General features: G+C 32.2%; 40 protein-coding genes and 1 other annotated feature. Of the genes, 13 read left to right on the top strand and 27 right to left on the bottom strand.

From position 1 onward, the window contains the following. Window positions 1-22: 22 nt before the first annotated feature. Window positions 23-1882, bottom strand: coding sequence for an HD domain-containing phosphohydrolase (locus IY230_RS01215; RefSeq protein ID WP_374978441.1), 1860 nt, complete (start codon window positions 1880-1882; stop codon window positions 23-25). Window positions 1883-2313: 431 nt separating this feature from the next. Here IY230_RS01215 and IY230_RS01205 point away from each other — a divergent pair, with 431 nt between their 5' ends. Further along, entirely contained in the window at window positions 2314-3279 is a 966-nt protein-coding gene (locus IY230_RS01205) for a hypothetical protein (protein WP_196369525.1), read from the top strand. A 57-nt stretch (window positions 3280-3336) separates the two neighbouring features. Here IY230_RS01205 and IY230_RS01200 read toward each other — a convergent pair whose 3' ends face one another. From IY230_RS01200 to IY230_RS01185, 4 genes are all read right to left on the bottom strand, one after another. Further along, window positions 3337-4686, bottom strand: a complete 1350-nt coding sequence (locus IY230_RS01200; protein WP_196369524.1) for a hemolysin family protein — start codon at window positions 4684-4686, stop codon at window positions 3337-3339. 167 nt (window positions 4687-4853) lie between these two features. After that, window positions 4854-5366 carry a glutathione peroxidase gene (locus tag IY230_RS01195; protein ID WP_196369523.1) on the bottom strand — a complete coding sequence of 171 codons (513 nt, stop codon included), beginning with the start codon at window positions 5364-5366 and terminating at the stop codon, window positions 4854-4856. A gap of 46 nt (window positions 5367-5412) precedes the next feature. Then, window positions 5413-5577 (bottom strand): hypothetical protein, encoded by a 165-nt coding sequence (locus tag IY230_RS01190; RefSeq protein ID WP_196369522.1) that lies wholly within the window; start codon window positions 5575-5577, stop codon window positions 5413-5415. Window positions 5578-5583: 6 nt separating this feature from the next. After that, window positions 5584-6840 (bottom strand): ABC transporter ATP-binding protein, encoded by a 1257-nt coding sequence (locus tag IY230_RS01185; protein ID WP_196369521.1) that lies wholly within the window; start codon window positions 6838-6840, stop codon window positions 5584-5586. A gap of 327 nt (window positions 6841-7167) precedes the next feature. On the opposite strand from IY230_RS01185, the gene IY230_RS01180 reads away from it, so the two are divergent. After that, entirely contained in the window at window positions 7168-8724 is a 1557-nt protein-coding gene (locus IY230_RS01180; protein WP_196369520.1) for an alpha-amylase family glycosyl hydrolase, read from the top strand. 52 nt (window positions 8725-8776) lie between these two features. Here the strand turns inward: IY230_RS01180 and IY230_RS01175 are convergent, their stop codons facing one another. Together IY230_RS01175 and pulA are read right to left on the bottom strand one after the other, a co-directional pair. Continuing rightward, window positions 8777-9133: a hypothetical protein gene (locus IY230_RS01175; protein WP_196369519.1), complete on the bottom strand. Its 357-nt coding sequence runs from the start codon at window positions 9131-9133 to the stop codon at window positions 8777-8779. Further along, complete coding sequence (gene pulA / locus IY230_RS01170; protein WP_196369518.1) at window positions 9133-12072, bottom strand: type I pullulanase; 2940 nt, start codon at window positions 12070-12072, stop codon at window positions 9133-9135. Before pulA ends, IY230_RS01175 begins: the two co-directional genes overlap by 1 nt. Before the next feature lie 327 nt (window positions 12073-12399). Between pulA and IY230_RS01165 the strand changes: the two genes are divergently transcribed. The 7 genes from IY230_RS01165 (at window position 12400) to IY230_RS01135 (ending at window position 22036) form a co-directional block, all read left to right on the top strand. Next, entirely contained in the window at window positions 12400-12879 is a 480-nt protein-coding gene (locus IY230_RS01165) for an RDD family protein (protein ID WP_196369517.1), read from the top strand. Between the two features lie 5 nt (window positions 12880-12884). Beyond that, complete coding sequence (locus IY230_RS01160; protein ID WP_196369516.1) at window positions 12885-13694, top strand: DUF1189 family protein; 810 nt, start codon at window positions 12885-12887, stop codon at window positions 13692-13694. Window positions 13695-13930: 236 nt separating this feature from the next. Further along, complete coding sequence (locus IY230_RS01155; protein ID WP_196369515.1) at window positions 13931-15439, top strand: immunoglobulin-like domain-containing protein; 1509 nt, start codon at window positions 13931-13933, stop codon at window positions 15437-15439. An 11-nt stretch (window positions 15440-15450) separates the two neighbouring features. After that, complete coding sequence (locus tag IY230_RS01150) at window positions 15451-16803, top strand: sugar ABC transporter substrate-binding protein (RefSeq protein ID WP_196369514.1); 1353 nt, start codon at window positions 15451-15453, stop codon at window positions 16801-16803. Window positions 16804-16902: 99 nt separating this feature from the next. Continuing rightward, a complete protein-coding gene (locus IY230_RS01145; RefSeq protein WP_196369513.1) occupies window positions 16903-19356 on the top strand; it encodes a carbohydrate ABC transporter permease in 2454 nt (817 codons plus the stop codon). Window positions 19357-19359: 3 nt separating this feature from the next. Then, window positions 19360-20751 (top strand): sugar ABC transporter permease, encoded by a 1392-nt coding sequence (locus tag IY230_RS01140; protein WP_196369512.1) that lies wholly within the window; start codon window positions 19360-19362, stop codon window positions 20749-20751. 4 nt (window positions 20752-20755) lie between these two features. After that, a complete protein-coding gene (locus IY230_RS01135) occupies window positions 20756-22036 on the top strand; it encodes an alpha-amylase family glycosyl hydrolase (protein WP_196369511.1) in 1281 nt (426 codons plus the stop codon). 47 nt (window positions 22037-22083) lie between these two features. Here IY230_RS01135 and IY230_RS01130 read toward each other — a convergent pair whose 3' ends face one another. Then, entirely contained in the window at window positions 22084-23886 is a 1803-nt protein-coding gene (locus IY230_RS01130) for a glycoside hydrolase family 13 protein (RefSeq protein WP_196369510.1), read from the bottom strand. A gap of 124 nt (window positions 23887-24010) precedes the next feature. Between IY230_RS01130 and IY230_RS01125 the strand changes: the two genes are divergently transcribed. Both IY230_RS01125 and malQ read left to right on the top strand, forming a co-directional pair. Continuing rightward, window positions 24011-25696 carry a glycoside hydrolase family 13 protein gene (locus IY230_RS01125; protein WP_196369509.1) on the top strand — a complete coding sequence of 562 codons (1686 nt, stop codon included), beginning with the start codon at window positions 24011-24013 and terminating at the stop codon, window positions 25694-25696. Window positions 25697-25698: 2 nt separating this feature from the next. Then, window positions 25699-27183, top strand: coding sequence for a 4-alpha-glucanotransferase (gene malQ, locus IY230_RS01120; RefSeq protein ID WP_196369508.1), 1485 nt, complete (start codon window positions 25699-25701; stop codon window positions 27181-27183). Window positions 27184-27217: 34 nt separating this feature from the next. Here malQ and msrB read toward each other — a convergent pair whose 3' ends face one another. From msrB to IY230_RS01085, 7 genes are all read right to left on the bottom strand, one after another. Then, entirely contained in the window at window positions 27218-27634 is a 417-nt protein-coding gene (gene msrB, locus IY230_RS01115) for a peptide-methionine (R)-S-oxide reductase MsrB (protein ID WP_196369507.1), read from the bottom strand. A gap of 10 nt (window positions 27635-27644) precedes the next feature. Next, the gene (locus tag IY230_RS01110) at window positions 27645-28463 is read right to left on the bottom strand and encodes an oxidoreductase (RefSeq protein ID WP_196369506.1); all 819 of its coding nucleotides are present in this window, start codon (window positions 28461-28463) and stop codon (window positions 27645-27647) included. Window positions 28464-28509: 46 nt separating this feature from the next. Further along, window positions 28510-29151, bottom strand: a complete 642-nt coding sequence (locus IY230_RS01105) for a formate/nitrite transporter family protein (RefSeq protein ID WP_196369505.1) — start codon at window positions 29149-29151, stop codon at window positions 28510-28512. A 94-nt stretch (window positions 29152-29245) separates the two neighbouring features. Beyond that, window positions 29246-29995: an amino acid ABC transporter ATP-binding protein gene (locus tag IY230_RS01100; protein ID WP_230852563.1), complete on the bottom strand. Its 750-nt coding sequence runs from the start codon at window positions 29993-29995 to the stop codon at window positions 29246-29248. Next, complete coding sequence (locus IY230_RS01095) at window positions 29985-30647, bottom strand: amino acid ABC transporter permease (RefSeq protein WP_230852562.1); 663 nt, start codon at window positions 30645-30647, stop codon at window positions 29985-29987. The genes IY230_RS01100 and IY230_RS01095 overlap by 11 nt, the downstream gene beginning before the upstream one ends. A 16-nt stretch (window positions 30648-30663) precedes the next feature. Beyond that, entirely contained in the window at window positions 30664-31473 is an 810-nt protein-coding gene (locus tag IY230_RS01090; protein ID WP_196369503.1) for an ABC transporter substrate-binding protein, read from the bottom strand. 204 nt (window positions 31474-31677) lie between these two features. Then, window positions 31678-31886 (bottom strand) — a binding site (T-box leader). Between the two features lie 66 nt (window positions 31887-31952). Then, complete coding sequence (locus IY230_RS01085; RefSeq protein WP_230852561.1) at window positions 31953-32501, bottom strand: acetate uptake transporter; 549 nt, start codon at window positions 32499-32501, stop codon at window positions 31953-31955. A 182-nt stretch (window positions 32502-32683) separates the two neighbouring features. Here IY230_RS01085 and IY230_RS01080 point away from each other — a divergent pair, with 182 nt between their 5' ends. Continuing rightward, window positions 32684-33466, top strand: coding sequence for a pseudouridine synthase (locus IY230_RS01080; protein ID WP_230852560.1), 783 nt, complete (start codon window positions 32684-32686; stop codon window positions 33464-33466). Here IY230_RS01080 and IY230_RS01075 read toward each other — a convergent pair. The 12 genes from IY230_RS01075 to IY230_RS01020 all read right to left on the bottom strand — a co-directional run bounded on the left by IY230_RS01075 (window position 33463) and on the right by IY230_RS01020 (window position 47893). After that, window positions 33463-34296 carry an RluA family pseudouridine synthase gene (locus IY230_RS01075; protein ID WP_196369501.1) on the bottom strand — a complete coding sequence of 278 codons (834 nt, stop codon included), beginning with the start codon at window positions 34294-34296 and terminating at the stop codon, window positions 33463-33465. The two genes, IY230_RS01080 and IY230_RS01075, sit on opposite strands and share 4 nt — an antisense overlap. Continuing rightward, window positions 34293-35261 (bottom strand): alpha/beta hydrolase, encoded by a 969-nt coding sequence (locus tag IY230_RS01070; protein ID WP_196369500.1) that lies wholly within the window; start codon window positions 35259-35261, stop codon window positions 34293-34295. Before IY230_RS01070 ends, IY230_RS01075 begins: the two co-directional genes overlap by 4 nt. A 68-nt stretch (window positions 35262-35329) precedes the next feature. Further along, entirely contained in the window at window positions 35330-37669 is a 2340-nt protein-coding gene (locus IY230_RS01065) for an ABC transporter permease (RefSeq protein ID WP_196369499.1), read from the bottom strand. Continuing rightward, window positions 37669-38364, bottom strand: a complete 696-nt coding sequence (locus IY230_RS01060) for an ABC transporter ATP-binding protein (RefSeq protein ID WP_196369498.1) — start codon at window positions 38362-38364, stop codon at window positions 37669-37671. Before IY230_RS01060 ends, IY230_RS01065 begins: the two co-directional genes overlap by 1 nt. Before the next feature lies 1 nt (window position 38365). Continuing rightward, entirely contained in the window at window positions 38366-38788 is a 423-nt protein-coding gene (locus tag IY230_RS01055) for a MarR family winged helix-turn-helix transcriptional regulator (protein WP_196369497.1), read from the bottom strand. Window positions 38789-38936: 148 nt separating this feature from the next. Continuing rightward, the gene (locus tag IY230_RS01050; RefSeq protein ID WP_196369496.1) at window positions 38937-40382 is read right to left on the bottom strand and encodes a hypothetical protein; all 1446 of its coding nucleotides are present in this window, start codon (window positions 40380-40382) and stop codon (window positions 38937-38939) included. After that, window positions 40354-41577, bottom strand: a complete 1224-nt coding sequence (locus IY230_RS01045) for a lysophospholipid acyltransferase family protein (protein ID WP_196369495.1) — start codon at window positions 41575-41577, stop codon at window positions 40354-40356. Before IY230_RS01045 ends, IY230_RS01050 begins: the two co-directional genes overlap by 29 nt. 143 nt (window positions 41578-41720) lie before the next feature. Beyond that, entirely contained in the window at window positions 41721-42434 is a 714-nt protein-coding gene (locus tag IY230_RS01040; RefSeq protein ID WP_196369494.1) for an HAD family hydrolase, read from the bottom strand. A 636-nt stretch (window positions 42435-43070) separates the two neighbouring features. Further along, a complete protein-coding gene (locus IY230_RS01035; RefSeq protein ID WP_196369493.1) occupies window positions 43071-44885 on the bottom strand; it encodes an InlB B-repeat-containing protein in 1815 nt (604 codons plus the stop codon). Between the two features lie 73 nt (window positions 44886-44958). Then, complete coding sequence (locus tag IY230_RS01030) at window positions 44959-46251, bottom strand: SPFH domain-containing protein (protein ID WP_196369492.1); 1293 nt, start codon at window positions 46249-46251, stop codon at window positions 44959-44961. A 15-nt stretch (window positions 46252-46266) separates the two neighbouring features. Then, a complete protein-coding gene (locus IY230_RS01025) occupies window positions 46267-47661 on the bottom strand; it encodes a zinc ribbon domain-containing protein (RefSeq protein ID WP_196369491.1) in 1395 nt (464 codons plus the stop codon). 25 nt (window positions 47662-47686) lie between these two features. Next, a complete protein-coding gene (locus tag IY230_RS01020; protein WP_196369490.1) occupies window positions 47687-47893 on the bottom strand; it encodes a helix-turn-helix domain-containing protein in 207 nt (68 codons plus the stop codon). A 41-nt stretch (window positions 47894-47934) separates the two neighbouring features. On the opposite strand from IY230_RS01020, the gene IY230_RS01015 reads away from it, so the two are divergent. Next, complete coding sequence (locus IY230_RS01015) at window positions 47935-48294, top strand: hypothetical protein (protein ID WP_196369489.1); 360 nt, start codon at window positions 47935-47937, stop codon at window positions 48292-48294. Window positions 48295-49249 lie beyond the last annotated feature (955 nt).

Genomic DNA, 49249 nt, shown 5'->3' with positions numbered 1-49249 from the left:
TTTATGCGTGTACCCTTTATGTTTATATACTTAATACGCCATTATCAATTAAATCAACAAATATATTTACTAAATTAGGATCAAACTGCGTACCTGAACAGCGTTTAATTTCTAAAATTGCTTGTTCATGTGTCATCGGTTCTTTATACGTACGTCTAGACCTCATAGCATCATAAGCATCAGCAATCGAAACTATTCTAGCTCTAATAGGAATATCTTCACCGCTTAACCCTCTTGGATAGCCTTGACCATTAAAATGTTCATGGTGGGATAATATATCCTCTGCAATTTCTGCATATTCAGGGGCAGTAGAAATAATTCTATAACCAATTTCAGGGTGCTTTTTAATTGCTTCCCATTCTATTGGCGTTAGTTTGCCTGGTTTATTTAAGATTGCTTCATCAATGGCAATCTTTCCAATATCATGAAGTGATGCAATCGCTTCAAGTAAATTTAGATCATGTTTTTTCATACCTAAATATTTACCAATTTCTGTACAAATAGTCGCCACTCTAGTGGAATGTTCTTTTTCACGAGGATTTTTTTCTCTTAAGGTATTTAAGATAGATTTAATAAATTCACTGCGGTGAGATGCTTTTTCAAAGAGTTTACTCTTATGCATTTGTTCTTCACTATGTTTTAGAACATCATCAATATGATCACCTTCTAATTTAGTCGCAATACCATAAGAAACTGATAGTTTTAAGCCATTAAATAAATGATTATCAAACTCATTATCGACTTTTTCCATCATCTTAAGGGCTGTATCATAATCAGTGTTTGGCAGAATATAAATAAATTCATCTCCGCCTATACGACTAACTGTACCATTTGGTAGTAAGTGTTTGGTAAGAATTCCTGCTACTTTGACAAGAACCAAATCCCCCATTTTATGTCCCAATGCATCATTAAAGAGCTTCAAACCATTGATGTCACATGTAATAATTGATACAGGACAGTATTGATTATCATGAACCTCCACTATTCTTTCTTGGAAAAATCTTCTATTAGGTAATGTTGTAAGGCTATCGTAATAACTTAATCTCATAATCGAATCTTCATGAAGACGTTGTTCAGTAATGTCTCTGATAACAACCGTGACACCAAGAATATCGTTTCCACGTTGAAGTGGTGTGAAATGTTCTTCTATTATCTTGTTACCAGGTAAGGAAGTGTAAATAACATCATGAATAATTTCACCCTTTAAAGCACTATCAAAACATGACTTAATACGAAATCTTCTATTACTCTCCTTTAATAATGAAAGTACATTTAATCCGACTTCAATATCCACATTAAAATATTGTTTAATTTGTTTCTTGTGAAAAATATTAAATGTTAAATATTTATAAGTCTTATCGACTGCATATATTTCCACATTGTGTGAAGAATCTATAGAGCTTTGAAGTAATAGTGATTGTGCTTTTTCAAGGTTGCTTGCTTGTATTCTAAACTGTTGTTGTTTAATTACTACACCAGTTAACATGGTTACTACCGGAAACACTAGAAGGTATATCGGAAATATACGACTAATAATATATATACTATCAGGTAAAAACAACATTAAAACTAAAGTTAGAGCATTTGATGTAAATCCTAGTAAATAATACTCTAAATACTTATTTTTAAATTTATAGCGTCTAAACATGTAACGCCAAATAATACCAATTAAAGCACTTAATATAATCGTTGATATTCCCACGTACATACCAATACCACCTAAATTAACTCTGTATGCAATGGCAATGATACTCGCTATGATTGTTATAATGGGTCCAAAGAAAACACCTGATATCGGGATTAGTATGGTCCTTGTATCAAAAACGATACCTTCTACAAACACCATTGGGTTACTCATTAAAAATAAGGTTAAAAATCCAATAACAATACCAGATATGGCTTGATTAATGCGTTTATGTTTATAAAGTTCATAGTTTGAAAGCGAGTATAAAAAGACTATGGATAATAAAATAAAAATATTATTTGAAATAGATACGATAATATCTATGAACTCTCTTATATCTATAAAGACTCTTTTTTTACTTATGTTTCAATCTAATTATATGAAAAGACAGAGGCTGTTGCTATAAAATAAACCTACTGATTCATAAGCGAAAAATAGCGAATAATTATTCACTCGCTTTTGTCAAATGATATTGTAAAAAAAATGCAATAAAAGGTATCCTGAAAGATAATGTAATAACTTTCACACAAATGTCATTTTCTCTTATAACTTTCTTTGACTTCTATATTTTAATAAACTATAATAAAAGACGAAGAAACGATATCTTATAAAATTAAATGGAGGAAAACATGAAAAAAGGATTTTTCGTTATATTATTATTAATTATGGCAGTTGCTTTAACTGCTTGTGGCCCATCTGAAAGCAAATTTTATTTTGCAAGTCAAACACCAACTGACAATTCATCTTGGGTATATTGGGTTGTCATCGAGAAAAAAGGTGACAAAGTTGTAGGTGCTGAATGGAATGCTTTCAACATCGAAGGAGATGCTAACAACACATACAAAGGTATGGATAAAGTTGCTGCTTCAAAAGCAGGTATCTATAATATGAATTCAGATTTATGGTGGCATGAACAAGCTGAGTTAGTGATCGATAAATTCATCGAATCTAACGGTGATGTCAATGATCGCATTCCAGCGCCAGCAGGTGTATCTATTACAACAGGTGATTTCTACACTTTAGCTGAATTAGCTTTAGCAAGTGATCCAGTTGAAAAAGGTAATTATAAAGATGGTTACCACTTCTTCTCAACAAAAGCAAGTGCAACCGATAGAGCTGCAGTAAACTTTTGGGATCCAGTAGCTGAAGAAATTATTACTGCACCAGTATTCAAATATTATACTTTTGGTTCATTTGTTGTAGTAAATGGTCGTATTGTGTTAGCTTATTATGATTCAGCATTTGGCCAATACCGTCTAGATTTAGACAGTGAGAACAAAGTTAAAACACATGTAGTTGAAATTGAAGGTAAAGAAACAACCTTAAAAGTTATTGCACCATATACATCAGATGCACCTACTTTATATAAAACTAAAAATCAATTAGGTCTATCTTATGCAATGAAAAGACCGAATGGTCCAGGTGCATTCGAATACTTTGAAGCAGCAAAATCAGCAGGTGACTTCTTAATTGAAAACCAAAAATTACCAGAAACAGACGGTGATGGTAACTTTAAAGAAGTTGATGGTGTTACAGGTGTAACAATTACAGCATCTGATTTCGTAACTTTATCAAAACTAATTCCAACTAAATAAAACATTAAAAGGTGTTTATCAAAAAACACCTTTTTTAATGCAAAAAAACAGATGCTTTTAAGTAGCATCTGTTTGGTTTTCACCTTCTATTTCTAAATCTTCATGTATGCGCGTGACTAGTACACTTTCAATAATTTTATCCACATAGGATAAGACTTCAAACCTGTAACTACCATAGACAACGACAATAGATTCATCCTCATCGGGAAAACGCCCTAATTGGCCTAGTATAAACCCTGATAAAGTATCATAATCCTCTATTGGTAAACCTGCATGTATTAAATCCTCAACATCATCTAAATCAATTAAACCATCAATTTCATAACTATCTTCACTGATTGTTTGAATTTCTTCTTCATCCTCATCATACTCATCAGAAATATTACCTAATATCTCTTCAATTAAGTCTTCAAAGGTGATAATACCAGCAGTTCCGCCGTACTCATCAATTACAATCGCAATATGCGTCTTAGTTAATTTCATTTCCCTAAACAATGCTCTTGTATTTTTTGATTGTGGTACAAATAGTGGGTCTCTTAGTATTTCTTGAATATCAAATTCATTTTTATCTTCATGATCTGATAGATATTTTAGTAAATCTTTAACATGAAGTGTTCCAACTATTTTATCCAAGGTTTCCTCATATACTGGAAATCTTGTATATTTCTCATTTGTTACAAATTTTACGAGTTCATCTCTTGTAGAATTTACATTGATTGCTGAAACTTCAGTTCTATGTGTCATCACTTCTTCAACTGTTGTCGAATCAAATTCAAAAATATTTTGAATCATTTCATTTTCTGAACTATCAATGAATCCTTTAGACTCTGAGGCGTTTAATTCCAAGATGAGTTCCTCTTCGGATAATGTGTCATCATCATCTTGCGGGTTAATGCCAAATAAACGAATAATCAGATTTGCTGAAGATGTTAATAAAACAACAAACGGCTTCATTATAACTGCAATCACACTTAAAAACCCAATAAATATATATGAAACACGTTCAGGTGACTTCATAGCAATACGCTTAGGCACTAACTCTCCAAAGATCACTTGGAAGTAAGTTAAAATCAGTGTGATTATAAATGTGACTACCGGAATGATAATTAATGTATCAAACCCTGTCCAATTTGCAATTTGGTCTGAGATGAGATTAGAGAATGCATCTGCTGCAATCACCCCATTAATAAAACCAAACATTGTAATACCGATTTGAATAGTAGACAAGAATCTTGTTGGATTCTCAATGAGTTTTAACACTCGTTTAGCTTTTTTAGCTTTCTTACCATCAGCATCAGCATCTTCTTGAATCTCTCTTCTATTTGCAGATACCAGTGCTATTTCACTAGCTGCAAATATACCGTTTAAGACAATAAAAAATACAATTAAGAATATCTGTAATCCCATTAGAAGGTTACCCCCTCGTGTGGGTCATCACTTAATGTTGTCCTCTGCCCGCTACTTGAATCTTCCATATTTATGTACTTCCTCCGTGTTATTACATTTTAATAACGATATAATGATATCAAAAATAGTCCTTAAAGTCAATAATTATCATAATCTACACACAGTTGTCAAAGTGTTTTTAATAGATAAGGTAGTAACTCTTCAGGTGTTACTTTTGGCGAAAAACGATATAATATTTCACCTTCTTTACTAATTAAAAACTTAGTAAAGTTCCAACTAATTTTGTCTTTTGGTTTACCTGACGGTACTAGAGCACCATGAGATAAGATAACTTCTTCAGGACCATTATCTTTTAAAAATTTGTAAAGTGGATGTGCATTTTTAGTGTTAACTTTCACTTTATCAAATAATGTGAATGTTGTCCCAAAATTAATTTGACAAAATTCGTTGATTTTTTCTATAGAGCCAGGTGCTTGTGCTAAAAATTGATTACATGGAAAATCAAGGATTTCAAAATCTTTGTCTTTATAATTATGATAGATTTCTTGTAATCCTTCATATTGCTTAGTATAACCACATTTTGTAGCAGTATTAACAATTAATAAGACTTTACCTTTATATTTAGACATCATTTCTTTTGAACCATCTGATCTTGTAACTTCAATATCATATAAACTCATCGCACTTCTCCTTTTTTTTGTTAAAAAAACAGAAGAAACCTTCTTGCTAGATCTCTTCTGTATTTATAATTTTCTTTAATCTTTTACGATTATATTTCTTTTTAGATTCAACAATTGTCATCTTATATTTGAGTTTGTTTTCGATAAAATGTTTATCTCTAACTTTTAAATCTCGTCTATCAATAACAATTTTTTGATTCTTACTTTTCATCTAAAATTATTTTTTAGAAGCTTTTTTAGTTACTGATTTAGTTTCTTCAACTACTGGTTTGATTTCTTCAACAACTTCATCTTTTTTAGTTGTTGGTAAGTCATGACCCGCAGCTTTAGCAGCTTCAACAGCTAATCTAGCGTGAGTTTTCACATTCGGATCAAGTTCTAATCTTAACTCAGTTTCAGGATCGAAGAAATGAATCTTGTTTAAGTCAAATGCTACTTGAATCTTATCACCAATACTAATGTTAGTTCTAGCGTCAACTTTAGCGATGACATTTGATCCATTAATATCCATGTAGATGTTTGTTTCAGCACCAAGTAACTCAGCAACGTCAACTTCAACATCTAATACACCGTTTGGATGTGCTTTCATAACTAATTCATCATCATGAATATCTTCAGCACGGATACCTAAAACGATTGGCTTTCCGATATATTTATTTTGAGTAACTATTTCTAGTTTATCATTAGGTAATTGAATTCTGTATTTACCAGCTTCGAATACACCTTTTTCATTTACCTTACCGTTAATGAAGTTCATTGGAGGTGTTCCAATGAAACCAGCTACGAAAATACTTGATGGTCTGTCATAAATTTCTTTAGGTGACCCCACTTGCATAATGTAACCTTTGTTCATAACGACGATTCTTGATGCCATTGTCATAGCTTCAATTTGGTCGTGGGTAACATAAATAGTTGTTGTATCTAATTGCTTGTGAAGTTTGATTAACTCCCCACGCATTTGAACACGTAACTTCGCGTCTAAGTTTGATAGAGGCTCATCCATCAAGAATACTTTAGCATCACGTACGATTGAACGTCCTAATGCCACACGTTGTCTTTGTCCACCTGATAGAGCTTTTGGTTTTCTATCTAAATAAGGTAGTAAACCTAAAATTTCCGCTGCCGCATGTACTTTTTCTTTGATGATAGCTTTAGGAACTTTACGCAGTTTTAAACCAAATGCGATATTATCATACACAGTCATGTGTGGATATAACGCGTAACTTTGGAAAACCATTGCGATATCTCTGTCTTTTGGAGCAGTATCGTTCTTGTATTCTTCATCAATGTATAACTCGCCTGAACTAATGTCCTCAAGGCCCGCGATCATACGGAGGGTTGTGGATTTACCGCATCCACTCGGTCCAACAAATACAATAAATTCTTTATCTTCGATTTTCAAGTTAAAGTCAAAAACTGCTTGAACACCGTTGGGATAGATTTTATTGATGTCTTTTAAATGTAATGTTGCCATGTTTTCCCCCTAGGAATTATATTTTGATTTAATGTTGATAGATGCAAGATTTCTATCATGGTTATTGTAACATAGTTAAGCACTTAATTGCAAACGTTTTCAAGTATTAAAGTCTGTTAGTTTTTTTACAAATGTGAAAATTGTATTTTGTGGGATACTTTTCATACTCAAAAAATATGCTGATTTATGTATTTTTGATGTTATTTATTAAAAGTAAACCGTTTACATAGCAATGCTTATTCGATATAATGTAAAATTATGAACTTCTGTGATAAATTTAAAGTAATAACTATATTTGATAAATTGTATTAAGAAGGATAAGTGATTATGAAAAAAATATTGAGTTTATTTACTTTATTAGCTATGCTCAGCTTACTGATTGCTTGCACACCAACTAATGGTGATGATAAAGTCAATTTAAGGTCCGAAAATCCAAGAAACGATATCTATTACGAGATATTTATACGCTCTTTTGCGGATAGTGACGGCGATGGTATTGGTGATTTTAATGGTGTAACACAAAATCTCGATTATTTAGAAGATTTAGGCGTTACTGCAATTTGGATGATGCCCTTTAATGACACTGAATTAGACTTCGAATCACATCACGGCTACAGAATTAGAGACTACTATGACGTGAATACTGAGTATGGCACGATGGAAGATCTAGAAAACCTTATTGAAGCGGCAAAAGAGCGCAAAATGCGCGTTATGATGGACTTAGTTATCAATCATACATCAGATACACATCCATGGTTTGTAGACGCTAGAGATAACGCATCTACTTCTCCTTATAGAGATTGGTATATTTGGCAAACACCTTCGACTGCTTTTGAATCATTTGCAGGTGGTATGAAAGATTTAAATCTTCAAAATGAAGAAGTTGTTCAGGAAATCAAAAATATTGTTACATTCTGGCAAGATAAGGGTATTACAGGTTTTAGGTTTGATGCAGCCAAACACTTATTTATTGGTGATCCAGGCACCAATCCTGCAGTTATGGCATCTAAAACACATGAGTTTCTAAGGGGTCTACAGACACATGCAAGACAAAACGATCCGGGTGTGTTATTCTTAGGTGAAGTATTTGAATATGAGTATAGTGCAGTTCAAAATTACTATATTGGTCTAGATTCATTATTTGATTTCTATGTAGCAAATGAAATTTGGAGTAAAGTAGGTCATGGTACAAACTCTAGACTCTTTGTATCTAATATTGAACGTGCATTCAATACCTATAGACCATATAATGCAAATTACGCACCAGCAATCTTTATGAGTAATCACGACTTAGATCGTATTGCTTCACTTGGTCAATTTAGTGGTCCAAATGGATTAGAAAAACTAAAATTAGCAGCAAGTGTTACATTAACACTTCCTGGTTCTCCTCACATATACTATGGTGAAGAATTAGGTATGACAGGTACTAGATATGAAGGTACAGATTTTGGACAAGGTGCAGTTTATGATCAATATAGAAGAGCACCATTTATTTGGGGTGATGTATCTAAAACCACTACTTGGTTAAACCCATATAATGGAAGTGATAGTGCTCCAAGTGTTGCTACTCAATTAGACAACCCAAACTCCTTATTAAATCACTATAAAGCAATAGCAAACTTAAGAAAAGATAATCCAGGATTAATGTATGGTAATTTCTTAAAGGCTTGGAATGAAAACACTTCCTCTTTACAAGGATATGTAAGACACTATGAATTTGAAGGTGTAGGACAAACTGTACTGGTCATACATAATATGACTTCTACAACAAAAGTTGTTGATGTTGAGTATGTAAAACTTCTATATGGTAACTTAGAGTTACCTGCATATGGTACATTAGTATTAGAAATCGATTCATCCAAAATAAACGATTATATTTCTTAACAAAACAACCCTTTCCTTAATTGGAGAGGGTTGTTCATTTATTTCTATTTAATTAGTTTAAATTATCACCAATATAGGTTAATCCTGGGTTTGTTTTTGAATCATTGACTTTATAAGAGATAACACCTAATGCTTCAGTAGCATCTTTAGCATATACAGTAAAGTAGAGTGTAAATACTTCTGTACCAAAATCTTCTTTATAATGTGCATAAGTTAGGTTCACTGCAGATGTGACAAGTTCCATTAATTCTTCATTAGATTCATATTCAACTTTTATTCTTAAATCAGCTTCTAAGATATCTGATGTTAAATTTACATTTTCTATATCAACAGTTGCACTACCTGAACTGTCACACGCAACTAATACTAAAGATAATAAGATAAATACAACTAAAAGTATTTTTTTCATTATGACAATCCTCCTAATACGTTTGTAAACATACCGCCTGAAACATTAGCTACGTAATATAAGTTGGATTGATTACCTAAGAAGTCTGTAATAGATACAGTTACTACTTTAAATCCCGGAATAGATGTATCAATTGTTGTTGCATATGCAGTTGCACCTGCTGGTACATTCACATTACTTAAGCCATCAAACGTTTCATTTAACCCTATTTTGACAACATCAGATTTTAAAGTTGGTGCCTCCGTTGATTTCACCTCAACATAAATAGAGGTTGTATTTTGTGTTAATACATCAAATTTAGAACTTCTTGTGACTAAACCTTTAGATACATCGAATAACCCTTGACTACCAGCTCTTGATGTCACCATCATGTATGTTTTACCATCATTTAACGTGACTGAAGTACCTGTAACACGTCCAGCATGAATAATTAAGAGTTTCGGTTGATTACCAACACCATCAATTGTATATGCAAGGGATTTATTTGTATGATCTTGTGAGGTTTGAACAAAATTAAATCTTGCATTAATTTCTGTCATATTATCCATCCGTAAACCTTGATAAGTCTTACGTATATGAATTAGTGCTTTATGATACTCAAATACATCATTATATTCTAATTTGCGGTCCCATCTTAATTGGTTCACACTGTCTGGAGATTCGTATGAGTTATGATCGTACCCACCATTTTGAAGTGGTTTAGATCTTAGGAATTCTGTACCTGCATGAAGGAATGGAATACCCATAGAGGTTAATACAATTGCGTTTGACTGGACTTGAGCATGTTTAACTTCATTAATTGGAACACCTGATGACCTTAATTTATCATGTAAAGTTAAGTTATCATGCGCTTCACCGTAAACGATATTTTGAAGCGGTGAGTTTGTAAATTGTTCTGTAGCACCCTTAATACCTTTACGTAAATCTTGCATCTTATTAAAATCCATAGCACCTTGAACAAATCCGCCTTCAGCACCATCTGGAGTACCTTTTAATGCATTTCTATATAAGTCATTAAATGCACCAACACCACTATCCATTTTACCTACTTGAGTACGATCCCAATCATTGGTATTTGTCATACCAGCTGCGATGTCACCATCAATTAGGGTGTCACCACCTGCCCAAGGTTCACCATATAAAATAATGGTTGGATCAATTTTATTTAAAGCTTCTCTAATCGCATTCATGGTTTCAATATCATGTAATGACATTAGGTCAAATCTAAAACCCGATAGTTTATATTCTTCAGCTAAAAACACTGTAGAATCCACCATGAATTTACGCACCATACTGCGTTCTGAAGCTGTTTCATTACCTGTACCTGAACCATTTTGGAAGCCACCATTAGCGTTTAATCTATGGAAGTAACCTGGAACAATCTTATGGAAGTTTGAACCTTCAGATTCACCTGTATGGTTATAAACAACGTCCATAATCACACGAATATCTTTTTGATGGAATGCTTGTACAGCTTGTTTGAATTCATAAATTCTAACATTACCATCAAATGGATTGGTTGAATAAGAACCTTCTAAAGTATTGAAGTGATAAGGCATATAACCCCAGTTAAACACATTTTCGGTATTAGGGTTTTTAAACACTTCTACTTCATCAATATATCCAAAATCAAAGATAGGTAGTAAATGTACTGCATTCACGCCTAACTCTTCAATGTGATCAAGCCCTGTAGTAACGGTTGTACCATTTGCTGAATACGTTGTACCTGATTCTGCTAAACCTAAAAACTTACCACGGCTTGATTCTGTACCATTCCAAGAACTGTGTATGGTTAAATCTCTAACGTGTAATTCCCAAATGATGTAATCAGTAAACGTCTGAATTGTATTAGGTCTCATTGAAAAATCCCAATATAAAGGATCTGTTGAAGCGAAGTCAACAATCATACTTCTTAATCCATTTGCCCCTGTTGAGTAACTATAAGGGTCTGTTACTTCATTTGTAACATTATTATTAGTGACATCAAAAGTATAGTATTTAGATGCATAATCACCTGATAATTTAACTTCCCATACACCATTTTCGATTCGTGTCATATCATGACTAGATACTGGGTTTGTTTCTTCTGATGGTTGTCCTTGGCGGTTATATTGAGGATGTCCTTGATTATAGACATTAACTGCAACAGCTTGTGAAACTGGTGCCCATAATCTAAATGTTGTTTCATCCTTGGAATATATAGCGCCTAACTGTCCATCATATGTAAAAGCATTTTCAAATTCAGGTGTGTCATATAGATTTTGAAGTGAGACTGTTTTTCTTGCTGTAGAATCAGCAAAAGTTACTTCTAAATCATATGTCTTAGTTAAATCAATATTTAGATCAGCAATTGTTTGTCTAAGACCAGTAGTAAAATTACCTGATTTTATTTGAACATCATTTTCAAATACCTTATAACTACTTGCTGGATGTGTTAAATCTACAACGATATTCCTTTGTGCATTAAATGCTACAAATAAAATATTTGGTCTGTAATCCGGTATATTATTTTCTAAATCTGCACTACTTAAACCAATACGTGTATCTGCTTGTACAAAGTAAGCATGAATTTTACCATTGACTAACTCGGCATCACTCAGGTTAAAAAATCTGTCTCCACCTGGTTCTCTATAACCATCCCAGGCACCCTGTTTAATAATTATGCCCCATTTAGTCGTTTCATTATAGCCTTCTGCTTCTAAATCCACTTCATAATAAGCACCATATTCATCTACATTTGTATTATTAAAGTTAAATTGTTTACCGTCTAAACCAGTAGGCTCATTTTGCCATAACCACATGTTATAGCCTGTGTAATTGCCATCATACCTAAAATAATGAACGACCAAAGTATTTGGTCTTTCACTCGCATAAGTAATTGATAAAGCTAATACGCTAGTTAACATCACAGTTAATAAAAATAATATTATTTTTTTCAATTTCTCAATCCTCCTAGAATTTAAATATATCATAGATTTATGTCTTTCATTGTATTCAATGATAGCGTTTGCATAAGAAACCGTTTGCATAGTATAAATATTACATTTGGACTCTTAACTACTGGTTAAATACAATATACACTTAAATTTACACTTTTACACATAAAATATATCAACTTAACGATATGGTATCGTTTACATAATGTAATCGCTTACAATGTGTAATATAATGAAACCTAGTTTATTAAAATCCGTTATTGGATCAGTTCCAATAAAATACCGTGTTATAATAAAACACACAGATAATGAAAGCAGAGGGACATCAACATGGTACCTAGATTCGAAAAAAGAGTACGTGCATTTGCAGCAGACATTTCAGGTTTAATTATCATATTTATACTAACAGCCTTTGGATTAGCTAATATAGATGACAGTATTAGATCATACATTCAAGCAGCCATACTGATCTTGACATTCTTTATACTTGTTATATTTCCGCAATTAACAAAAGCTGGTCAAACATTCGGTAAAAGACTCCAAAAGATTAAAGTAGTTAATATGGATGGAAGCAATCCTTCCAAGTTTAAACTTATTAGTCGTGAGATTTTTAAATACTTCTTTTCAATTGCAACATTTGGTCTTTACTCTGTAGTCGCTTTTTTCACACTTTCAGAAAAACATGTTTCTAGAACAATTCACGATTATGTATTCAAGACAAAAGTCATAGACTTAGACACTTCAGTACAAAATGTGCGTATGAACGAAACATTACAAACAAAAACGATGAAAGAAACGAGATTAAAATAATGTTTTTGATTAAATATTTTAAAATGGGGTTTCAATTCCCAAAACTAATAGAAAACAGTAAAAAAATTCATACACTCAAAGTTTTCGTTTACTTCATTTTATTAACCTTTATAGCGAACTTTCCACTAACGTGGTTAACCTTCGAAGAACAAGGTTCTAAAATCAATTTTATTGAGCATAACCTTACAGAGACTATTCCTGATTGGTCAACTCTTCCTTCAGCTACCATTACATCTGGTGGAATAGATAGTAGTTATTTAAATGGTTCAAGTTATGAGCACGAAGATTTTATTTACTATTTTGGTTATGATGAATCTATCGAAACTGTAACGGGAAAAAATATAGTTGTCTTCTATGCTGATTATATTAAATATATAGACATCAATAAAAATACAACCAGTTCGCATAATTATAAAGGATTCGAAACACCAATTATGTTAAGTCAGTTAAATATTTCTACTGGCAATGAACGTGTTAGAGACTATATGCTTTTTGGTGAATCCATTGAAAAATCATTTAGTGATCAAATAATTTTGTTTACAGTAATTAGAAACCTATCTATTCAGTTTTTAGCAACTTTCATTTATATCATTGTTTTATCAGGTATTATCCAACTCTTTAGATTTGGATTCCAAGATTTCTTAAGTTACTTAGAAGGCTTGAATTTTATCATCTTAGCCTCAACATTACCAAGTGTGTTAGCCTTGATATTCGGACTTATACTTCCAGGTTTTGCACCTGTTGTATTTAACTTAGTTTTAGGATTAGTGGTCATGTTAGTCTTCTTAGTGTTTTCAAGAAAAAACTTCTCTTAATCAATTAGCCAAGCATTCAACCATCCATTATCTAAATGGGTGGTTTTCTTTATGCAATTAAATAAAGTACTTAAAAACTGAAATTGAAGCCGATTTTCCTCTTTACAATGATAGCGTTTGCAAATAAGAAACCGTTTGCACACGCATACCTCATGTAAACGCTTTACAAATTTATAAATAAATATGATATACTTGATTTGTAAGATGATACAAACAATACTTTTTAGGAGGGTAAAATGAAAAAGATTATCTTATCTTTATTAGTTTTTGCTACCGTACTAGTTGCCTTACCACATCTTTATGCTGAAGAAGAGGTAACTGGAGATTTAGTCGTTCATTTCAAAAATTGGAGTGAAAATTACGACTTATTAGGTACGCACACTTGGGATGGCATTGATTCACATGCTGTCCATGACGGCGTCGATGATTTTGGCGCAACATTTATTTATGAGGGTTTACCTGTGGTTGCTTCTACAAGCACAGAAACCTATGGTTGGATTGCAGTGGAAAGACCAAATGGTTTAGCTGGAGATCCAAATTGGAATAATAAATTTACCGGGGACATATTTATTAATAAAACTGTTGTAAAAGCAAATGAAACTGTACACGTTTACATTGTACAAGGGTCAGGCAATACTACTGCTGAAGATCCAAGATACTTCGTTGCTGACAATACAAAATATAATATGTTCTTGATGTACTTTGATCCATCAGGTTCTTACGAAGAAAATCTAGGTGTTCACAACTGGAGTGGCTGGTCACAAGAAGCTACTGGTTGGAACGAACCATTAAAAATTTTCTCAACAGCTGGTAATACAGCTACTGGTATGGCCGTTAAAGCTTCAATGTTAACTGCTGCTCCAACAGAAGAAAATGAAGTTCCAGGTGCTGGATTACTTATTTACTTCGGTGAAGGCGATGGTTCTAAGAAGACTGGTGATGTTACTTTACAACTTTCATTAGGTGAAGGTACTCATGAACCAGGTGCAGTAGGTTTCGCATTTGTTTATTCTGCCGGTAATGGTGTAATAACAAATACTAACCTATACTATGGTAATGAAAATTTTGCTGATTTCGCTTATAATGCATTCTCATTTAGATTATTACCTTACTCTGTAGACGCTACTTCTGGCGCTGCAAATGGTACTTATGCAGTTAGATCTAACCAAGTCATCGTTAAGACTTCTGCTCAATTGGCTAATCCACTTAAAGATGAAGAATCTGAATTAACTGAAGAACAAGCAAAAGCATTAGTTGAAGGTTGGTTCTCAGTTAAAGAAATGACTGGTGAAGATACTTATGGTCCTGCATTAACAATTGATCGTGTAGACTTTGCAGAAGGTAATGACACAATCGCTGACTTCGTTATCGTTTTAGCAGATGGTTCAGAACTAGATATCACTAAAGATTACGTTTTATTCTTTGATAATGATACTGATCAAACATCTATCGAGTTAGATTTAGATAGAAATGCACCTGTTATTACTTTCCCTCTATTAGGTGAAGATAAAGTTATCGAAGTTGAATGGGGTAAACCATTTAATCTAGCTGACTTCCCACTATATGATGCAGTAGATGACAGAGATGGCGATTTAACTAGAGCAGTATTCGTTCCAAAAGGCGAAAACTCTAAATTAGATACACGTACAGTTGGTGATTATGTAATTACGCTACAAGTTTCCGACGCATGGGGTAACGTTACTCAAGAAACATTTACTTTCAGAGTCGTTAAACCTGAGGCTTAAGGAGGATAGACATGAAAAAAACATTTACTTCAATCTTAATGATTATGTTCGTCTTATTTGTGGTGGCATGTACACCTACAGCAAAAAATGACGGTGCAGAATATGATTTCTCTGAAATCTATAAAGAAAAACAAACTATTACTGTTTGGATAGACGACCAAAATGGTGAATACATGCAAGCAGTTATCGCTGAATTCAACAAAACTGATGCTGGTAAAGACATTATTGTTCAACACCAACATATGGGTACAGTTGATGCTCGTGAAAGATTAAAGACTTTCGGTTTAACTGGTAATGGTGCGGATATTTTCCAATTCCCTCATGACCACTTATCAGCAGCGATCTTAGAAGACTTAGTATATGCATTACCAACTTCAGTAGCAACTCGTGTTGCTGAACGTGCACATCCATTAGGTATGGATATTGCAACATTACTATATGATGAATCTACCGGTAAATTTGGTCCAGGTGCAAACGCTCAAGAAAACGTTTATGCTGTTCCAATGTCACTAGAAGCTGTTGGTTTATACTATAATAAAGACTTAGTATCTACTCCTGCTGCTACTATGGAAGAATTATTAGCTGCTGCAACTACTTGGAATGCTGCTTTAGCAAGTGATGGTTCTGGTCAAACAAACGCTCAAAAAGGTTGGTACTATTTAGGTACTTCTTCTCACTGGGCAGACTCATACTTCATGCAATCATTCTATTCTGCATTAGGTTTCCAACCATTTGGTGAAAACCTAGATGATCCAAGTGCTGTAGGTTTTGCAGATGCAGTTGCCGCTCTAACTTGGTTCCGTGATGAATTAAAACCTGCTACAACTGGTAACAACAACCACAACTCAGTGGGTGCTGGTGCTAACTTCGTAGCTGGTAATATTCCTTACATTATTGCTGGTCCATGGAATATTGAAGAATATGCTGGTACAGAAGGTCTAAACTTCGGTATCGCTCCATTACCATCAGTAAATGGTGTACAAGGTGCTCCTTTTGCAGGTGCTCAAATGGCTGCAATTTATAAGTATTCTAATAATAAAGAAGCTGCTACAGCATTCTTAGAATTCCTAATGAGCGATATAGCTATGGAATTACAATTAAAGATGAAAAATAAATTACCTGCTTTAAAACCTGATTTATTACCAAATATCGACGGTTTTAGTACAGATCCTTATCTACCTGCAATTTCATTACAGTTAGAAAGCGCAATTCCAATGCCTACAATCCCTGCAGTACAATACTACTGGGGTCCAGGTGAATCAATGATTATTTCTGTTTGGAACAATCCTGCTACAGTAATTTCTGAAGCTGTGGTTGCAGCTGAAAATGCATACCGTGCTCAAGCTGGTCTAGGCGGTCAATAATTAGTTTTCAATAAGTATTTTTAAAAAAAGAATGCGTAGGCGATAGGTTTTTCCTGTCGCCTCCATTCAATTATAGTCACAATAAAGAGGTGTTACATAATGAAGGCATGGAGTATATTAAAATCTATACTATCGGGGCTAATATGGGGTATAGGTCAAGTCTTTAATAGACAATATTTAAAAGCACTATTTTTCTTCATTTTCTTTGCTATCTTCGTAACATTAGAGCTCGCATCCTCTAATTATTTTTATGAAGAAACCACAGAAAATGAAATCGCACTTAGTAAGATTGCCGGGGAGCCTTTTAGTGAATGGTTTGAGAAATCCTTATTCCAATTCTATGATGGCCAAATCTTACAAAGTTCTTCTAACAGAATCGCTTCCTTCGAAGCTTTTTTAGATGGAATTGGTGTTGAAGAAAAACCAAACGGTGGATATTATGGTGGGGCTACCGGATCACAAAATCCAACCGCCAAACTATTTACTGAAGAACGTTTCATAGAGTTTCTAGCAAAAGATTTAAAAGAGGCTTCCTATTTACGTTATACAGAATTCGGAACAACAATTGAAACAAGAGCAGAGGACTTTGATTCAGTTAACGCTAAGCGTCTAATCACTCAAGAAGACGGTAATATGTACTGGGATGAAGTAAATCATAAGTTCTACTTACCAGTATCAACACAAGCTGTTGCAGGTCAACAAGTTACTGAATATTATGAAACTAACGTGTTTAACCGTATAAATAATCCTGCGATTATTACAAGTGTAGAAGGATTAACTCCTTTTAGAAAAACAGGTAAACTATTTAAAGATACTGATCAGTATTATGTTGAAGTTTTTATAAACACAGATCAACAAAGATTCTTATTACTTTCTAGTGATACCTTTAGCCTAAAAGAATCTGGTTCTGGTTTCTCACCAACTGCTGTTACTAACATTTTAGGACCAGTTTATGAGTTAAACGGTACACTTTATGAATATTATGAACCAGGTTTGATTCATAATACAGTACGTGCACAATATAAGCAAACACCTTTTTCTACTTTACTTAGACGTGCAATCGTCCAAGTTCAAACGATTAATCCAACTCAATCTCAAGATTATGTCAAATTAATGGTTCGTGTTTATATGGATCTGCACCCTGATTTTAAAGCACAGTATATGAAAGATTTCGATAACTTCTTTTATGACCGTGCAGGTATGTTTGTTAAAGGCTACTGGGAAGTACTAACCCTTGGTCAAACTGAGCAAGTCAGATTAAATGGTCATTTAGCATTAGAACATGCAATGATTGGTTTACCTGGTGAGTCTTCAAACTCAAACTTAAGAAGTGTCAATATTAATTTTGAAGGTCAAGTAAACGTACGTGGTCATATTTCTACATTACTATTGCTTGATGGCTTAATTATGGTTATATTATCCTTATTCTTCTTTATCTTCGGTATATGGTCAGCACTAGATACATATAAGGTTTCAGAACAACTAAGGCAAGAAAAAGAAATACTAAACACAAAATCATACTTTAAGTCAGTTTGGGATAACGGTTTTGAATATATTATTTTATCACCTGCAATGTTTGTGTTAGCATTTATTTCTATTATGCCAATTGCATTTGGTTTTGTTCTTGCTTTTACATCTATTGGCGGTAACGGGTCTATGGATAAACTCTTTGATTGGGTAGGGTTTACAAATTTCATTACAGTATTTGATCCAAATTCAAGTATTGGTCAAGGTTTTGGTAATGCCTTCTGGCGCGTTCTTTCATGGACACTTATTTGGGCAGTATTCTCGACTGTTACTGTATTCTTTGGCGGATTCTTCCAAGCACTTATATTAAATGCTGAATCTGTAGTCTTTAGAAAACTGTGGAGAACTATTTTAATTCTTCCATGGGCAATTCCTGCACTACTATCTCAAATGGTTTTCTCAGTTATGTTTAATGAAACTGGTTTTATTAACCAATTACTTATGCAGCTTGGTATATACGATATTTTTATTGATTGGGGTATACTGGGTCAAGCCTATAATCAAGTGAGTGGTTTCGCTAAGTATTTCTGGCTAGGTCATGAAAATATTCAGTGGTTTACAAATGAAAACAATCCAAACTTTGTTAAAGCTGTTATCATTGTTCTTAATATCTGGTTAGGATTCCCATACTTTATGGCTTTAATGACAGGTATTATGACAGCTATAGATAAATCGCTTTATGAAGCAGCTGATATTGATGGGGCAACGGGCTTCCAAAAATTAAGATCTATAACTATGCCACTTGTACTATATTCAACTGCTCCAATTCTAATTATGACATTCTCTGGTAACTTTAATAACTTCGGTGTAATTTACTTTATCACCGGTGGTGGACCAGGTAACTTAAATGATGTCAATAATGGATTTGCCGGACAGACGGATATCTTAATTTCATGGATGTACCGATTAACAACCGATCATCAGATTTATAACTTAGCTTCAGTGTTCTCGGTACTTATTTTCATATTTGTTGGTAGTTTAACAGCTTGGAACTTATCAAGAACTAAAGCATTCCAGGAGGATTAATATATGGAAATCTTAATACTTCTAATACTGTTTGTAGTAGTCTGGGCAATCACTTCTAACTACTTCATTATTCATGACATAGCTAAGAAAAAAGGCTATGAACATAACAGAAAAATTCAATTAATATCTATGTTACCATTCTATGGAAACAATTACGTTAGGAAACTTCCAAACTTAAAACCAAATATAACCAAGGAAGAATTTGATTACTTAGTATCTCCTGAAGTTGTACTTAAAAAGATTGGATTTGTCTTTCTTGCATTACTGATATTGACACTGATTCTGATACCTGTATCAGTTATAGTTTACGTATCTTTCAAAAACAATTTTGCACGTACTTTAATGATTACATTTATAGTGATACTCGTATTTTTAGTACACCAAGGTCTCGTAGTAGAATATGCAATGAAAAAAGGTTATGAAGGCATTGAACCGGGTCTAATCGGTTTAATTCCAATCTATGGATTTATACACTATGCGAATAGTCCAAAGAGACGAAACACTTCCAAATTATCAATCAGAGCGACATTCACTATTAAAAATATACTTATTAAACTCTTAATAAATGCTGAGTTAACGCTACTTGTTATCGTCGTATTAGTACCTGTTATTTATATCTTTGGTATGGCATTCTCACCAGGTACATCCACAATACCTAACACCATATGGCCAAGTAATCCAACTTGGAATGGATTTGATTATTTATTCAACTCTCCAGATTCTAACTTTGGTAAATGGTATGCAAATACACTGATTATCGCATTCATCAACATGATCGTAGGTACTATCATCATTACCGGTGCTTCTTATGTATTTGCAAGATACTCCTTTAAAGGTAAAAAAGCTGGATTATTAACTATATTAGTTCTTCAAGCTTTCCCTTCATTCATGGGATTAATTGCAATGTACGTCCTATTTTGGAAATTCGGTTTACTTGGACAACCACTTTACCTAACAATTCTATACATTGGTGGTGCAATTCCAGGTAACTTATGGTTAATTAAAGGGTTCTTATCTCAAATTCCTAGAGATCTAGATGAATCGGCAATGATTGATGGCGCATCAAAATTAAAAATATTTATACATATCATTCTTCCATTATCCGTACCAATCCTAACATTCGTTGCCGTTTCAATGTTCATGGCACCATGGATGGATTATATGTTACCAGGTTACTTATTAAACGTTCCTGCTCCAGGTAATAGCTTGGATAAGGTTCAGGAACAATGGACATTAGCTGTTGGTATCTTCTCATTTATCAACGGTCAATATGACTTAAACTACCCAGCATTTGCTGCTGCAGCATTAATTGTTGGGGTTCCAATCGCCGTAATTTACATGGTATTCCAAAGATATTTAATCGAAGGTATCATGGCAGGTGCAACGAAAGGATAATAGTATGGCAAAACAAACTTCTCATGAATTAAAAAACAAAGTTGTCTATCAAGTATTTACAAGACAACACTCCAAAACAAGTGATTTTAAAGGTATTATTGAAGATTTAGACAGAATTAAATCGTTAGGGGTAGACATTGTCTACCTCCTACCGTTTCATCCAATTGGTAAAAAAGATAGAAAAGGGTCTATCGGAAGTCCTTATTCTATTTATGATTACTACGCAATCGACCCATTACATGGTACACTAGAGGACTTTAAAGCATTAGTTAAAGAAATCCATCAAAGAGACATGAAAATAATGATAGATATTGTGTTTAACCATACTTCTAGAGACTCTATATTAACTCAAAAACATCCAGAATGGTTTTATAAGAAACCAGATGGTTCATTTGCTAATAGAGTAGGGGATTGGTCAGATATAACTGATTTTGACTTTCTATCTCACAGAGCTATATGGGATTACCTTATTGACGTATTAAAATATTGGGCACAGTTTGTTGATGGCTTTAGATGCGATGTAGCACCACTTCTTCCCCTTGATTTTTGGAAGGAAGCAAGATTTAAAGTTGATCAGGTAAACCCAAATATGATTTGGCTAACTGAATCAGTTCATTTAGGCTTTATCAAATATATTCGTGATATGGGTTATGATGCGTTTTCAGATTCTCAAATGTATGAAGTATTTGATGTTACTTATGATTATGATATCTTTGACTTTATGGATGACTACTTGAAAGGTAGAGATACTTTAAAACGCTATTTATTTGAACTATGGCGTCAAGAAGCAACTTATCCGAAGAATTTCGTCAAACTACGCTCATTTGAAAACCATGACCAAGATAGAATTGCTCATAAGGTTGATAACAAAACAAAACTCATTCAAATGACAGCACTACAATTCTTCTTAAAAGGCATGCCAATGATCTATGCCGGTCAAGAACATCAAGTCTCAAAAAGACCTGATTTATTTGAAATAGACTTAGTTCCTTGGAATAAAGATGAAAGTATCGAAGACCTTATCACAAAACTAGCCTCTATTAAAAAGTTAGATATTATGAGTCAAGGCACATATCACTTTGTGAACACTGATAGTATAGCTCATTTAGAATATCATTTAGGTAACGAAAAACTTATCGGTATATTCAATCTTGATAACTTATCAAATATCAAAGTCGATCTAGCTGACGGAAAGTATCTAAACATACTTACAAATAAACTTCATGAAGTTAAAAACGGCTCATTACCACTTGGTAACGAACCTATTATATTTCATTTTAAATAACACCTAAAAAAGGTCCTTAAAGATATCTTCTTTAGGGACCTTATCGTTTATATTAATTTAAGTATTTTATAACCATACGCAGGAAGTTCAACTTCTGTATTTATATTTATAATCTTTTGACTAAATACATCAGTATATTTTGATTGATAAGCAGAATCTATGTTTAGTTTAACTGTTTTTTCGGAATCATTAATTAAAAATAGTAAACTTTCGTTTTTATGACGTTTCAGAAATGAAATAGATGATTTATCAATAAAGTGATAATCACTTTCCATAAATGCAGGATGCTGTTTTCTTAAACGAATTAAATCTTTAATCAATTGGTGTAAACTGTGATTCCATGTAGACTCATCCCAATTAAAGCAACGTCTATTATCTGGATCATGTTCACCAGTTAAACCAACTTCGCTACCATAATAGATATTCGGTGCACCAGCACTCGCAAACATTAGAATGTATGCAATCTTTAATCGTTCATCATTATCTTTTAAACGCCTTTTCATACGAATCGTGTCATGTGTGTCTAATTGGTTAAACATATTTTTGATGACATGTTTTGGTGTCAATGCGGTATATTGAGTCAATTCATTTTTAAACTCTTCTGAATCAATTTTTCCATCAAAATATTGCCACATCGGTATAGATAAGTCATAGTTCATGACAGCATCCATCTGATCACCCCTTAACCAAGGCATTGAAGAATCCCAGTTTTCACCAAATATGAATGTATCTGGTTTGGCAGTTCTGGACACCTGTTTTACTTTTCTTAAGAAATCATGACTAACTTCATTAGAAACATCAAGTCTCCAACCATCAATATCATATTCTTTAATCCAATACTCAATAGAATCAAGTAAATGTTTCTGTGCTAACTCATTACCTGTATTCCATTTTGGCATAAATGGTGTATAAGCAAACGTTCTATAATTTGGTCTTAAGTTTCCATACCCTTTAGGACTACCATCTTCTGTTAACTCAAAATTTAGAATTGGATCTTTATCTAAAAAGAAACAATCAGCATATTTAGAGTTTCTACCATTTTTTACAACATCTTGAAAGAATGGATGATCCCATCCACAGTGGTTTAGTACAGCATCCAGCACAACTTTAATACCTAATTTATGCGCTTCTTGTACTAACAATCTAAAGTCTTCATTTGTCCCAAACTGTGGATCAATTTTAAAATAATTTTTAGTATCATATTTATGAGCGGTACGAGATTCAAATATTGGAGTAAAATATATACCAGATATACCTAAATCCTTTAAATAAGGTAGTTTGTCTATGACACCTTTAATATCCCCACCATAGAATTCATGATTATTCACAGGAAGTTTTGCCCAAGGTAGATTAGATTTCTTACCTTTACTATAAAATCTATCCATAAATATTTGATACCATACAGTATTTTTAACCCATTCTGGTGTATTAGATTGATCTTCATAGTTTAAATATGGATAGTTAAAATAATTACTTAAATCATAAAAACTACCTTCATCAAAATCTGTCGGTGGTAGTTCTTCTAATTCTTCCATACGTTTTGAACCATAAAAATAATGTTTATCATCTGCTTCGATTAAAAAAGCATACTTGCAGCGATAATCTTTTGGTTCTATCTCAATGAAGTAATAATCAAAAAGATGGGTTGAATATCTCTTAGTCATCTCGACTAATTGGCTCTCCCAACGAGCTTTTCTATTTTTATACGTCCAATCAAATGGATCACCATATGAGAGTTTTACTGATTGGACATCATCTTTCATAGTTCTAAATAATATATGAAGTTTTTTATCATCATAAGCATAACTATATTCACTTTTAGCTTGATGAAATAATGCGTGTTTATTCATGGTATATCACTCCTTAAAATTCATTATATCATTTAGTCATTTGATTGATAAATATGTAACCGCTATCATGTTTTAGTATAGGGGTTAATTTGGTAAAATAATAATGTTAAGGACGGTTTATTTTATGAATAAATGGTGGATGGAAGCCGTAGGCTACCAAATATATATTAAGAGTTTTAAAGATAGCAATCATGATGGCATTGGTGATCTAAATGGTATTACTGAAAAGTTAGATTATCTACATTTACTTGGTGTAAATTTAATTTGGATAACTCCATTTTATGATTCTCCAATGGACGATAACGGTTATGATGTTAGAGACTACTTTAAAGTATCTCAAGAATATGGTTCTTTAGCAGATTTTAAAGCGTTATTAAAAAAAGCTAAAAATCTTGGCATCAAAGTCATTTTAGACTTCGTCTTAAATCATACATCTGATGAGCATGCTTGGTTCATGGAATCTAAAAAATCACTAGACAATCCTTACAGAGATTACTACATTTGGCAAAAACCTAAAATGGTTGATGGAAAAATGCTTCCTCCAACCAATTGGGGTTCCTTCTTTGGTGGCTCTGCTTGGAAGTATGATGAAACCACGAATGAGTACTACATGAAAATATTCTCAGATAAGATGCCTGATTTAAACTGGAAGAATCCAAATGTTGTTCAAAGTATGATTGAAGTTGGTAAATGGTGGTTAGACTTAGGTATAGACGGTTTTAGATTAGACGCAGTTTCACATCTTGCACGTGAAGATTTTGTTGACTCCACATTCGCTAAAGATACTGTATTAGATTGGTTTAAATTTTCTAATTTACCTGATAACCACAAGTACTTAAATCAACTTCATGAAGGCTTATTTAAACCTTACGATGCTTTTACAATTGGTGAAGTTGGTGGTCAAGCAAGTATAGATGAAGCAATTAAGTATGCATCATTTAATTCAAATGAAGTATCTATGGTATTTAACTTCGACCACAACTGGCACAACAATATATGGGATATCACTGATTTGAAAGATATTAAGGTCAATGTTATACCGCTTAAAGAAACACTTAATAAATGGCAAGAAACGTTTAAAGACATTGGTTGGCTTCCGCTCAATTGGTTAAACCACGACCAACCACGTGTCGTTTCCCATTATGGTCACGTAGACTACCATAAAGAGTCTGCTAAAATGCTTGCAAGTATTATGTACTTATCAAGAGGTACACCCTTTATTTATCAAGGTGAAGAAATTGGTATGACCAATTATCCTTTTAAGGAATTATCAGAAATCAATGATATTTCAACCTTAAACAGTGTGAAAAACCAAATAGCTATGGAACCAGAACGTGCTTATCAAATTATTGAAAAGGCATTAATGACATCAAGAGACCACCCTCGTACTATGATGCAATGGCATCATACAGAATATGCTGGCTTCTCATCAGTCAAACCTTGGTTTCATGTCAATCCAAATTACACTGAAATTAATGTCTTTGATCAAATGAATGATCCTACTTCTATTTGGAGTCACTATCAAAAACTTTTTAGTTTAAGAAGATTCTCCAAATACTCAAAAACACTTATTAATGGTACTTATGAAATGATACTTAAAGATGATCCAAATCTATTTGTTTACTTAAGACATTATCAAGAAGAAACAATCATCGTAATCGGTTCATTTAGTACAACTGAAACAATCATGGATATAACTAATTATCCTGTTGGTGATATATTAATTCACAATTATGAAGATATATCATACGAAAATAACAACCTAAAATTAAGACCTTATGAAACGATCTCATACAGGATAAAGGAGTAAATATGAGAAAAGCTGGTATTTTATTACATATATCATCGTTACCATCCAATTATGGAATTGGAACTTTCGGTAAAGAAGCTTATAATTTTGTAGATTTTTTAGAATCTACTAGCCAGTCCTACTGGCAAATACTTCCATTAGGACCTACTTCCTATGGAGATTCACCATACCAAACATTTAGTGCGTTTGCGATGAATCCATACTTTATAGACTTAGATTTTTTAGTGAAAGATAAATTATTAAAAAAATCTGAGATCTTAGATTCACAAACTTCCGAAGCCGAAGTTGACTATGAACGCTTATATCATGAACGTTTTAAAGTATTAAGACTTGCTTTTGACCGTTTCGACTTAAATAGTACATATTTCCAAGAGTTTTTAAGAAATGAAGGTTACTGGTTGAATGATTATGCGCTCTTTATGGCCATTAAAGAAAGTCAACATAGTGTAAGTTGGGCAGAGTGGCCAGAGGCTTTAAGAAAACGTGAAGAACATGCGATAAATCAAGCAAGACACGATTTTAAAGATGCTATTAATTTCCACTCATTCTTACAATATGAAGCTTATAAACAATGGTACAATTTAAAGCATTATGCGAATGAAAAAGGTATTCAAATTATTGGTGATATGCCAATTTACGTATCCTATGATTCTTCTGATGTATGGACTAAACCTCAATACTTCCAATTAGATGAAAATAAACTACCTACACTTGTAGCGGGTGTACCTGGTGATAATTTCAGTCCAACTGGCCAATTATGGGGTAATCCATTATATCGTTGGGATATTTTAGAAGGCGAAGATTTTGCTTGGTGGATTGACCGAGTTAAATCCAATACTTCCATGTTTGACGTTTTAAGAATTGATCACTTTATCGGGTTTGTTCATTACTTTGGTATTCCATATGGTGATACAACCGCTGAGCGTGGTAAATGGTTTGAAGGTCCTAGTTATAAATTGTTTGAATCTATCAAACGTCAACTAGGCGATAGAAAAATCATTGCTGAAGATTTAGGTATGATCACTGATAAGGTAAGAGAACTTCTTAAACATACGGGTTTTCCTGGTATGAAATTACTTCAGTTTGCTTTTGATTCTAGAGAAGAATCAGACTATATCCCACACCTATATCATAATAATGTTGTTGCATATACTGGTACACATGATAATGAAACAACTACACAATGGTTTAAGAATCTAAAACCAAGTGATTTAAAATATGCATTAGAGTATATTAATCACGTTAAAGGTTCAAAAACAGATTCATTAATCAAAGCTACACTTGCAACAGTTGCAGACACTGCAATCATTCCAATGCAAGACTATTTAAATCTTGGTAGTGAAGCAAGATTTAATATCCCATCTACTTTAGGTGGTAACTGGGTATGGCGTCTAAAGACAGGTCAAATCGATCGTATGACACGTCTAAAAATTAAACGTTTCACTAAATTATACGGTCGTATAAATCCGATTTCTAAAGCTAAGTAACAAAAAGGTGATGCCTGATGCATCACCTTTTATTTTATGATTTGTCAAACAATGATTTATACTGCCCATATCCTTCTTTTTCTAAGTCTTCCAAAGGAATAAATCTCATACTTGCTGAGTTCATACAGTATCTTAGACCACCAGCTTCTTCGGGTCCATCATCAAAGACATGGCCAAGATGTATTTTTGAATTCTTAGTTCTTACTTCAGTTCTAAACATACCATAAGACATATCTAGTTTTTCAACAACAATTTTATTGTCAATTGGTTTAGTAAACGATGGCCAACCACACATTGCATCAAATTTATCAAGTGATTTAAAAAGTGGTGTTCCGTCCATGACATCCACATAAATACCTTCATCAAAATTATTCCAGTATGCATTATCAAATGGTGGTTCTGTTCCATTTTCTAGCGCTACTTTTTTTTGTATAGGTGTCAACTTTTTCATTTCATATCTCCTATCTTTTTAATAAGATATAATCTAGCAATTTATCAGGTAATATCTTTCTTGCTGTTAATGCGATAAAACTTAGTGTTCCCATACGATATCTAGTCTTTGGTCTTTTGGCCCTAATCGCCTTGTATACGACTTTAGCTACAACAAGTGGATCTGAACCCACCTTACCTGACAAGTAATCTCTTTCGGCCGATTTCATAACGTGAGAAATGGTGTCCTGATAAGGTGATGCAGCATCAATTTTACTTGCATAGTCATAAGTTCTTTGCATGAATTCTGTTTTTATAAGTCCTGGTTGTATTAAGACAACTTGAATACCAAACTGTTTTAATTCAATTCTTAAACTATCAGAAAAACCTTCTAATGCAAATTTAGAAGCATGATACCATCCACCAAGTAGTGAGGCTACTTTACCACCAATACTGGAGGTATTTATTATTTTCCCACTGCCTTGTTTTCTCATGATAGGCAATACATGTTTTATCATATTGGCTACACCAAATAAATTAACTTCAAATTGATCTCTTGCATCTTTTAAATCCACATCTTCAATCGGTCCATATAAGCCATAACCTGCATTATTAAATAGAACATCAATTCTACCCTCAGATGCATATATTTCTTCAATGGCTACTTTAATTGTTGTCTCATTCGTAACATCCACAAAAAGAGGTTTAATACCTAGTGGTATAAGGTCCTCTAACTTGTCCATTCGTCTTGCTAGTGCATATACTGTAAATCCTTTTTTACTTAAATACTCTGCAGTACTTTTTCCTATACCAGAGCTAGCACCTGTAATTACTACAACACTATTTTTCATACTATCACCTTCTATGGTGATATTTTACCAAAAAAAGAAGCTTAATCTATTGATTAGGCTTCTTTAGTGATCCAAATTTTTCTATACTATTTAAAATGACTGCACCGACACCATTACCGATTAGCATAACTACAAATGCTAATAGCATGTACCAACTATAATTATTAGCTAGTAAAAAGTAATAAATATTTGCTATTGAGTGTTCAAATCCTAAAATCACAAAGATTGCTACTGCAAAGATATTAACTACGACTTTAGCAACATGATTTTCGATGCGCTTATAACCATCAACGCCTAAGTACATCATCATACCGCACATAATAGATAATCCAAATATCTCAAATATATTTCTAGATAACTTGGTTTCAACGAGTGTTTTTGCTGTTTGAATTATCCCTTCATAATTAGCCAAGTAAATAATACTTGCAATTAAGATTGAACCTAGTAGATTGCCAAGTATTATCCATAATATCTCGATAATATAGGATTTATCCTTATCAATAATATAACCTATACGACCTGTATATAACTTATAATCTAGAGTGACGACACAAAGTAATCCAAATGCAAATAAGAATGCACCGATGATTGTATGATCTGCTTTTAAATATAAATAAGTTGTGCCTGCTATGGCAATGAGCGCTCCTGCCATCATGGCACTTAATAGTGTTTTTATGTGTTTTTTCATTGTATACTTCCTCTTCAATACAATTATACGAAAAGTACGCATTATTACAAGTAAACCTATAATTAGAAATTAAATTGTGTATTTTTTACTTAAATTAGATGTTATCTTTAAAGGTAAGTTTATCTAAAAAGTCCATCACACGCTTTTTACCAGAGTTGTTAAAAATGTCGTTTGGTGTTCCTACTTCAATAATTTCACCTTGATCCATGAAAACTACTTGATCTGCAATACTTTCTGCAAAGCCCATTTCATGTGTGACAATAACCATATGCATCCCAAGTTTAACAAGAGATTTCATTGTTAGTAACACTTCTCCAATCATTTCTGGATCAAGCGCTGAGGTTGGTTCATCAAATAAAATGACTTTTGGTTCCATACAAAGAGATCTTGCTATAGCGATTCTTTGTTTTTGACCACCACTTAACTTTCCAGGATATTGATCTTTTTTATCGAGTAAACCCACTTTTTCAAGATAAAATAGAGATTTATAGGTCGCTGTAACCTTATCAAGTTTAAGTACATTTTTTTGAGCAATATTTAAGTTTTCTAAAACCGTTAAATGTGGAAACAAGTTAAAAGATTGAAACACCATACCTACCTCTTTACGATGTTCATTGATATTAAAATGTTTACTTAATATACTTTTATCCTTATAATTAATTTCACCCGAACTTGGTGTCTCCATCAAATTCAAAGTTCTAAGTAAAGTGGACTTACCACTTCCAGATGGACCAATAATGATTGTAATGCCTTCATAAATATCTAAGTTCACTTGATTTAATGCAAGTGTACCATCATTAAATTTTTTATTTAGGTTTACAATTTCAAATAGTTTATTTTTCATCTTGTTTTCTCATCCTTTTCTCTAATTTTGACATGAGTTTAGATGTTGTAAATGTTAAAACAAAATAAAGTAATGCTGTAACAATGTACACTTCTTTAGTTCTATAAGTTGATGTCTTAACAATTTGTGCACTATACATAAGTTCAGCAATTCCTAAATACATAAATATAGATGTTTCTTTAATTAAGGTTACAAATTCATTACCTAAAGATGGCATGATATTTTTTATAGCTTGAGGCATAATGATGTGAAGCATGGTGCTCTTTTCTGTCATGCCTAAGCTAAGCCCAGCTTCTTTTTGACCCTTTTCAATAGATAATATACCTGCTCTAAAGGTTTCAGATGCATAAGCACTACTATTAATAATAAGTGCTACCATACCTAGTAAAAATGCACCAAAGTCCATGCCTAACACGGTCATAACTGGTAGTTTTACAAATGCATAGATAAGCATTACTTGAACAAGTAATGGTGTACCACGAATAATTTCTACATAACTTCCACCAATAAAATTTAGTATCTTACGTTTAGATAATCTAAAATACGTTGGAATCACTGCTATAAGCGTACCCATTAAGACTGCAATGAGTGCAAGAACTATAGTGATAATCACGCCTTGTAGAAGTGTTTTTACATAGAATAAATCTAGCAAGAATGAAAAATCCATATTAGCTATTTAATAAAACACTATCTTTGACAAATTGATCGATTTGACCTGATTCTTGAAGTATTTGAATTGTATCATTGATAAGTTCTAGTAGTGCTTTATTCCCCTTTCTTACAGCAACAGCAGATCCATCTTCTGGATTACCAAGTATAAAGTTAGCGATAGAAAGACCTGTAATATTATTGATATAACCTTCAGCAACTGGTTTTTCCATAATTACACCAGCTAATTGACCGCTTGTTAAGCCTAATACTAAGTCAGGTACTGCTTGAATAAATTGTTTTTGTGGTGCTTGAAATAGATCGTTTGCGTAATCTTGTTGAATAGAACCTAATTGTGCCCCAATTCTAATATTAGAAAGATTCATAGACTCTACTGAAGTATATACATCAATATTTTTATTTTCAATTAATACGACTTGTGTAGCCATGTAATAAACAGTTGAAAAATCTACAATTTCTGCACGTTCAGGTGTTGGCGTCATCGCTGATATAACAAAAGCAACACGACCATCTGCTAAGTCCTCAAGTAAAAAATCAAATCCCTTATGAATTACTTTTAAGTTTTTACCTGCATGTTTCGCGATAACTTTAGCAATTTCAATATCAATACCTACAACCGTTTGGTTATTATTTTCATCTTTTACTAACCATTCATATGGTGCATAATCTGCGGATGTACCCATAGTAATAAATTCATCATAATATTCATCAATAATAAATGTGAACGTATTCGAACTTCCCATATCACATCCAACCATGAGTGTTAAAGCACCCATTACCATAAACATTAATAACATTTTTTTAATCATTTTCTTCTTCTCCTTTTTTTTGATTAAAATAAATAAAAAAGTCCTCTAGATATTATCTAAAGGACGATTAAAAAACCGTGGTACCACCTAAATTCTAGTTTTAAAAAACTAGCACTTTAAAAACGTTAACGCCGTTATACGCTTAAACCTTATATTGATGATGAGTTATAGGATACTTAATAAAAAAGTCCCTAGACAATAATGTCTAAGGACGAATTAATCGCGGTACCACCTTAGTTCTAGATCAAAAAATCTAGCACTTATATCGTTAACGCCGACATACGTTTAAACCTCATCAACACTCGATTTAAAAGCTCCAAAGCACGTTCATTCATCACTCTTACTGATTTACACCAACCATCAGCTCTCTATGAAAAGTTAAATAAATTACTACTCTTCTTCATCACTTTGAAAAACATTATAATCCAATTGAATTCAAATTACAACATTAAAATTATTTTATCGTAAAATTTACTTAATTATAGTGGGAATACTTTTTTGCCGAGTTCTTCATTCACAATTTGTCCAACTGCAGAATACATAGCAAATAAACCTGTTAAAATTCCAACATAACCAGCGATATTCGTAATTAAATTTATAGCAGTGAAATCACCTAATGCTAGTAAGAAGAATAATAATGCTAGTGATCCAAATACAAGTTTGGTTATTGTATTATGAGTGAATGTACCAATAAACATAAATGTTGTAAATACACCCCATAGTAATAAGTAAAAGCCCATTGATGTTAAATCCGCTGTAAATGCTGGATAATCTTTAGGTAATAACCAGATCATTACAAGTGATAACCAGAAAAAACCGTATGCTGTGAATGCTGTTCCACCAAAATTATTGTTGTTTTTAAATTCTAAAATACCCGCAATAATTTGTGCTAGACCACCTAATGCTACACCCATTGAAATCACTACTAATGACAATTCAGTAATACCTGCATTTGCTAGGTTTAACAAGATTGTTGTCATTCCAAATCCCAGTAAACCTAAAGGTCCCGGATTCATTTTTTTCGTCATAAATACCTCCATTTTTTTATCATCTTAATCATTTTATCTTATTTTTATTTTAAAACAAGATGGTTACATCTTTTTTTATGAATAATGATTCATATTATGTTATAAATACGGCGAGTGTATCAATTAATGGATTATTTTGGTAAAATACATTTACACTAATTTATTTAAGGAGCTTAACTTTAATGTTCGCAAAACAATATAAAAAATATGAAAAACATCATGATGATCTAATCAAGGATGATGATAAGGCATCTATACGCTTAAACCTTTACATCTCTAAAACCGGTGTTGCATCTCGTCGTGGTGCAGATAGTTTAATTGAGCACGGACGCATTAAGGTCAATGGCGTAAAAGCTCTCTTGGGTATGCAAATAACAAAAAATGATGTTGTCACGTTAGATAACAACATCATCGAACCTTTAGAAGAAAAATATTATATATTACTTAATAAACCTGTAGGAATTGTATCTACAACAGATACAGCAATCTCCGGTAACATGATTACTTTCATGAATTTTAAAGAAAAAATATTTCCTGTTGGTAGATTAGATAAAGACTCACATGGCCTTATTCTACTTACCAATGATGGTAGTATTGTTAATAAAATATTAAGGGTAGAAAATGGACATGATAAAGAATATCATGTCACATTGAATAAACCTTATGATGACTACTTCATCGAAACTATGACATCTGGTGTAGAAATATATAATCCGGTTGCTCATGAAAAACAAGTGACCATGCCATCCATTTTAAAACCTATAGATGAAAGAACCTTTAGTCTTACAATTAGACAAGGATTAAACCGTCAAATTAGACGTATGGCGGATAGTTTAGGTTACCGTGTTGAATCACTTGAACGCGTTAGAATTATGCACTTAACCTTAGGTGATTTACCTGTTGGTTATTGGCGTTATCTAACAAGTGACGAATTAAAAGAATTAAACAATAAAATTAATCATTAGAATGGTGGGTTGGACACAAAGTGTTCAACCTTTTTTGTACGTATCATTGGAAATGAAATTTCACTAAAGTGTAGTAATAGTCTAGAACTACTTACACCATATAATGTATCTCCTACTACCGGATGATTAATGCTTGCCATATGAGCTCTAATTTGATGTGTGCGACCCGTTTCAATTTGGACCTTTAGTCTTGAACGTGTTGCTTCATAACCTATTAATTCATAATGTGTTATCGCTAATTTACCATGTGGTGAAACAACCATTTTTTGTAATTTACTATCTTTAATTAACTTAGATTCAATAGATCCAATTTTATCTTTTACTTTGTTTTCAACGACACACATATAGTTTTTAACGACTTGTCTAGATTCAAATAAATTTGATAAGTATGCAAGTGCAATAAAGTGTTTTGCAAAGACAACTATACCTGTTGTTTCTTTATCAATACGGTGTGCCGGTAAAACTTGGTGATGGTATCCATGATATTGAAAATGCATATTGACGCGTCTAGTTAAATGATCTTCTGATGCGCCGTCATCATGTACGATGACATTAAAAGGCTTATTAACGATGACAATGTCATCATCTTCATAAATAATATCTAATTCCACGTCTTCTACGTCATCCATGACATAAGGTTCAAGGTGAATGTTTAACACATCGCCTTTTTTTAGTCTATATTCAGAATTCGCAGACTTAAAGTTGACTTCAAACCAGTGGTTTGAAGAATATTTGTAGATAACCGGTTTTCCTACGTTATAAGTTTGAAGGTATTCTCTGATTGTGATACCTACATATTTATCTTCGATGTTAAATGTTAATGTGCTCATATGTCCTTATTTTCCTTAAAGTGATTTTTTATTGCATATTTAAAACTGTCTAGTAAATAGTTCTTAGCAGCAATGCCAATTTGAGTTTTATCACTAAGGATATCAAATGCGTGATATCCACCTTCAAAAATTTTAAAATTGACTTCATTGCCTTGTAATTTGAGTCTTGAAACAAAATCGATAGTCTCATCTAAAAAAGGTTCTACACTACCAACATAAGTCATGGTTGGTGGTAAATTCTTTAAATTCTGAGCTCTTGCTGGTGCCGCATAATAAGGTACTTCATCTTTACCAAACAATTCACCTAAATAAAGTTCCCAAGCAAGTTTGTTTTGCTTAGAGTTCCATACTGGATCATCATTGTTAATCGCTGATGGTGTGTTCATACGATCATCAATCATTGGATAAAGTGGCATTTGAAATGCAATTTGAACTTCATTTTTATCTCTAGCAAGTAGTGCTAATGCCGCAGTTAAGCCACCACCTGCAGAATCACCTGCAATCATGAGTTGATTAGGGTTAATCATATAGCTCAGATGATTTTTCTTCATCCATAAAAGTGCTAGATAACAATCATCTATGGCTGCTGGATATGGTTTTTCAACTGATAAGGTGTAATCTGGTGAGATAATGACACAACCTGTTTCATCAATAAGTAGTTTAAATAACTTCTCATTCATCTCAGGAATGCCTAAACCGTAACCACCACCATGCATATAAAGAAGCCCTGGTGCATTGTATTTTCTTTTTATCGGTGCATATACAGTAAGTCTTAAAAATGTGCCATCTAATCTTGGTATATATACTTCTTCATAAAAAAGTTTTGTTGGTACTTTACCTTTTAAAGCACCCGTAAGTTTTTTGGCAAGTTTCAATGTACCTACTTTAAACGAAGGCGTAAAAAAACGAATAAACTTACCTGTGAGTCTCAATTCAGAATCTATTGCCTGATCTTTAGACTTCATACATTTTCTCCCCTAATGATTAGTATTTACATACTATGCTTATTATACCAAGTAATTGACCATTTTGATTATTCGAAAGATTTTAAAGCTTCTAACATATCTATTTTTCTAATTTTAGGTATAGAAGATACATAAACAATAAGTAAATAAACAATAGATAGTACAGCTGTATAAAGGTAACTTAATGGGTATAAATCATTTTTTAGAATAATACCATCGACATTGATTTGACTGATAATAAAGTATTGAAGTAATCTACCTAATATTAGACCAATTAGGATAGCAACACTAGAAATCATAAATGTTTCTCTAAATATATAACCAGTTACTTCTTTTTCATCATAGCCAAGCACTTTAAGTGTTGCCATTTCTTTATGTCTTGTACTTATATTAATAAGCGTTAAATTATAGTTGATAATAACTGACAATACACTTGCAAAAATAACAAGTAATATAATGACGCTATTCATACTAGATGAGGTTTGTTTAAATGAGGCCATTAAATCATCTTTTGTCTGTACATGAACTACATTATCCAAATCATTGAGTGAACTTTTAAGTTGCGTCATCTCTGATTTACTTAGATTTGGTAGTTTTACATAAATTTTATTAAGATATAAATCAAATACATCTTTTATTATTTCATTAGATATATAAATATTGTTTCCAAAATAGTACGCTACGATACCTGTAACTGTAAAGTTAGATGTAACGTCATTCACCTCTAAACTAATGAAATCACCTACGCTTATATCATGATCTAATGCGAACTGCTTAGTAACAAAAACACTATCTGCTTTAAACTCAATAGATTTATCCTTTGTATCTTTAAAACTCAAGAAATCATTTAATTCATCGTATGTTTCAGGCACAATCAAATTGATGTAATCTGTTTCATCAAAGTATGCTACCTGTATCATTAAATTAAGTTTTTCGTTTGTATCTATTAGAGTAATGCTTGTCTCATTAGGAAGTACACCTAACTCAATATCAAAATTATACATTTGATTAAACTGTGCATCTCCGGATAGTTCTACTGCATCCTTAATACCGAAACCCGCTAATAAAAGAGCGGTAGAACCAGATATACCAACCAACATTAAAAATAGATTTCTTTTTTGTCTAAAGATATTTCTAAATGTGGATTTATATTTAAACTTAAGTCGTTTCCAAATGAATGTAAAGCGCTCTAAAAGAATCTTTTTACCAGCTTTTGGGGATTTATGTCTAAGTAGGTTGGATGGTGCCTCTTTAAGGACATTCACCACACTAAAGTAGGTTACAACCACTACAGATAAAATCATGGTTGATGAAATTAAGGTGATATACATAAAATGATACTCAATACTTAATGGTGGTAAATTATAGACTACTACATAAGCGTTGTATGCAATAAATGGAATAGAGTAAATTCCAATACTAATGCCTAGTAAAACCCCAATACCAGATGCTAAAAGAACATAAATGATATATTTAGTAATAATTGTAATTTTTGAATATCCAAGTGATCTTAAAGTACCAATTTGAATTCTTTGATCAGAAATTATACGTGTCATGGAAGACATTGTAACTAATACGGTAATTAAAAAGAAGAATAGTGGGAATATAATAGAAATAACTTCAACAATTTTGACATCTGAATTAAATTTAACAAAACTTTGATTTTGGAATCTTGTAGTAAATATATAGTCCGGATAACTTTCTGTTAGAATCTGGATTCTATTTTCAATAAAGTTTTGGTAATCACTACTGAAACTATTATGTTGTTTAGAGCCCTTTAGTTTGATTGAAATGTTTGTATACGTTGTCTCATCTAAAAAAGTTTGGTCTACATAAATCATAGATTCAATTGGTCTACCACTTAAAGGTGATATTTCTTGGACATATGCAAAATACCAAGGTTGATTTACAATACCAACAACTTCAAATGTTTTTCCTTGAACAGTTGTTGTAAATCCAATAGGTATATCCAATAAATATGCTTGACTTTCTTCTACTACAACCTCTATAACATCGCCATTTAACTCAGGTAATCTACCTTCAACAAGGGTGAGCCTGTTCATTGTTACACCTTCTATAAAATCTAGTAATACAATTCTAGACATATGATAGACATCATCTACTATGATGGGTTCATCTATCATAAAATATGGCATCACTTCTGATACTAAATAGTGGTTTGAAATATTTAAGATTTCTTCACTGGTAAAAGGTGTATGCTTTTGTATAACAACATCAGCTGTATTGGTATCTTTATAGAACTTATCAATCGTATGTCTCATATTGGGTGCTGTTGTAAGCAAGCCAACTAAAAAAGCAACCCCAATAGCAACAATGAATACGATTGCTACAAACTTAGAGTATAACTTTTTAAAATCCCTTAAAATGAGTTTAGGATAAGCTTTCATTACCATTTGACCTCATAGATTTGTTTCGGTTTGGATTGGTGTTTATTGGAAGCAACATGACCATTTTTAACCGTGATAACTCTATCAGCAATTTCAGCAATTGCTTGATTGTGTGTCACGATGATAACTGTTTTATTAAACTTTTTAGACGTGTTGTAAAGTAATTCTAAAATTTGTTTACCGGTTTCTATATCTAGTGCACCTGTTGGTTCATCACATAGCAGTATTTTAGGATTTTTAGCAATCGCACGTGCAATGGATACTCTTTGTTGCTCACCACCAGATAATTGAGATGGAAAATTATGCATTCTATCCTTTAACCCTACAGAAATAAGAACTTCTTTAGCATCTAATGGATCTTTTCCGATTTCTGATGCAATCTCTACATTATCAAGTGCGGTGAGTTGGGGCATTAAATTATAAAACTGAAAAACAAAGCCTACATCATGACGTCTATAATTAGTCAGTTGTCTTGAGTTGAATTTAGTAATATCCTTATCATCAATGATGATTTGACCTGAGCTTGCAACATCCATACCGCCTAAAATGTTAAGTATTGTTGTCTTACCTGCACCACTTGGTCCTAAAATAACACATAATTCACCTTCATTAACCTGAAAACTTACATTATCGTTTGCGATAATGACCTGTTCACCTAAAACATATTTTTTTGTAACATCAACCATTTTTACCATATTATTTCACCTCGAATTTTTTAACTTTACCGATTACAACTTCTAACAACATAATTAAAGCCTTCGATTCTTCCAAACCGATATAATCTAATAAGGTATCAAAGTAATTGCTAATAAAATTAAATCTACCTTCAATATATGATGCACCTTTTGGAGTTAACTCTAGATTATAAGATCTTGCATCTTCTTTGTTTAAAATCACTGATATATATTCTTTTTTTCTTAAACTGTTCATAAGTGCAGTGACTCTACCTTTAGTAATACCCATTGTTTCAGCCATGAGTTTAGGTGTTGTTGCTTCATTTACATAAAGTTTCAACAACATCGCATCCTCACCATATAAAAATGGTGTTAAGTGTTTCATCATGTCTAATTTTGAAATTGCTTCTAACTGTTTTAAGAAGACTTCTTTAGTTTCTTTCATATGCTTTAACACTCCTTTAGTTTATAGTGTATACTATTATTATAGTCTAATTCACTAAAAGTTGAAACGATTAAGTAAAAAATACTACAATAAAAAAACACTATAACTTAAAGCTACGTAAGTTATAGTGTTTGACTTGTCTGGTAGATTATTTTTTATTTTCTTTAAGCATAAAGTAATTAAATACTACAAAGAAAATCACTAGTGCTACAAATGATATCCATAGGTAATACCACTCAGGCATATATATAATACCTGTAATAATTAATAGTGGTGCACCAAACATTACAGCTGATGATGATCCAGTAACTAAATCATCCGCTGCTGGTGTTTCAAAATTAGGATCTATTTCTCTTAAGAGCGCAATACCATTAGGTGCAGTACCCGTTAAATTACCAAATAGTGTAGCAAACGCTTGTATTGTGTAATCAGGATAAATTTTCTTAGTTGTATACCGTAAGTAATAATATGTTGCGAACACACCAACAGTAGTGATTATAAATAGCGTCAAGAGTAAACCAGTATCCACTAGCGCTTCAATGTTAATTGACATTAAGGAAGCTACAACCATAAAGTCAAATAACACACCAGATAAACGATTTAACATGTATTCATTGGTGTACTTTCTTTTCATCCAACCTTTTTTAGTGATAAATTTTAAACCTAATTTAAATATAATTGCAAATAACATAGCAAAAATGAAATTAAAACCCCAAACCAAACTTACCATACTTTGTTGAAAACTCGAAGTGTCACCAATCAGTTTTGTTAAAAGACTCATAAATACCCATGCTATAGCATAGACAACAAATATAAAAATAATTTGGATACTCATTTTATCAATTGCTTCACTTACTGGAATTTCTTTAGAACCTTCAACTACCATGCTTTCAAGTGTTTGACTAGTTTCTTTACTTGTACGTTTAATTAAACCCTCTTTAGCTCTTCGGTTAATATAGAAAATACCTGCAACAGATGCCCAAATAAAACCTATAGTGCTTATAGCAAGACCAAATGCTTGGCCGCCAACAAAACCGTTAGCCTCAAAAATACCACCTATATTATTAGCTTGCCCAGGTCCTTGACCGAACCCCATTGGTAATAATAGACCACTATAAGGTGCTACGGTTGTAAACACATAACCTAAAATGATCGTAAATATTAAACCGATGATACCTTGAAGTAAATAAGTATTAACAATGAGTAGACCAGTTTTTATGGGTCTACCCTTATATTTTCTAGTCTTACTGTCCTTAACAGTTTTTAATCCCATTGCAATAAAGCCTAATGCGAGTGCATGATAGGTAATTACTTGAAGAAAATCATTGAAATCAATGACATTTGATTTAGCGGTTACTAAAAAATCCGATGAGTAGGTTGATGAAACAAAACTTACTAATTCTGGTAGATAATACCATAAGTATTTAACACCTAGACCTAAAAACCCTGCAATAATTGCAGTAGGAAAAAGAAGGTTTCTAAATAACATTACTTTCCTTCTTATAATATTTCCAAACATCATCACCAGTGATAATATTGAAAACCACAATACAAATGACCATGTATCAAATGCCGAAGTTAAAATGCTTGTCATCGATTGATGTCCCTCCATCCTTAATATACATATAATACTGATAGGTTAATACGTATTTATAGATACTAGAATAGTCATCTAGTCTCATCATGTAAGTCTCATTAGGTAAATAAATAATCACTTGATACTTACCTTGCATCACAATATTAGTGATTTCATCAAATGAGAAATCTAAGGTATTGTCAACATTTGTAAGATATACACGTTCTTTAAAAAGTTTTAATCTATATCGCCCTAGTTTCTCCTTATGTGTAGCAAACGACTTTACTAATTGAACTTCTTCTTCAAATAATAAAGATTCTTTATTTTCCTTATAATAATTAAAATAAGCTATTTTTACTTGTCTTTCGATTTCAACTAAGGTATGCAATTGATTATCTTTATCTAAAACTTTACCATTAGGTAAATAAGTTAATTCAAAATCACTATCATGAGACTTAAGCTTATTACCTTTAGAGTATGTGACAAAAGGCTTTTTACTCATTAAATCTATAAAAATTAATTTTTCTAGACCATGTGCGATATGTTTACCCTTATAGAGATTACCTGAAGCTTCTTGATCAGCATACGCATCAACAAATAGATTGTCTTCTATCTCAAAAAATAAATCTTCATCTGACATTTCAAGATATGTATCTGGTAGTATAATCTTTCTAATGAATGCCTCTGTTTTACCTTTTTTCTTATAAATTGCCCATCTTGGGTAACTTAGGTACATGCCCTTAATATTCATAATGATAACCGGTATTTTAAGCATTTTAATGAGTTTAACTGTGGCAGGCATAATCTGAACGGTTTGACCACTATAACTCGTATTTCCTTCCGGGAAGATACCAATTGAACCACCTTGTTGAACTATTCTTTTAGTTTTTCTAATGGTTTCCATATCTGAAACAGATTTAGATTTTTTAATTGGATTTACAATAAACTTTATAACCTTTGATAAAAATCCTAAATTAAAGACTTGCTCAGTAGCAATATAGTAAAGATGAAATGGGAATTGCATCCCCATTATCATAGGGTCTATATTTACTGTATGATTGGCTAAGACGATAAAAGGACCTTTTTTGTTTAAGGTCTTATATTTTTTAAAGGATAACTTATATTTGATTACTATATATATTCTAACAAAGGGTTCGATGAGTCTTGTTAAGACTTTATGCCTTAATTTCACTTCTTTTGATGTTTTCTTCATTGATAATTCCATTTCTATTTTTATAGAGTGATTATATGTTACCAAAACTTTTTAAAAAAATAATGTGATTTGACTTCAAAAACAACCCCATTAATACATAAATCACTTAGATTTATCTATATTGGAGTTGTTTCAAGTTTGTACTATATTTCTTTTTTTACAATTGATTCTATGGAATCAGTGAATCTTAGTCGGTACGTATCTAGTCTAGGATCGTGATTATTCATTAGATAACCATCAAATTCGATGAGCATTTCAACATCATTTTCACTATCACCTGCAGCTACTATACTGTAGTCTTCCTGAATATATTTGAGTAAATCTAATACGGCGATTGCTTTATTTGTCTTAGACGAAATAATTTCTACATAATCATAAGATGCTCCAGTAACGACATATGTTTTAAATGCTTCATGGGTATATGTGTTAACTAACTGTTGTATATCATAACTGATATCACCTTTATTAAAGGTATATGTCATTTTAATGACTTGATTTAGTTGAGATAAAATTTCACTGTTCATGAACTCATCAATATACATTTGAGATTGTAAACTCGCATGATATGGTTCTAGTAATTTATTAACACCTTTTACTAAATTTAAATCCATTAAATATGAACCTATGATATATTCATTTTTGTCTAAGATTAATGCTCCACTAGATAAGATTAGATAGTCATAATCAATATTAAATTTTGCTACCTCATTCATAAAACTTACATAACTTCTACCCGTTGCAATAACAAGCAAATGTCCTTTTTTCCGCACACTATCCATAAGTTTTATGTTTTTTTGCAGTTCTTCATTATTCCTGTAGTAAGTCCCGTCATAATCAAAAACAAACATTTTTTTCATTGTAAAACCTCTTTTTTATATTGTAATCACAGATAAGTGATTGATCATAGACCATTATATCTTAAATGAACATATATTCAAAATTTATGTGTTCTTTTAGCAATTCAATACATATTTATAATAGAAAAAGATGTATCAATTAAGATGTTTCTGTTTTTATAGACTAATAACCTTCGCACCAAAAACTAAAAAGTTTATTTGAATGATAAAAAATCTCTTTTAAAATACGATACGGTGAATTCATTAGGGGGTATAAGCTTACAAAAGTAGAATTTTAGTTTAAGTTTGTACTGAAATAATTAGATATGATTATGTATAATTTTCTCTAAATTATATATCACCTATCGATATAGAAAAACAGCCATATTACTATGCGATATGGCTGTTTATTTATACACTTTGTAATTTAGTATGTTATTTTAACTCAAGAAGAATGATATTTTCTATATGCGTTGAAAAAACTATATTGCTTGCAAAATCAACCCTGTGTGTATTGAAGTAACATCAGAATCAGCCAAATTATGTTTACCATTACATGGTTGAAAAGGTCTAAAATACCAAAGTAACATATTTTTATTCGTATCCTGCTGTATCTGAGATTTGCTTTTAGTGGATTCTCGATAAATTGATTGTCCTTTATTTTGTAAACATATATATTTCATGTTCTTTTAACAAGAAGTCGGCATAATTAAATAAAACTGTTCTACCAAAATATTCTAGATCAAGTAACACATTATTACTTGAGATAGGGAAGTTATTTACATTCTCTGTAAGATTTGATATAGTAAACCAAAACTCATTATACTCGTCAAATTCAAAATCCACTACTGCTTTATTCGTTACCATTGTATAACCCTCTGACTTAATTGAAATATATACATTTGTTATCCTGTTGTTTGATATCAACTTGTAATCAAATGCTACATTTACAATCATTTCTATATTAGGATCATTAATCCCATTATAATAGAAATACATATCAATGAGTTTATCTTGGTATACTTTCATAATTTGTCTAGTTGTTTCTACTTGTTTATTAATAGGACTCAAATTTGATGTTTCCAAACTCATCTCAATTTCATAATATACACCATATTCATCTATTTTTGATTTACTTCTTGTTTTTGCAAATTCATATAAATGATTCCATTTCCAAGCAAGAGAATTTGGTTCATCTTCTGTCTTTCGTAATACTATATCTGGATAATTGCTATTTTTCAAAGTTATTCGTTCAGTATCATTATTGTATGAAATAGTAAAATATACAGTACCAACATCAATATAATTAATGCCCATTTTATTACCATACAATGTGAATGAACCCCAATTATAATCAAAGTCTCTTAATCCACTTGTTCGATGGCCATCTGAGTCATGGAAATATCCATCAAATTCGATGAAACTAAAACCGTAAGCTTTAGAACTTTCATAAACACCTTCCCATCTTCCTACTAAAATATCTTCATAATTTGGAAGTTCCCAAAATGCTTTGAGAACAATATTGCTTTTCACAGGTGTGTTTACATCAAACAGTGCACCATCAAATAACCATCCCATGAAGTTATGGCCATCCTTCGTTGGTTTTGTTGTAGTAATTTTATCGTTATAGTTTAGAGATTGATCATTGCTTATAGACCAAACACCACCATCCAAATCATATGAAACTGTTAATTTAGAAGCAGTCCAAGTTGCAGAAAGATTGTAATCTTGTTTAATATTAGTTGATGAATCAAATTTCGTATCAGACCAAAATCCCTTTATTACCCAACCTGCAAAATCATAACCTTCTTTTGATGGAATTGAGGCAGTAATTAATCCATTATATATAATACTTTGAGTGTTGTCTAAGTCCCATTGTCCACCCTCTAAATTATAACTTACGGTGAATCTATTTTCGACTTCTATAAACGTTGCTGTATACGTCTTATTTTCAGTAGCGGGCTCAAGTTCAGGAGTCCATCCGCTAAACTCATATTTCTTTTCTTCTACAGCAACTTTTGTTGGAATGCTTCCATTATAAGATGGCATATTTCCAAAGGTTACTTTATCAGTTTTCAAAGTGGTCCCATCTTCATTTTTCCATGTAATATCAAATGTTTGTTTAGAGGGATCACTTGAAGCTTTCATAGAATATTTAACTAATATCGAGACATCCTTATCATAAATATCACCAGATAAAAAACTCTCTGATCCACCAATTTTGACACTTTTTGTGGTACCTTCTTTTGTAATACCCCAAATGATGTCATAAACAGCTTCAGTTTCAATGTTTGTAAAACCCCAAACCTCCAATTGTTCAACAACATCTTCATAATGTGTTCCAACGAGAGACGAGGCAGACACTTTTACTCTTACTTCATTTTCTCCAAGTTCTGTAGCATCTTCACAACCTGCTAAAGTAAATGCAAAAATCACTAATATGATTAAAGAAATATATCTAAGTCTATTCATAAATATTTGGTATGCTTAATTTAATCATATTATTAAACATAGCATACACCCCCTTCTTTTCGCTTAATTTATTTTATATCTTAGGTGGAAAAATTCCAGAAAGTTCATTTTGCATGCCTGCTTTTTGCCATTCAGACATTCCTTCTTTCCAAACTAAACTTCCAGAATCAAAATCACCGGTTGTTAGCATATTTTTTAATGTATTCAAATCATAAGGGCCAGTAGGCTTTCCTTCTTTTGCAACATAGTATTTTGTAACTGGGATGATCGGTGGAACAACTTGCCCTGTTCTATTCTGATTGAGTGACTGATCTAGTGTCTCTGAAATGTTTTTTCCAACTGCAGATCCAACAGCCATACCAGCCATTATTGTTACAGGATTAAATCCTGCTCCTTGTCCGCCAAGATCTATATTTCCAGCTCCTTTCTCACCCATTCTACCAAGAGCTTCTGCTCCAGCAACTCCAACTTCTCCCCCAACTTGAGTTTGATAAGCTCCAATGTTAGTTTGTCTAGTAGACATTCTCTGAGCATACTGTGTTTCTTCTCTTCTTATTCTAAGCTCTTCTTGATAATTAAGGAGATCTGTCTCAATTTTACTAGCAGTAATATCTTTAGTAACTCTCTTAAGCTCAACATAAGCTTCAGATTCTTTATCAACTTCAATCGCGCTTAGATCCAAGCCTGTTACAGATACACCAAATAAATCAATTAGTCTGTCTTTGACATATATTTCAACTTTTTCATTTATGAGATCAATTTTAGATTCCAGTGCGATAAGCGGTATATTATGTTCTGATGGCGCATTTGTAACAATTTCCTTAATATATCGTGTTAAAGCAGCACTAATCTTATTCTTAAGGTCATCTAAACTGAAATTTATGAGTTGATGATATTTTAAGAATGCTTTATAATCTTCTAATTTAAATGTTAATGTTCCTCTGACTGCAACAGGCACTTGAAAGTCTGGAAATCTCGAATCGATAACATCAAAATAAGGAATACCAAATCTTATCTGGATAGCTTCAGCAATATTAATGAAATATACTTCTGCTTGGAATGGTGTGTCCCCTTCATACCAAAGACCAATGATTGAAGATAAGATAGGAAAGTTTTTTGTTCTTATTTTTTCATCATAAGGACCAACAATATAATCATGCATTGTGCCATTTTTTTGCTTATAAACAAAAACAGCTACTTCACCAGTTTTTACTCTGAGTATAGAATTTGTTCTAATTGCTGTTTCTCTCTTTAGAGCTCCTTGTTCATATTTAGTAGGATGCCACTTCCATACTAAATAGTTTGACTCATCACAACGAATGACATCAGCCATACCACCTGTTTTAAGTTTATTAAATATTCCCATTTTATCCCCTCTGATCTATCTTTTATTTTTTTTATTTGCTTTTGCGTATTTTTCTTCTTCAATTTGTCTATTTGTTTTCTTTTTCTTTAATCCTAAGACTAGAGAAATAATTCCAATCGTCATTATTGCAAATGAAATGTACGATAAAAATGTCACTTTCGCTGTACCATCTTCTGTTCTTGGACTAACCCCGATCAAAATGACTGAAATAATAATTAGTGCGGTTCCTGTAACACTTAATATAAACTTGTTACGTTTTATATTTTCCGTTTTCATTTGTACTTCTTTATATATTTTCTCGACAATTTGAATATCACTAGGATTAGTGAACATCATTACGGTTTTCTTATAACATTGTTCAATTTTTGTGTACCAGGCATTAGCTATGCTATCCCCTTGCTTATTCGTTACGTAATACTCAGCATCAAAACTAGAACTTGCAAGAAACATAAATTCAGTTATATCTTCCTTATTATTTGGAATCGGGTATAGTTTAATAGCTTCAATTTTCTTGTTTTCATCATCGATACTACTAATTTTATCAAAGAATTCACGTACTGATATTACCGTTTTTCTACCGCGCACCTCATTACCACAAGAAGGACATTTAAGTGAGTCAGAAGGCAATATTTCACCGCAGATAATACATTTATGAACTGATTTTTCTCTTGGCTTTTTAATATCAATTACTGGATTAATTATCGTATCTTCTTTGTTTTTATCAATGACTGATGTCCCACATGAAGAGCAAAATTTAGTATCTGCGCCAATTGTTGAACCACATATTCTGCAACGAATAACTTCAACTACTTTTTCTACTTCTATAACTTTTGGTTTTTCTACAGAAGTTCCACAAGAAGGGCAAAAACGTGATATTTTATCAAAATGATCACCGCAATTTGTACAAGTAATAACTTCTTTATCAGATACAATTATTTTCTTGATTTCTTTGGACTGAATGTTATGTTCTTGTTTAAGTGCTGTTGAGGGATTTGTTTTTTTGTGTAAAGTAGCCTCTTTTATTTTGTCGACCCAAAGCATGACCGTTTTATACTCATTAGAATTTGATTTTGACGAAAACATTTTTCTAAACGAGTTAACAATTGATTCATCTTTGATGTTATTCAGACTAAATGACTCTATACCATTTATTGTTTGAATTCTCAAACAATCTCCGATTTCATCATGCTCAAAGTAATCAACTTGTAATTCATTATTGTAAATTTTTATATCAGTTAACTGAACTTCAAATTTCTTTTCTTCTTTTTTCTTGGACCATTGTGCTATGATTCTTTTGTTCGTTAAAGTAATTTTATCAAGATAATCCAAACCATCTACACTTCCTGAATACGAGATGTCACCATCCTCTAATAGAATTACTTCATCAAATGCTAAGACATTTTTCCCCATTTATATATCCTTCTATTAAATTTTTTTATACCTCATTAACTGCTTCGCAAATATCACCAATGTTACATTTAAGGTACTCACAGATTCTTAATAAAACCGAAAGAGCGACTTCTTCGTTTCTTCTAAGTTTTGTCATTGTACCAGTTGCTATATTTAAATCTACTCTGAAATCAGCTTGTGAAATGTCCTTTTCTATAAGTAATATCCAAAGTTTCTTATAACTGATTTTCATATTATCACGCACCTTTCATAAGGCTGTTAATTAATAATATCATGAATCCTAATTATATACAACACGAAATTGATATTTTATCGCAAGATGTTGCGAATGAACTTGAACACGTAAAAAATTATGACACCAGAAAACGTATGGATAAAATCAATGATATTTTAGGTAAAAAGAATTTAGTCATCGATGAACTTGATTCAGAGATTTTAAGTACATTCATCTATAGAATGATATCAGTCAGTCCAAATGAAATCGTATACTGTATTGCTGGAACCAAGAATTATTCAGACAATGAGTTCAAAGAACGACGTTTTGAGTTCTCAAAAACTGAACCAATCATTGTGGAAACATATCACACACCCGATGGCTTAGCTAAGATGTTATATCGGTTTGTAGTGATATAATTTTTTAGCAAATAGATGTTCTCACACTCAAGAAAATATATGCTTAGAGCATAGTTTGATGTTTCCACATTGATTTTGATATGTTTCCACATTGGGCAAAAAGTAAAAAAGAAGCATTTAACCCAGTTTTAAAGGGGTAAATGCTTCTTGTTCTATTATAAGAATGTCTTTATTAAGCCGTTTTTAAAGAAAGCAATACGATGTTTTCAATGTGCGTTGAAAAAACCATATTGCTTTCAAAATCACCCCTGTGTGTATTGAAGTAACATCAAATATGGCTAAAATATGTTTCCCCTTACATGGTTAGACAGGTGGTTAAAATACCAAAGCAACATATTTTTTGGATTTTACTATGAAATTATCTTGTCGGAAACACCATCATTGATCTTTTAACCCCAAGAATACTCAATAGGGTTTAAATCCCCTTTACTCGACTGTGTGATGCTACCTATTTTGATACAAATTAGCACCCCATGATTTTTTTTAGCACCCTTAACTGATTTTTAGCACCCCTGTAAATATGGCTTAACAAGGCTGTCAATATCAATTATTTGTGTTTTTTATTGACTCAATGATTAAATCTATAGCAACACTAATGTCTATCATGTGTATCAGATTCTTCTCATATACTCTAAGAGTCATTGTTCTATCTACTATAGTTGCATATCCAACCTCAATCCAATAAAAACAAAACATAAATTCATTAGGTAGATTGTGTTCTTCAGGCATCTCTAATTTAACAAGGATTGGTGAAACAAGTTCCCAATCTTTGATGTTCTGATTATCAATTTCCTCTTTAATGCGTAATGAATAGACTCCATTTCTGAAAAAGTAATGTCTTGACTTAATCTGATTCTTTTCAAGATAAGAGATCAACATTATTTTTTAATGATCAATTTTTTCTAGTTTATTCTTTATCAAACAAAATTTAAAAAACACATAAAAAAGAAGTTAT

This window comes from Acholeplasma laidlawii (assembly GCF_015709225.1).
Classification (GTDB): Bacteria; Bacillota_I; Bacilli_A; order Acholeplasmatales; family Acholeplasmataceae; genus Acholeplasma; species Acholeplasma laidlawii_A.
This window is presented reverse-complemented; position numbering and strand designations above follow the sequence as displayed.

What these genes read in the sequence shown, in the direction of transcription:
- IY230_RS01205 (WP_196369525.1), top strand. Translation starts at nt 2,314, where the DNA reads ATGAAAAAAGGATTTTTCGTTATATTATTATTAATTATGGCAGTTGCT.
- IY230_RS01200 (WP_196369524.1), bottom strand. Translation starts at nt 4,686, where the DNA reads ATGGGATTACAGATATTCTTAATTGTATTTTTTATTGTCTTAAACGGT.
- IY230_RS01195 (WP_196369523.1), bottom strand. Translation starts at nt 5,366, where the DNA reads ATGAGTTTATATGATATTGAAGTTACAAGATCAGATGGTTCAAAAGAA.
- IY230_RS01190 (WP_196369522.1), bottom strand. Translation starts at nt 5,577, where the DNA reads ATGAAAAGTAAGAATCAAAAAATTGTTATTGATAGACGAGATTTAAAA.
- IY230_RS01185 (WP_196369521.1), bottom strand. Translation starts at nt 6,840, where the DNA reads ATGGCAACATTACATTTAAAAGACATCAATAAAATCTATCCCAACGGT.
- IY230_RS01180 (WP_196369520.1), top strand. Translation starts at nt 7,168, where the DNA reads ATGAAAAAAATATTGAGTTTATTTACTTTATTAGCTATGCTCAGCTTA.
- IY230_RS01175 (WP_196369519.1), bottom strand. Translation starts at nt 9,133, where the DNA reads ATGAAAAAAATACTTTTAGTTGTATTTATCTTATTATCTTTAGTATTA.
- IY230_RS01165 (WP_196369517.1), top strand. Translation starts at nt 12,400, where the DNA reads ATGGTACCTAGATTCGAAAAAAGAGTACGTGCATTTGCAGCAGACATT.
- IY230_RS01155 (WP_196369515.1), top strand. Translation starts at nt 13,931, where the DNA reads ATGAAAAAGATTATCTTATCTTTATTAGTTTTTGCTACCGTACTAGTT.
- IY230_RS01150 (WP_196369514.1), top strand. Translation starts at nt 15,451, where the DNA reads ATGAAAAAAACATTTACTTCAATCTTAATGATTATGTTCGTCTTATTT.
- IY230_RS01145 (WP_196369513.1), top strand. Translation starts at nt 16,903, where the DNA reads ATGAAGGCATGGAGTATATTAAAATCTATACTATCGGGGCTAATATGG.
- IY230_RS01140 (WP_196369512.1), top strand. Translation starts at nt 19,360, where the DNA reads ATGGAAATCTTAATACTTCTAATACTGTTTGTAGTAGTCTGGGCAATC.
- IY230_RS01135 (WP_196369511.1), top strand. Translation starts at nt 20,756, where the DNA reads ATGGCAAAACAAACTTCTCATGAATTAAAAAACAAAGTTGTCTATCAA.
- IY230_RS01130 (WP_196369510.1), bottom strand. Translation starts at nt 23,886, where the DNA reads ATGAATAAACACGCATTATTTCATCAAGCTAAAAGTGAATATAGTTAT.
- IY230_RS01125 (WP_196369509.1), top strand. Translation starts at nt 24,011, where the DNA reads ATGAATAAATGGTGGATGGAAGCCGTAGGCTACCAAATATATATTAAG.
- malQ (WP_196369508.1), top strand. Translation starts at nt 25,699, where the DNA reads ATGAGAAAAGCTGGTATTTTATTACATATATCATCGTTACCATCCAAT.
- msrB (WP_196369507.1), bottom strand. Translation starts at nt 27,634, where the DNA reads ATGAAAAAGTTGACACCTATACAAAAAAAAGTAGCGCTAGAAAATGGA.
- IY230_RS01110 (WP_196369506.1), bottom strand. Translation starts at nt 28,463, where the DNA reads ATGAAAAATAGTGTTGTAGTAATTACAGGTGCTAGCTCTGGTATAGGA.
- IY230_RS01105 (WP_196369505.1), bottom strand. Translation starts at nt 29,151, where the DNA reads ATGAAAAAACACATAAAAACACTATTAAGTGCCATGATGGCAGGAGCG.
- IY230_RS01100 (WP_230852563.1), bottom strand. Translation starts at nt 29,995, where the DNA reads ATGAAAAATAAACTATTTGAAATTGTAAACCTAAATAAAAAATTTAAT.
- IY230_RS01090 (WP_196369503.1), bottom strand. Translation starts at nt 31,473, where the DNA reads ATGATTAAAAAAATGTTATTAATGTTTATGGTAATGGGTGCTTTAACA.
- IY230_RS01085 (WP_230852561.1), bottom strand. Translation starts at nt 32,501, where the DNA reads ATGACGAAAAAAATGAATCCGGGACCTTTAGGTTTACTGGGATTTGGA.
- IY230_RS01080 (WP_230852560.1), top strand. Translation starts at nt 32,684, where the DNA reads ATGTTCGCAAAACAATATAAAAAATATGAAAAACATCATGATGATCTA.
- IY230_RS01075 (WP_196369501.1), bottom strand. Translation starts at nt 34,296, where the DNA reads ATGAGCACATTAACATTTAACATCGAAGATAAATATGTAGGTATCACA.
- IY230_RS01070 (WP_196369500.1), bottom strand. Translation starts at nt 35,261, where the DNA reads ATGAAGTCTAAAGATCAGGCAATAGATTCTGAATTGAGACTCACAGGT.
- IY230_RS01065 (WP_196369499.1), bottom strand. Translation starts at nt 37,669, where the DNA reads ATGAAAGCTTATCCTAAACTCATTTTAAGGGATTTTAAAAAGTTATAC.
- IY230_RS01060 (WP_196369498.1), bottom strand. Translation starts at nt 38,364, where the DNA reads ATGGTAAAAATGGTTGATGTTACAAAAAAATATGTTTTAGGTGAACAG.
- IY230_RS01055 (WP_196369497.1), bottom strand. Translation starts at nt 38,788, where the DNA reads ATGAAAGAAACTAAAGAAGTCTTCTTAAAACAGTTAGAAGCAATTTCA.
- IY230_RS01050 (WP_196369496.1), bottom strand. Translation starts at nt 40,382, where the DNA reads ATGACAAGCATTTTAACTTCGGCATTTGATACATGGTCATTTGTATTG.
- IY230_RS01045 (WP_196369495.1), bottom strand. Translation starts at nt 41,577, where the DNA reads ATGAAGAAAACATCAAAAGAAGTGAAATTAAGGCATAAAGTCTTAACA.
- IY230_RS01040 (WP_196369494.1), bottom strand. Translation starts at nt 42,434, where the DNA reads ATGAAAAAAATGTTTGTTTTTGATTATGACGGGACTTACTACAGGAAT.
- IY230_RS01035 (WP_196369493.1), bottom strand. Translation starts at nt 44,885, where the DNA reads ATGAATAGACTTAGATATATTTCTTTAATCATATTAGTGATTTTTGCA.
- IY230_RS01030 (WP_196369492.1), bottom strand. Translation starts at nt 46,251, where the DNA reads ATGGGAATATTTAATAAACTTAAAACAGGTGGTATGGCTGATGTCATT.
- IY230_RS01025 (WP_196369491.1), bottom strand. Translation starts at nt 47,661, where the DNA reads ATGGGGAAAAATGTCTTAGCATTTGATGAAGTAATTCTATTAGAGGAT.
- IY230_RS01020 (WP_196369490.1), bottom strand. Translation starts at nt 47,893, where the DNA reads ATGAAAATCAGTTATAAGAAACTTTGGATATTACTTATAGAAAAGGAC.
- IY230_RS01015 (WP_196369489.1), top strand. Translation starts at nt 47,935, where the DNA reads ATGAATCCTAATTATATACAACACGAAATTGATATTTTATCGCAAGAT.